At 45.4% G+C, this 57671-nt stretch carries 50 protein-coding genes (1 of these 50 running past the window's edge); 8 read left to right on the top strand and 42 right to left on the bottom strand.

What is annotated here, in order from left to right; all coding sequences use genetic code 11:
• The 6 genes from ACQEXR_RS11415 to ACQEXR_RS11390 form a co-directional block, all read right to left on the bottom strand.
• Positions 1–734: the 5' portion of an alpha/beta fold hydrolase gene (locus tag ACQEXR_RS11415; RefSeq protein WP_427020372.1), read on the bottom strand. Its footprint begins 121 nt before the window's first position; 734 of the gene's 855 nt are visible here — the first part of the coding sequence; the start codon lies at positions 732–734; the stop codon falls past the left edge of the window.
• A complete protein-coding gene (locus tag ACQEXR_RS11410) occupies positions 734–1288 on the bottom strand; it encodes a Slp family lipoprotein (RefSeq protein WP_331417535.1) in 555 nt (184 codons plus the stop codon). The genes ACQEXR_RS11415 and ACQEXR_RS11410 overlap by 1 nt, the downstream gene beginning before the upstream one ends.
• A 22-nt stretch (positions 1289–1310) precedes the next feature.
• Positions 1311–1613 (bottom strand): chromosome partitioning protein ParA, encoded by a 303-nt coding sequence (locus ACQEXR_RS11405; RefSeq protein WP_138970738.1) that lies wholly within the window; start codon positions 1611–1613, stop codon positions 1311–1313.
• Positions 1614–1648: 35 nt separating this feature from the next.
• Positions 1649–2350 (bottom strand): tRNA (adenosine(37)-N6)-threonylcarbamoyltransferase complex dimerization subunit type 1 TsaB, encoded by a 702-nt coding sequence (gene tsaB / locus ACQEXR_RS11400; RefSeq protein WP_138970739.1) that lies wholly within the window; start codon positions 2348–2350, stop codon positions 1649–1651.
• 20 nt (positions 2351–2370) lie between these two features.
• A complete protein-coding gene (locus ACQEXR_RS11395; protein ID WP_427020371.1) occupies positions 2371–4293 on the bottom strand; it encodes an ATP-dependent DNA helicase in 1923 nt (640 codons plus the stop codon).
• Positions 4294–4385: 92 nt separating this feature from the next.
• A complete protein-coding gene (locus ACQEXR_RS11390) occupies positions 4386–4589 on the bottom strand; it encodes a hypothetical protein (RefSeq protein ID WP_138970741.1) in 204 nt (67 codons plus the stop codon).
• 194 nt (positions 4590–4783) lie between these two features.
• Between ACQEXR_RS11390 and purU the strand changes: the two genes are divergently transcribed.
• Positions 4784–5617, top strand: coding sequence for a formyltetrahydrofolate deformylase (gene purU / locus ACQEXR_RS11385; protein ID WP_269376043.1), 834 nt, complete (start codon positions 4784–4786; stop codon positions 5615–5617).
• Positions 5618–5674: 57 nt separating this feature from the next.
• Here the strand turns inward: purU and ACQEXR_RS11380 are convergent, their stop codons facing one another.
• Positions 5675–7687: an FAD-dependent oxidoreductase gene (locus ACQEXR_RS11380; RefSeq protein WP_427020370.1), complete on the bottom strand. Its 2013-nt coding sequence runs from the start codon at positions 7685–7687 to the stop codon at positions 5675–5677.
• A gap of 201 nt (positions 7688–7888) precedes the next feature.
• On the opposite strand from ACQEXR_RS11380, the gene sppA reads away from it, so the two are divergent.
• Together sppA and ansA are read left to right on the top strand one after the other, a co-directional pair.
• Positions 7889–9739: a signal peptide peptidase SppA gene (gene sppA, locus ACQEXR_RS11375; protein ID WP_427020369.1), complete on the top strand. Its 1851-nt coding sequence runs from the start codon at positions 7889–7891 to the stop codon at positions 9737–9739.
• Positions 9740–9876: 137 nt separating this feature from the next.
• Positions 9877–10893, top strand: a complete 1017-nt coding sequence (gene ansA, locus ACQEXR_RS11370) for an asparaginase (RefSeq protein ID WP_138970744.1) — start codon at positions 9877–9879, stop codon at positions 10891–10893.
• A gap of 114 nt (positions 10894–11007) precedes the next feature.
• Here ansA and serS read toward each other — a convergent pair whose 3' ends face one another.
• From serS to ACQEXR_RS11350, 4 genes are all read right to left on the bottom strand, one after another.
• Positions 11008–12315 (bottom strand): serine--tRNA ligase, encoded by a 1308-nt coding sequence (serS, locus tag ACQEXR_RS11365; protein WP_427020368.1) that lies wholly within the window; start codon positions 12313–12315, stop codon positions 11008–11010.
• A gap of 97 nt (positions 12316–12412) precedes the next feature.
• Positions 12413–13759 carry a replication-associated recombination protein A gene (locus tag ACQEXR_RS11360; RefSeq protein WP_331417527.1) on the bottom strand — a complete coding sequence of 449 codons (1347 nt, stop codon included), beginning with the start codon at positions 13757–13759 and terminating at the stop codon, positions 12413–12415.
• A 2-nt stretch (positions 13760–13761) separates the two neighbouring features.
• Positions 13762–14358, bottom strand: coding sequence for an outer membrane lipoprotein chaperone LolA (gene lolA, locus ACQEXR_RS11355; RefSeq protein ID WP_427020367.1), 597 nt, complete (start codon positions 14356–14358; stop codon positions 13762–13764).
• A 97-nt stretch (positions 14359–14455) separates the two neighbouring features.
• Positions 14456–15070: a YecA family protein gene (locus ACQEXR_RS11350; RefSeq protein WP_427020366.1), complete on the bottom strand. Its 615-nt coding sequence runs from the start codon at positions 15068–15070 to the stop codon at positions 14456–14458.
• A 256-nt stretch (positions 15071–15326) separates the two neighbouring features.
• On the opposite strand from ACQEXR_RS11350, the gene dusC reads away from it, so the two are divergent.
• Entirely contained in the window at positions 15327–16280 is a 954-nt protein-coding gene (gene dusC, locus ACQEXR_RS11345) for a tRNA dihydrouridine(16) synthase DusC (protein ID WP_138970749.1), read from the top strand.
• Here the strand turns inward: dusC and ACQEXR_RS11340 are convergent.
• From ACQEXR_RS11340 to cysB, 6 genes are all read right to left on the bottom strand, one after another.
• Positions 16277–17740 carry a GGDEF domain-containing protein gene (locus tag ACQEXR_RS11340; RefSeq protein ID WP_427020365.1) on the bottom strand — a complete coding sequence of 488 codons (1464 nt, stop codon included), beginning with the start codon at positions 17738–17740 and terminating at the stop codon, positions 16277–16279. The two genes, dusC and ACQEXR_RS11340, sit on opposite strands and share 4 nt — an antisense overlap.
• 124 nt (positions 17741–17864) lie before the next feature.
• Entirely contained in the window at positions 17865–18659 is a 795-nt protein-coding gene (locus tag ACQEXR_RS11335; protein WP_269376053.1) for an ABC transporter ATP-binding protein, read from the bottom strand.
• Entirely contained in the window at positions 18656–19600 is a 945-nt protein-coding gene (locus ACQEXR_RS11330; RefSeq protein ID WP_331417524.1) for an ABC transporter permease, read from the bottom strand. The genes ACQEXR_RS11335 and ACQEXR_RS11330 overlap by 4 nt, the downstream gene beginning before the upstream one ends.
• Before the next feature lie 63 nt (positions 19601–19663).
• The gene (locus ACQEXR_RS11325) at positions 19664–20629 is read right to left on the bottom strand and encodes an ABC transporter substrate-binding protein (protein WP_427020364.1); all 966 of its coding nucleotides are present in this window, start codon (positions 20627–20629) and stop codon (positions 19664–19666) included.
• Between the two features lie 326 nt (positions 20630–20955).
• Positions 20956–22149 (bottom strand): methyltransferase, encoded by a 1194-nt coding sequence (locus ACQEXR_RS11320; RefSeq protein ID WP_427020363.1) that lies wholly within the window; start codon positions 22147–22149, stop codon positions 20956–20958.
• A gap of 54 nt (positions 22150–22203) precedes the next feature.
• Positions 22204–23178, bottom strand: coding sequence for an HTH-type transcriptional regulator CysB (gene cysB / locus ACQEXR_RS11315; protein ID WP_427020362.1), 975 nt, complete (start codon positions 23176–23178; stop codon positions 22204–22206).
• Between the two features lie 292 nt (positions 23179–23470).
• On the opposite strand from cysB, the gene ACQEXR_RS11310 reads away from it, so the two are divergent.
• Together ACQEXR_RS11310 and miaE are read left to right on the top strand one after the other, a co-directional pair.
• Positions 23471–24235: a DNA repair protein gene (locus tag ACQEXR_RS11310; RefSeq protein ID WP_331427172.1), complete on the top strand. Its 765-nt coding sequence runs from the start codon at positions 23471–23473 to the stop codon at positions 24233–24235.
• Between the two features lie 74 nt (positions 24236–24309).
• The gene (gene miaE, locus ACQEXR_RS11305) at positions 24310–25086 is read left to right on the top strand and encodes a tRNA isopentenyl-2-thiomethyl-A-37 hydroxylase MiaE (RefSeq protein WP_427020361.1); all 777 of its coding nucleotides are present in this window, start codon (positions 24310–24312) and stop codon (positions 25084–25086) included.
• Between the two features lie 56 nt (positions 25087–25142).
• On the opposite strand, the gene pyrF is transcribed toward miaE, so the two are convergent.
• From pyrF to tig, 13 genes are all read right to left on the bottom strand, one after another.
• The gene (gene pyrF / locus ACQEXR_RS11300; RefSeq protein ID WP_427020360.1) at positions 25143–25838 is read right to left on the bottom strand and encodes an orotidine-5'-phosphate decarboxylase; all 696 of its coding nucleotides are present in this window, start codon (positions 25836–25838) and stop codon (positions 25143–25145) included.
• An 81-nt stretch (positions 25839–25919) separates the two neighbouring features.
• Positions 25920–27089, bottom strand: coding sequence for a lipopolysaccharide assembly protein LapB (gene lapB, locus ACQEXR_RS11295; protein ID WP_138970758.1), 1170 nt, complete (start codon positions 27087–27089; stop codon positions 25920–25922).
• A gap of 27 nt (positions 27090–27116) precedes the next feature.
• Entirely contained in the window at positions 27117–27395 is a 279-nt protein-coding gene (locus tag ACQEXR_RS11290) for a LapA family protein (protein WP_006881263.1), read from the bottom strand.
• 140 nt (positions 27396–27535) lie between these two features.
• The gene (gene ihfB, locus ACQEXR_RS11285; RefSeq protein ID WP_006881264.1) at positions 27536–27817 is read right to left on the bottom strand and encodes an integration host factor subunit beta; all 282 of its coding nucleotides are present in this window, start codon (positions 27815–27817) and stop codon (positions 27536–27538) included.
• A gap of 210 nt (positions 27818–28027) precedes the next feature.
• A complete protein-coding gene (gene rpsA / locus ACQEXR_RS11280) occupies positions 28028–29698 on the bottom strand; it encodes a 30S ribosomal protein S1 (protein ID WP_138970759.1) in 1671 nt (556 codons plus the stop codon).
• 102 nt (positions 29699–29800) lie between these two features.
• A complete protein-coding gene (cmk, locus tag ACQEXR_RS11275; protein WP_426953160.1) occupies positions 29801–30481 on the bottom strand; it encodes a (d)CMP kinase in 681 nt (226 codons plus the stop codon).
• Positions 30482–30623: 142 nt separating this feature from the next.
• Entirely contained in the window at positions 30624–30917 is a 294-nt protein-coding gene (locus ACQEXR_RS11270; RefSeq protein WP_138970761.1) for a ComEA family DNA-binding protein, read from the bottom strand.
• 135 nt (positions 30918–31052) lie between these two features.
• Entirely contained in the window at positions 31053–32912 is a 1860-nt protein-coding gene (gene ppiD, locus ACQEXR_RS11265) for a peptidylprolyl isomerase (protein ID WP_138970762.1), read from the bottom strand.
• Between the two features lie 178 nt (positions 32913–33090).
• The gene (locus ACQEXR_RS11260; RefSeq protein WP_269376233.1) at positions 33091–33369 is read right to left on the bottom strand and encodes an HU family DNA-binding protein; all 279 of its coding nucleotides are present in this window, start codon (positions 33367–33369) and stop codon (positions 33091–33093) included.
• 186 nt (positions 33370–33555) lie between these two features.
• A complete protein-coding gene (gene lon, locus ACQEXR_RS11255; RefSeq protein ID WP_269376067.1) occupies positions 33556–35907 on the bottom strand; it encodes an endopeptidase La in 2352 nt (783 codons plus the stop codon).
• 129 nt (positions 35908–36036) lie between these two features.
• On the bottom strand, positions 36037–37320 hold the full coding sequence (gene clpX, locus ACQEXR_RS11250; RefSeq protein ID WP_138970764.1) for an ATP-dependent protease ATP-binding subunit ClpX: 1284 nt from the start codon (positions 37318–37320) through the stop codon (positions 36037–36039).
• Between the two features lie 65 nt (positions 37321–37385).
• Positions 37386–38012 (bottom strand): ATP-dependent Clp endopeptidase proteolytic subunit ClpP, encoded by a 627-nt coding sequence (gene clpP, locus ACQEXR_RS11245; RefSeq protein WP_138970765.1) that lies wholly within the window; start codon positions 38010–38012, stop codon positions 37386–37388.
• Positions 38013–38117: 105 nt separating this feature from the next.
• Positions 38118–39419 carry a trigger factor gene (tig, locus tag ACQEXR_RS11240; protein ID WP_426953161.1) on the bottom strand — a complete coding sequence of 434 codons (1302 nt, stop codon included), beginning with the start codon at positions 39417–39419 and terminating at the stop codon, positions 38118–38120.
• Positions 39420–39921: 502 nt separating this feature from the next.
• On the opposite strand from tig, the gene ACQEXR_RS11235 reads away from it, so the two are divergent.
• Both ACQEXR_RS11235 and ACQEXR_RS11230 read left to right on the top strand, forming a co-directional pair.
• On the top strand, positions 39922–41700 hold the full coding sequence (locus ACQEXR_RS11235; protein ID WP_427020359.1) for a sensor histidine kinase: 1779 nt from the start codon (positions 39922–39924) through the stop codon (positions 41698–41700).
• Between the two features lie 13 nt (positions 41701–41713).
• Positions 41714–43057, top strand: a complete 1344-nt coding sequence (locus tag ACQEXR_RS11230; protein ID WP_138970768.1) for a sigma-54-dependent transcriptional regulator — start codon at positions 41714–41716, stop codon at positions 43055–43057.
• Between the two features lie 147 nt (positions 43058–43204).
• Here the strand turns inward: ACQEXR_RS11230 and ACQEXR_RS11225 are convergent, their stop codons facing one another.
• The 12 genes from ACQEXR_RS11225 to ACQEXR_RS11170 form a co-directional block, all read right to left on the bottom strand.
• Positions 43205–44566, bottom strand: coding sequence for a TRAP transporter large permease (locus ACQEXR_RS11225; RefSeq protein WP_331417513.1), 1362 nt, complete (start codon positions 44564–44566; stop codon positions 43205–43207).
• A gap of 3 nt (positions 44567–44569) precedes the next feature.
• Positions 44570–45241 (bottom strand): TRAP transporter small permease, encoded by a 672-nt coding sequence (locus tag ACQEXR_RS11220; protein WP_331417512.1) that lies wholly within the window; start codon positions 45239–45241, stop codon positions 44570–44572.
• Positions 45242–45341: 100 nt separating this feature from the next.
• A complete protein-coding gene (locus ACQEXR_RS11215) occupies positions 45342–46337 on the bottom strand; it encodes a TRAP transporter substrate-binding protein (protein WP_331417511.1) in 996 nt (331 codons plus the stop codon).
• A 412-nt stretch (positions 46338–46749) separates the two neighbouring features.
• Positions 46750–47865 (bottom strand): ABC transporter ATP-binding protein, encoded by a 1116-nt coding sequence (locus ACQEXR_RS11210; protein WP_427020358.1) that lies wholly within the window; start codon positions 47863–47865, stop codon positions 46750–46752.
• Between the two features lie 5 nt (positions 47866–47870).
• Positions 47871–48728: a carbohydrate ABC transporter permease gene (locus ACQEXR_RS11205; RefSeq protein ID WP_138970773.1), complete on the bottom strand. Its 858-nt coding sequence runs from the start codon at positions 48726–48728 to the stop codon at positions 47871–47873.
• Complete coding sequence (locus tag ACQEXR_RS11200; RefSeq protein WP_138970774.1) at positions 48725–49648, bottom strand: carbohydrate ABC transporter permease; 924 nt, start codon at positions 49646–49648, stop codon at positions 48725–48727. Before ACQEXR_RS11200 ends, ACQEXR_RS11205 begins: the two co-directional genes overlap by 4 nt.
• A gap of 117 nt (positions 49649–49765) precedes the next feature.
• The gene (locus ACQEXR_RS11195; protein ID WP_138970775.1) at positions 49766–51013 is read right to left on the bottom strand and encodes an ABC transporter substrate-binding protein; all 1248 of its coding nucleotides are present in this window, start codon (positions 51011–51013) and stop codon (positions 49766–49768) included.
• 143 nt (positions 51014–51156) lie between these two features.
• Positions 51157–52617, bottom strand: coding sequence for an ATP-binding protein (locus ACQEXR_RS11190; RefSeq protein ID WP_426953167.1), 1461 nt, complete (start codon positions 52615–52617; stop codon positions 51157–51159).
• Positions 52607–53329 (bottom strand): response regulator, encoded by a 723-nt coding sequence (locus ACQEXR_RS11185; protein WP_138970777.1) that lies wholly within the window; start codon positions 53327–53329, stop codon positions 52607–52609. Before ACQEXR_RS11185 ends, ACQEXR_RS11190 begins: the two co-directional genes overlap by 11 nt.
• A 204-nt stretch (positions 53330–53533) precedes the next feature.
• Entirely contained in the window at positions 53534–55000 is a 1467-nt protein-coding gene (locus tag ACQEXR_RS11180) for a protein adenylyltransferase SelO (protein WP_427020357.1), read from the bottom strand.
• Between the two features lie 464 nt (positions 55001–55464).
• Positions 55465–56076: a DUF2913 family protein gene (locus tag ACQEXR_RS11175; protein WP_269376081.1), complete on the bottom strand. Its 612-nt coding sequence runs from the start codon at positions 56074–56076 to the stop codon at positions 55465–55467.
• Positions 56077–56932: 856 nt separating this feature from the next.
• Positions 56933–57343 (bottom strand): hypothetical protein, encoded by a 411-nt coding sequence (locus ACQEXR_RS11170; protein ID WP_331417534.1) that lies wholly within the window; start codon positions 57341–57343, stop codon positions 56933–56935.
• Positions 57344–57671: the final 328 nt, after the last annotated feature.

The following is a 57671-nucleotide window of genomic DNA, read 5'->3' as shown; positions in this document are numbered from 1 at the left end:
GACTGCAAATAAGAGAAACCTTGCTCACCAAGAATAACCTGTTGAGGTAGGGTGAGCTGCTGGCGATATACTGCCGCTTGTTCCAGCGACATTCGATACAGTGATTGGCTCTGTAGCTTAACGTCATGTCGCCACTGCCAACCATTTTCTATCTCGATTAGGCCGCGCTTCACGACGGGAGCAATCAACTCTGCGTCAAGTTCGTTCACTTTTGCTCGACGCTCTATCGCTTCTTGGACTGACTGCATGGCACGCATCGGTTTTCTACGGATTCTTTGCCGACTCAATATACCTTCTCGTAGCCGAGAAACGGCATTTTGTGATGATTCAGCCAAAGGTCCGTACCCTTCTATCTGAACTAATCCATCGATTTGCTCAGCAAAGGCGGCACTATAGCAACTTGCAATCAAAGCACCAAGCGAATGACCCACTAGTACCAGTCTGTTTGGCGATAAGTTAGCCAAAAACTGGTAAACGTCCTCTATATAGTCGTGAAATGGGTAGAAATTGCCGCCATTTTTATGGCTAGAAAGGCCATGGCCAGGTAAATCGATTGCGCAAAGGTGAAACTGAGGACTGATTGCGTGTAACTCTCTCATCACGCTTTCGAAACTGGCCGCGTTGTCCAACCAACCATGTAAAAAAACGACGGATAATTCAGCCGTTTCTTTGCAGCCGTATTCGATGGCTGCAATATGGCCATCGGCAATATTCCATCTACGTTCAAGGCGCATTATTTGACTTCTTGAATGACTTTGCCTTGCTTAGGCCCATAACGAGATTCGCGACAATACAGCCCATGACATGGAAATAGGTAACTGTCGAAGTCATGAATGATGACACGTTCTTCAATCCTCCATAGGTGATAACCTTTGACCTTCATTACGGGAAAGTCATAGCTATACTCACCTACCTTTGCTTGTTCTCTAGGTTGAGAGTCACCAAGTAGTGAGATCAGTCGCCCTGTTGATAGGGTCACTGGATCAGCAAATCCCTCAATGTAAGCAACAAAACGGCCTTGAGGCTCTTGGGTAATATCCGGTTTGCCCGATGCACTAATTGGCAGGTTGACGACTTCTACACGAGTGGTGTCTTTAAGGTTGGTCACGCTGGCGACCAAACCACCGAGACGCACTTCATCGCCGCTATTATGCGTAGACTGCCAAACCGTGTAATCGGTGATTAGCTGTGGATTATCGGATTTCAAGGTTTCTGGCAACGCACTACAGGCCGACAGCAATGCTGCACCGACCAAGATGAACAGTGGTTGTAATAGACGAAGAGACATAGCGTTAGACAAGCCCATAACGTTAGATGTAAATATCGACACCAAGCAATCGCGATAGTTCATCACGCTTTGCTTGCGTCATAACGTTCATATACTCCTCCATTGCCTTACGTCCTCGTCCTTGCGGAAGGTCGTACTGAACTTGTGCTTTATGGAGTTCAGATTCGCTGACATGGCGGATAGAATGTGCCACCGCATTCGCCACCTTACTCGGTTGACTAACGGGTGTTTTATCACTTGATTTTTTGACCTCATTCTTCTTATTGGCCTTATTTGCCCTATTGGGGCCAGGGACCGAAGGAGGTAAACCGTTAATTGATACCATACTATCCGCTTATGCCGTTTATCTGATGAACGTCGTTATTCTCTACCCGGTAGTTTCTTCCAAGCAACCGTATCGCGAAGGTAGACTGGGCTCGCCTCTTCGACATCCACTGCGTTACCTTTAGCCAGTTCAAATTTTGCTAGTTGAACAATATCTTCTGCATCAGGGAACAATACATCACTCTTCTGCGTGTTGAACTGTAGACCATTGAGTTGTTCTGGGTAAGCATCCCAACCTGTCCCTGCCGTAAACCATACCTGTTCATCGGCTTGACTATTATCGGCGACCCGCTGAGGTGGCGTGACACACTCACTATCGACCGTTAGCCAAGTGCCATCTTCTTGACGAGTGAAACGTCCCCAATAAACCTCATTCATACGCGCATCAATCGCAGTCGCGACATGGCTTTGAGCGTGTTTACGGTAGACTCCCTGAGCCATAGCTTCTAGTGTCGACACACCGATCATAGGTAAATCCGCGCCGAACGCTAAACCTTGTGCAATACCAATGCCAATTCGCACACCAGTAAAGCTACCCGGGCCACGCCCATAGGCAAGTGCATCCAGTTCCGCTAAGGTTAACCCCGCTTCTTTCAGTACTTCATCTACCATAGGCAGTATTTTCTTGGTGTGATCACGTGGTGCAACTTCACTGCGCACGTACACTTTATCGTCTACTAAAAGAGCAACTGAGCAGTTCTCAGTCGCCGTATCTAGAGCAAGGATCTTTACACTCATTGATATCTCTGATTGTTTGTTTAATTTTGACATGACTTATGTTTAAGAAAGTCCTGTACCACCGCTAGGTCACGTGTGCGGGGTATCGGAGGTAAACTGGCAAGGAAGACCCCACCGTAGTCTCGGGTTACTAAGCGATTATCACAAATAATCAGAGCTCCCCTATCCTTCTTGTCGCGAATTAGGCGCCCAACACCCTGTTTGAGGGTGATTACTGCATCCGGTATTTGAACCTGAGCAAAGGGGTCTCCCCCTTTTAGCTGGCAATCTTCAATGCGAGCCTTCAATAGTGGGTCATCTGGTGCGGTAAAAGGCAATTTGTCGATAATAACACAGCTAAGCGCATCACCTCTAACATCAATCCCCTCCCAAAATGCCCCCGTCGCTACCAGCAGCGCATTCCCCAGCTCCATAAATTCCGCGAGTGTTTTTTGTTTACTGGTTTCACCTTGCATCAATACAGGTATCGTCAGGTGCTGGCGAAAACGCTCACACAGCTCTTTCATCATGCTATGCGATGTACAGAGAAAGAAACAGCGCCCTTGGTTTTGCTCGATAACAGGGCTTAGCATCGTGACTAACTTGTCGGCCATTCCCGGACTATTCGGTTCTGGCAGATAACGGGGAACACACAACCTCGCCTGACTTTGATAGTCAAACGGACTTGGTAAAGACATTTGAACTTGGGGTTTCAATCCTAGCCGAGCGGTAAAGTGTCCAAAATCGTTGTTCACCGCCAAGGTCGCTGAAGTAAATATCCATGCTCCCTGCTTGAGCTCAATCTGTTCATGGAACTTGTCGGCTACGGTTAATGGGGTGATATGCAGACTAAAATGTCGTGGACTCGTCTCATACCAATAAGAGTAACCCGTAATAGAGACATCACAAACCCTCACCAATCTTGCTTTGATGGTATTGGCGCGTTCAAACGCACTATCCAATAACTGACTGCGCCCCAAAGCAAGCTTGAGTACTTCGATAACAAAATCCAATGTCTCTTCAAGTCGGCGCAACTCTCGGCCAATCGAAGGGGAATTAATGGCTTCGCGCCAATTACCACGAAACCCTGGCTCACCAAGGACTATGCGCAAATCCATCACCGTCTGATAGAGCTTCTCACCCGCTTTCTGTAGCTGGCGCATATCGCGCGCTTCAGTTCGATAGGCGATTTCAATGTCTTTGCATAACTCATGAACTTGTCGGCTGGATAGAGATTGGCCAAAGTATTGGCTGGCAATGTCCGGTAGCTGATGAGCCTCATCGAAAATAAAAACGTCAGCTTCCGGAATCAATTCCCCAAAGCCAGTTTCTTTGATCGCAAGATCAGCTAAAAACAGGTGATGGTTGACGACCACTATGTCTGCATCCATCGCCTTTTTACGTGCTTTAAGCACAAAGCATTCCTGATAGCTCGGGCACTCTTTACCAAGGCAGTTGTCGTTAGTAGAAGTGATGGTCGGTATCACAGGGCTGTCTTCTGCTATAGCATCGCAATCCCCCAAATCTCCGGTTTTCGTTTCGGATGACCAGCTACGCACTTTAACTAACTGACTGAGTAGCGTCGGATCTGCGGTCTGATTGTGGCTTTCCACCATCTGTCGGCTAAGGCGATCTAAACAAAGATAGTTCGCGCGTCCCTTAAGTAAGGCTACTTGACCATAAAATCCGAGCGCATTAGTCATCAAAGGCAGATCACGGTGGAACAACTGCTCTTGGAGGTTTTTAGACCCTGTACTGATGATGGTTTTTTTACCGCTAATAAGTGCAGGAACCAAGTAAGCAAAAGTTTTACCGGTACCCGTGCCTGCTTCGACCACAACCTGACCTTGCGACTTGATTGCATTGGCAACGACTTCAGCCATGTCGAGTTGTGCTTGGCGCGGTTGAAAACCGGGAATGGCTTTTCCTAATGCGCCTTCAGAAGAGAAGGTTTTTGAAATCATTAAATGCGGAGCGTTAATCTTAAGGGGAGGTAATTATGGCAGTTTTAAGGCCAAGGCGCGAACAGGATTTCGCGCCCTAGGCAATTTATAGATTAACGTTTATTGAGGTAGCGAGTTAACCAAGCAGGGCCAGTGAAACCTTCTTGCTGGCAATCGGACAATGCTTTTGCAGCTTCCGCTGGGGAGGCACGGTTTTCCCACATTTCGTCGAGTAATTCTTCGTCTACTTCCTTTCCACCTGTGAGGGCGCTCACTCTTTCTGAGTACAATTTTCGGGCTAATAACTCTCTATCCATAACTACCACCTAAAAACGCGATAAGAGAAAAAATACCAACATCTAAATTGAGCAAACGGTTAACTCAGATTAATTGTTGAAACCATTTCGATATTAGTTTAATTGTAGCTTCAATAATGCGGGTGAGCTCACCGTTCGCAATCCCGTAAAAAATTCATTATTCAAAAAAAATAATTCACGGAAGTTTTAACTAAATGGAAAAGAAAACACTACTGACACATTGTACAGATGCCCCTGGTCTTATTTCGAAGATCACCAATATCTGTTACAAACACCAACTCAATATCATTCACAACAACGAATTTGTCGACAACACCAGCGGCCACTTTTTTATGCGTACCGAGCTGGAAGGTTACTTCAATGACCAGACATTTCTCGCTGACCTCGACCAAGCGTTGCCGCAAGGCGCTAAGCGCAAGCTCATCGGCTCAAATCGTAAGCGTGTCGTTATCCTTGTCACCAAAGAAGCGCACTGTCTTGGTGATATTCTCATGAAAAACTACGATGGCAGCCTAGATGTTGAGATTGCTGCTGTCGTTGGTAACTATGACACGTTACAAAGTTTAACTGAGAAGTTTGGCATTCCTTACCATCACGTATCGCATGAAGGGCTAAATCGTGAAGAGCACGAGCAAAAGCTACTCACAGTGATCGACCAATACCAAGCAGATTACTTAGTGTTGGCGAAATACATGCGCGTGTTAACGCCATCATTTGTTGAGAAGTACCACCATAAGATCATCAATATCCACCACAGTTTCCTTCCTGCCTTTATCGGTGCGAAGCCATACCAGCAAGCGTATGAACGTGGCGTTAAGATCATTGGTGCTACGGCGCACTTTGTGACGAATGATCTGGATGAAGGCCCTATCATCAAACAAGACGTGATACCTGTAGACCACAATTTCAGTGCTCAAGACATGGCGCAAGCAGGCCGCGATGTGGAGAAAAATGTCCTAAGTAAAGCACTCAATAAAGTGTTAAACGATCACGTATTTGTCTACGGCAACAAAACCGTCATTTTGTAATTCAAGCGATAACAAATAAGGCCTCCAACTGGAGGCCTTATCTATTCATTCTCTGACTTATAATTTAACCGCCAGCTCTACACCCTGCTTAATCGCTCTTACTGCGTCAAGCTCACCCGCATAGTCTGCGCCGCCGATAACATGCAGCTTGTCACCAAACTGTTCCCATTGAGTTTCAAAAGGACGTACCGATTCTTGCCCTGCACAGATGATCACAGTATCTGCATCAAGTAACTGTTTTTTGTCATCAACGCTAATGTGAAGGCCTTGTTCATCGATTTTCTCATAGTTCACTCCACCGAGCAGATTTACACCACGCTTTTCTAAAGTGCGCTTGTGAATCCAGCCAGTCGTTTTACCCGGACCTTTACCTACACGACCCTTACGACGCTGTAATACCCATACGGTTTTATCACTCAACGATTCAGGATACGGGTAAAGGCCCCCCGGATGAGAAATTTCCTTGTCGATCCCCCATTCATGCAGCCAATCGTCAAGATTGTGCCCATTGGGTTCAGTCAGCATAGTCGCAACATCGACACCAATGCCTCCGGCACCAACAATCGCTACCTTATTGCCAACAAAGCTCTTCTCTTTGATCAATGTCTGATAGTCGATCACTTTTTCTGGCGTATCAATGCCTTCAATATTGACTTTGCGTGGTTCAACACCCGACGCCATCACGACTTCATCATACTCAGCGAGCAGATCATAGTTAGCTTCTGTATCAAGATGAAGCTTCACTCCAGTTTGATCTATCCTGTTAGCGAAATAACGAATCGTTTCTCTAAATTCTTCTTTACCCGGGATCTGCATCGCCAGACGGAACTGTCCACCAATTCGGTCATTACGCTCAAACAGATCAACACTGTGGCCTCTTTCCGCTAGTGTCGTAGCACAGGCTAGACCCGCGGGCCCTGCGCCAACCACGGCGATGTTCTTTTTCACCTCAGCCGGTTTGACCACCAGCTCTGTTTCGCGGCAAGCAAGAGGGTTGACTAAGCACCCTGCGCGTTTACCTTTGAACACGTTGTCGAGGCACGCTTGGTTGCAACCAATACAAGTATTAATAAATTGCGACTGATTCTGTTCTGCCTTAATGACAAAATGAGGGTCCGCTAGGAACGGTCTTGCCATCGAGACCATATCGGCATGACCATTGGCGAGAATCGATTCCGCTTCTTCAGGGGTATTAATACGGTTACAGGTAACAATCGGCACATTAACATGTGGACGAACTTTCTCAGTGACCCAAGTAAATGCCCCACGTGGTACCTGAGTCGCGATAGTAGGAATTCTTGCTTCATGCCAACCAATACCAGTATTGATAATGGTCACACCCGCTTTTTCAAGCTCCTGCGCTAACTCAACCACTTCATCAAAGGTACTGCCCTCCTCCACTAAGTCGAGCATAGAAAGACGGAAGATGATAATAAATTCTTGCCCTGCGGCTTTACGAATCGCTTTGACGACTTCCAATGGGAAACGGATACGATTCTGATAGCTACCGCCCCATTCATCGTAGCGAGTGTTGGTTCGTTTACAGATAAACTGGTTTAGGAGATAGCCTTCTGAACCCATCACTTCAACACCATCATAGCCAGCTTCAACCGCTAAAGCAGCACTCTTAGCAAACGCTTCGATGGTATTGTTGATTTGACGCGTGCTCATTTCACTCGGTGCAAAACGTGCGATTGGCGCTTTAATTGAGGAAGCACTTTGAGCAAAGGGATGCATCGCATAACGACCGGCATGCAATAGCTGTAATGCGATTTTGCCACCATGCTTGTGAACCGCTTCAGTCACGACCTTATGCGCTTTAGCATGTTTGGCTTTACTAAACTCAGCACTAAATGGATGCAGTCGACCACGTAAGTTTGGCGAAAAGCCTCCGGTAACGATTAGGCCTACTCCACCCTTCGCTCTCTCTTCGTAGAACGCAGCAAGCTTGCCGAGACCTTCTTTTTGTTCTTCGAGCCCCGTGTGCATTGAGCCCATCAACACTCGGTTTCTCAATTGGGTAAATCCGAGGTCTAGTGGTTTTAGTAGGTTTGGATACATGGAAGACATCACTTTACTCTATTTTTATTGTGGTCTGACCAGAATACGAAGTCATTAAATAAAAATCAAACACCCGTTTACATTTTTGTAACACCGATCAATCTTACGGTTGTTTGGGTATACTAGTTTAAGTAGGATATAACTATATCTTGAATTCTAAGGTCTTACATTGGATAAGCCCTAACCTGCGAGATTCGCAGCGGAGAAAAAATGAAGAGTATTTTTAAGTTTGTTGGCATGTTTTTCAAAGGGATCTGGAAACTGATCACTTTTATTCGTCTTGCCCTCGTCAACCTGATTTTTCTGGCAAGTATCGGTATTATTTATTTCATCTATACCAATGCCGAATCGCCTGTGCCGACGGTTTCTAAAGAGTCCGCGCTGATCGTCAATATTTCTGGTCCAATTGTTGAACAGGCAACTTATGTCAATCCAATGGATTCGTTGACAGGTTCTTTGTTTGGCCAGAGCTTACCGAAAGAAAACGTCCTTTTTGATATTGTTGAAACCATTCGACGTGCAAAAGATGACTCACAAATCAGTGGTATTGTTCTCGCGCTGCGCGATATGCCAGAAACCAATCTGACTAAACTGCGCTACATCGCTAAGGCATTGAATGAGTTTAAGGCCTCTGGAAAGCCAATCTACGCGGTAGGCGACATGTACAATCAGAGTCAATACTATCTCGCTAGCTATGCAGATAAGATCTACCTAGCACCTGATGGTGCCGTAATGTTGAAAGGTTATAGCGCCTATTCACTTTACTACAAATCTCTTTTAGAAAAGCTCGACGTTAATACCCATGTATTCCGTGTTGGCACCTATAAGTCTGCCATAGAACCCTTTGTACGTGACGATATGTCGAAAGAGGCAAAAGAGTCCGCCTCTCGCTGGTTAGGGCAACTTTGGGGGGCATATATTGATGATGTCGCGGCCAATCGTCAGCTTGATGCCAAAACACTCAATCCTGATATGAACGAGTTTCTCGCTCTGCTTAAAGCAAACAATGGTGATCTCGCTTCGTTATCGCTAAATGTCGGCCTAGTCGATCAACTGGCGACACGCCAGCAAGTAAGAAAAGAGCTTGTCGATGTTTTTGGTAGCAACGGAGAAGACAGCTATAACTATGTCGACTTCTATGAGTACCAGTTGACAATAACACCTAAATTCAACCTAGCTTCTGATGATATCGCGATTGTGGTGGCAAGTGGTGCCATTATGGATGGTTCACAACCACGCGGCACTGTTGGGGGCGATACAGTTGCTGCCCTACTGCGCCAAGCACGCAATAATGACAAAGTGAAAGCCGTTGTACTGCGTGTTGACAGCCCTGGAGGCAGCGCATTTGCGTCAGAAGTCATTCGCAACGAAGTCGAAGCTCTAAAAGAGGCAGGCAAACCTGTCGTTGTATCGATGTCGAGCCTTGCCGCTTCAGGGGGTTATTGGATTTCAATGAGTGCAGATCGCATCATGGCACAACCGACAACCTTAACGGGTTCAATAGGCATCTTCAGTGTGCTAACGACGTTTGAAAAAGGTCTGAACAAACTGGGTATCTATACCGATGGTATCGGTACTTCGCCTTTCTCTGATGTCGGTATCACTACCGGTCTTTCAGATGGCGCATCCCAAGCATTCCAAATGGGGATCGAACATGGCTATAACCGTTTTATCGGTCTGGTGAGTCAATCACGTCAAATGCCTATAGACAAAGTGGATGAGGTAGCTCAAGGCCGCGTTTGGACAGGTCAAGACGCATTGGAATTCGGCTTGATCGATAAAATTGGTGACTTTGATGACGCAGTCGCATTGGCAGCGGAACTGGCTAAAGTTGAGCAATACAATCTCTATTGGGTTGAAGAGCCACTGTCTCCAGCTCAGCAGTTTATTCAAGATTTCATGAATCAGGTCAGTGTCCACTTAGGGATTGACGCGACGACGATGCTGCCGCAAGCACTCCAACCCGTCGCTAAACAAGTGCTGCAAGATACGAATATGCTGCAAAGCTTCAATGATCCAAAAGGGCAATACGCTTTCTGCCTAAACTGTCAGGTTCAATAGCTTCGCTTCACAGCATGGTGACTAAACCGACCAGATGATTTAGGGGGGATTCCTGTGCGGAATCCCCCTTTTTATTGGCCTAGATTAAGATATAATTCCCCGCTCTGTTCCCCCTACAATTAACTGGTTTCAAAGCAATGGCAAGAAAACATATTTATATCGCATACACCGGCGGTACCATTGGTATGCAAAAATCCCATGATCACGGCTATGTTCCTATCGCTGGCTTCATGGAGAAACAACTCGCTAGCATGCCAGAGTTTCATCGACCAGAAATGCCTGAGTTTACTATCCACGAGTATGATCCTCTGATTGACTCGTCAGATATGACACCTGCAGATTGGCAACAAATCGCGGATGATATCCGTGATAACTACGACAAGTACGATGGTTTCGTGATCCTGCATGGCACCGACACCATGGCATATACTGCATCTGCACTATCGTTCATGCTGGAAAACTTGGGTAAACCTGTCATTGTCACTGGCTCTCAAATTCCATTGGCTGAACTGCGCTCTGACGGTCAAGCCAATCTGCTAAATGCCCTGCATATTGCTGCGAATTACCCGATTAACGAAGTGACGCTGTTCTTTAACAACAAGCTCATGCGTGGCAACCGCAGTACGAAATCTCACGCTGATGGCTTTAACGCCTTCACTTCACCAAACCTACCTCCACTGCTAGAAGCGGGTATCAATATTCAAATCAGCAGTGAGATTGAAGTCGGTAAGAAACCAGAAGGCGAGTTTAAAGTTCACGACATTACACCACAGCCTATCGGCGTGATTACTATGTACCCAGGGATTTCTCACGAAGTCATTCGCAACACGTTGCTTCAGCCTGTCAATGCAATGATTTTGCTGACGTTCGGTGTCGGTAATGCTCCGCAAAATCCCGAGCTACTCAATCACCTCAAAGAGGCTTCACAGCGTGGCGTTCTCGTCGTCAACCTGACTCAATGTCTCGCTGGTAAAGTCAATATGGGCGGTTACGCAACGGGTTGTGCCTTAGCAGAAGCTGGCGTGATCAGTGGCTATGATATGACGCCAGAAGCAGCGCTGGCGAAACTGCATTACCTTTTAAGCCAAGGTCTAAGCTACGAACAAGTTAAGGTTAAGATGCAGCAAGTGCTTCGTGGTGAGATGAGTATTTAACCTCTCCCCAGCATCTCTTGTAGAAAAGCCGGCTTACTGTCGGCTTTTTTATTTCCCGCAGGTACAAAAAAGGCGACTGTATCAGTCGCCTTTTGCTTTATATATCGCTCGCGATTAACCGATGTGCGTTGCGCCGCCCATGTACTTCTGAAGTACAGTTGGGATTGCGATACGACCATCAGCTTCTTGGTTGTTCTCCAGAATCGCAACCATTGTACGACCTACAGCAAGGCCAGAGCCATTTAGTGTATGAACAAGCTCAGGCTTCTTCTCGCCTTTACGACGGAAACGCGCTTGCATACGACGAGCCTGGAAGTCCCACATGTTTGAACAAGATGAGATTTCACGGTAAGTCTCTTGCGCTGGAACCCAAACTTCAAGGTCGTAAGTCTTACGAGCACCGAAGCCCATATCACCAGTACACAGAACCACTTTACGGTAAGGAAGTTCTAGCAGTTGAAGAACTTTCTCTGCATGAGCGGTGAGTTCTTCAAGTGCATCCATTGAGTCTTCCGGCTTAGTGATTTGTACCAATTCAACTTTGTCAAATTGGTGCATACGAATAAGACCACGAGTGTCACGACCATAAGAACCCGCTTCTGAACGGAAGCATGGCGTATGAGCTGTCATTTTAAGTGGCAGATCTGCTTCGTCAGTAATCGTGTCACGAACCATGTTAGTAACAGGAACTTCCGCAGTTGGAATAAGCGACAGTTTACGTGGTTCTTCGTCGTTCACTTTCTCTTCTAGCGGCTCTGTGTGGAAGAGGTCTTTACCAAACTTAGGTAGCTGGCCAGTACCAAATAGGCTGTCAGAGTTTACTAGGTAAGGCACATACATTTCTGTGTAGCCGTGCTCTTCAGTGTGAAGATCAAGCATGAACTGAGCAATTGCGCGGTGAAGACGAGCAAACTGCCCCTTCATCACGATAAAGCGTGCACCCGTAATCTTAGTGGCACTCGCAAAATCAAGACCGTCGCCCATTTCACCTAGGTCAACGTGATCTTTCAATTCGAAGTCGTAAGTTTTTGGTTCACCCCAACGAGAAATCTCTACATTGTCATTTTCATCTTTACCGTCTGGCACTTCATCTGCAGGCAGGTTAGGAACCGATAGAGTAATTTCATCAAGTTTCGCCATTACCGCGTCAAGTTCGACTTTTTTCGCGTCTAAATCGCTACCAAGTGTACCGATTTGCTTCTTGATTTCTTCTGCACCGTCTTTATCGCCAGCTGCCATTTTCTGGCCAATCTGCTTGGAGATGGAATTACGCGTGGATTGTAAATTTTCAACTTCTACTTGAATGGACTTGCGTTGTTCTTCAAGTGTACGGATTGTCTCTACGTCTAGCTTAAAGCCACGACGTGCTAGTTTTGCAGCTGTTTCACCCAGCTCTGTACGAAGTAATTTAGAATCCAGCATTGTTAATCCTATGCTTTTTTTAGTAGTGAAATCGCGCTCAAGCTTCATGCTCAAGCGCTAAAAATATTAACCGAATAAATGTATCTAAAATGGACGCTTATTCATAGCGTTTTTGTGGGCTTTTTGCGTCTAAACTAGCCAAGTAATCTAACTTTTCGCCAATTTTAGTTTCTAAGCCGCGATTGGTTGGCTGGTAGTAAGTTTTTCCCGACATTTCTGGTGGCAAATATTGCTCACCAGCCGCATACGCTCCTGGTTCATCGTGGGCATAACGGTACTCGGCGCCATAACCAAGATCTTTCATCAGGCTGGTGGGAGCATTACGAAGATGAGGCGGCACTTCATACTCAGGTAAGTTATGCGCATCGGCCAGAGCTTGCTTCCAAGCGGTATAGACGGCATTGCTCTTTGGCGCGCATGCTAAATAGACAATGGCCTGAGCAATCGCGCGTTCGCCTTCGGCTGGCCCCACTCGTGTAAAACAGTCCCATGCTGATAGAGCTACCTGCATAGCACGCGGATCGGCATTACCAATATCTTCTGACGCAATAGCCAACAGCCTGCGAGCAATGTACAAAGGGTCACAGCCAGCTGCAATCATCCGAGCAGACCAATAGAGGGCGGCATCGGGGTTGGAACCTCGAATTGATTTATGTACCGCTGAAATTAAGTCGTACCAGATGTCTCCTTTGTTGTCGAAACGAGAGACCTTCTCCCCGGCCACTTCCGCCAACAAAGCCAAAGTGATCTGTTTTTTCCCTTGCGCGTCTTCTTGAGCCATATCATACAGCAGCTCAAGGTAGTTTAGGGACATGCGGGCATCACCGTTGACAAGTTCAGATAAACGATCGAGCACGTTGTCGACAAATTCAGCCTCTACCCCACCTAAACCACGCTCTTCGTCATTAATGGCTTGTTCAAGCGCCAGACGGATATCTTCTTTGGCCAACGACGTCAGTTTGTAAACGCGGGCACGTGACAGCAAGGCGTTATTGAGTTCAAAAGAGGGGTTTTCGGTTGTTGCGCCAATAAAGGTTACCGTGCCATCCTCGATATGAGGGAGAAACGCATCTTGCTGGGATTTGTTGAAGCGATGTACCTCATCAACAAACAAGATGGTGCGTCGACCTGCCAGTTTATACTCACGAGCTTTGTCAATGGCAGCACGGATCTCTTTTACACCCGAAGTGACGGCCGAGACACGCTCAACCTCTGCGTTAGCATAATTGGCAGCCACTTCAGCGAGAGTGGTTTTTCCTGTACCCGGCGGCCCCCAAAGAATCATCGAGTGGATATGCCCAGCTTCTAGAGAACGTCTTAGCGGCTTGCCTTGGCCAAGAATATGTTGCTGACCAATATACTGCTCGAGTGTTTGAGGGCGCATTCTGGCAGCAAGGGGGCGAAAGTCTTCATCCCCCGAAAAATCTAACGTGTAGTTACTCACACTTAGTTCCTTTGGTCATCGACCTCTACACCCTGTGGAATAGCGAACGTAAAACGATCAGCACTTGGTTTGCCAAGGTGGATATTGTTGAACGTAAACGTACTTTGCTGGCCATCTTGTTCAACCACACTAAACCCTTCCACCTTACCTTGAGGGTCGATTTTTAGCTTAAATTGACCTTGATTGCTGTCCGCTGCGGTTGGCGTTAAGGTGAAGGTATTCCCTTGTTGTTCAACCTTGTAGTTATCCCAGTCGCTCGCGCGATTGCGAGTCAGAAGAACAAAGGGGGTTTGCTCTGTTGCTTGCTCTTGCCAATAGATACTCACTTGTTCAATGAATGGGCTGTAATACCACAGGCTCTTACCATCAGACACCAAGACATTTTCGTCCGGAGCGGTTGTCGTCCAACGAAATAGACTCGGACGTGCGATCTCTACATTACCCTGACCTTCCATCACAACGTCGCCTTCAGGGCTGATCAGCTGTTGAGAAAAATCAGCACTGAATCCATCGTTCATTTGTAGTCGTTGGCTAAGCTCATCTTTAGGCGCAGCCATAACGGAAAAGCTCATCATTAGTAATACAGCAAATTTTTTCATTCGATTGTTACCCTAATTGGTCGCGTACGTACCACTTATAACTTCTAATTCGTTCTAATATGACCGAACAAGGTTAACTTTGTTCGATCAGTTTTGTTTATTTTCCGCAGCACTGCTTGAATTTTTTACCGCTCCCACACGGACATTCATCGTTACGACCAATGTTTTTGTATGGGTTAACGCTTTGAGCTTTGGCACCTGTCATTGCTGCATCAGCGGCTTGCGCTACTTCAGCAATCATCAGGTCTATTTGGTCAATAAAGTCACTCAGTAACGGTGGGGTTTCAATGCCCGACGCTTGCATTTGACTACGAGTTTGCTCTTCATCAACCGCTAACATAAACGTCGTTAACATCGCCTGAAGCATACGCAGTGTTCCATCTCCTACACTGGTCTCCATCCACTGCTCTTCGACAGTCGGCCACAAGGCCATAAAGCCTTCTGCGAAGTCAGCCAGTTGTTCGGCTTGGCGTTCAGGTTCGAGTAAGTTCAATAGCGAGTATTCACCTCGCTGCAAATAAGCGTATTGCTGATGAATATGCGCTTCGATACTCGGTCTCACCTCTAATGCACGCTCAGTAAAAACCGACCCTAGCCAACTTTCTGGGGCTAAAGGTTTGGTTGCCATATTGGCCGCGAGCGTTAAGCCTTCAATAAAGAGTGGTGATTCGGCAGTAATTGAGTCTTCGAGTGTCAGAATTTGATACTTCATTTTCTTGTTCTAGTGTTAATCGTTGTTTAGCGACATTATAACCCTATGCAAGGTCTGCGGTCACTTCGAGACTTCCCTCCCTGATTCGATGACCATACCTTGCTGAAACTTTCGCTACTGTTCCCGTCACGGCTAGTCTCAACGTTTGGTGGCTAGCCTTTTCTTTTTCTCATTGGCTTTGCACAATCTTAGTTGAGGGATGACTTTATCGGCTAATACCTCTAAAATCACGCCTCCTAAATCTGAGGTGTAATTTATGCGTGTAGTTCTGGGGCCTATGGAGGGCGTGTTAGATCACTTAATGCGAGAGATCTTAACGGATATCAATGACTATGACTTGTGTGTCACTGAGTTCGTCCGTGTTGTCGATCAACTCTTGCCTGATCACGTCTTTCACCGCCTGTGTCCAGAGTTACTACAAGGCTCTCAGACGAAATCTGGGGTTCCTGTACATGTACAACTGCTTGGTCAAGATCCACACTGGATGGCTGAAAATGCCGTTCGTGCAGCACAACTTGGTGCCAAAGGCATTGACCTCAACTTTGGCTGCCCAGCTAAACTCGTCAACAAAAGCAAAGGGGGCGCGGCATTGCTGCAACATCCTGAGTTGATTCACAATGTGGTTAAAGCATGCCGAGAAGCGGTTAGCTCAGATATTCCTGTCACAGCTAAGATTCGTTTGGGCTGGGACAACCCTGAAGACTGCTTCGAAATCGTCGACGCGATTCAAAGTGCCGGGGCAAATGAATTGACCGTCCATGCCAGAACCAAAACGGGTGGCTACAAAGCGAGCGAAATCAAGTGGGAGTACATCAACAAAATTCGCCAACGTTTCGATATTCCGCTGATTGCCAATGGTGAGATATGGAATTATCAAGATGGTCAAGCCTGCATTGACACTACTGGAGTTGACTCTTTAATGGTCTGCCGTGGTGCGTTCAACGTGCCGAATTTGGGCAATGTGGTTAAACATGATCATGCGGTGATGCCTTGGTCACAAGTTGTTGAACTGCTCTTGGTGTATTCTCAGTATGAAATGAAAGGCGACAAAGGTCTTTACTATCCTAACCGAGTTAAGCAGTGGTTCGCGTATTTACGTCATCAGTATCCACAAGCAGATACGCTATTTAGAGAAATTCGCACCTACAACAAAGCTGCACCCATTGTTGAGCATATCACCCGATACCGAGATACACTCGTCGCAGCTTAGAACACCAACTGATCTTTACCGGCGTTTTTCGCTTGATAAAGCTTTTCATCAGCAGCTTTGAATAACACTTCGAAGCTGCTTGCTCCTTCTGCTTCAACCACTTCAACACCACCAGACACTGTGAAACCGTTTTCTACAGCCGCCTCTGAATGCTGGCAAATATCGTTCCTTACCCTGAGCATGCTTTTCTCAAGTGGTTCCTTTGCGTTACCCGTCATGTAAACCACAAATTCCTCGCCACCTATTCGAGCCGCGGCATCACTACTACGAATGCCTAGGCTAATCTGTTCTGCCATATATTTAATAACGGTATCGCCGACATCATGGCCGTGGTTATCATTAATTTTCTTAAAATCATCAATGTCGAAAACCCCGAGCGCGATATAGTGACCGTGCAGGGCGTTATTGGTTAAAAACGCTTCTAAGCCACGTCGATTTAGCAGGCCTGTCATAGGATCTGTCGCGGCAAGCTCTCTGAAATAACCATGCTCAACCCTTGTATTAATCAAAAATAACACCACAACAGAGAACACATAGATAAAGGCCGTCACTAGAAGGCTGTATCGTTGAAAGTAGAAAAAGTGGCGAATCTCTTTTTGTAGATCAAAGAGATAATAAAGAGCATAGTTGCTTGCTACCCCTTCTACGTTAATCATTTTCAGCCTAAACGCATTGTCAGGTGGAGAGAGGTCACTGGTGTTTAGGATATGCAGTTCGCCCGCTAATTTGCCTTGAGTTGCGAGCAGACGTTGGTAAGAGATATCTAATGACAGCATCCCCTGATGCACATCATTTAGGTAGACTGGCATCGTCATACTCAAAATGGTGTCATTGCTTGCAATGATTGGGGCTGGCCCAGACAAAGTAATTTTATCTCGGTTACTGGCGGTCACGTGCCAGTATGGGCGAGCTTGGATGGTGTCGAGTAATTCCACCGTCAGACTCTTTGCATAATCATCAGGCGAAGACATTACATAGCCTGCTCTGTCGATATAGTGAATGCCTAGCAGATACCCATCGATATCGTGTAAGAATGACAAAATTGGAGCAAGTGACACTTGGTTGGAAACTCGCTGATAGATGTCACTACCCGGAGTACAAAGGCTTTCTCTGCCAACCAACAAATAGTTAATGTCGACAGCGGGAATGTCATAATCCCGCCCTTCGGATCTCAGTAGAGCGTCACTCGGCCACATCTGACATAAACCCTCGACAATTCGACGATTATGTTCAAGCAGCATAAAGTTTGCGTTCTTATCATGGTTGGAAAAGCTATAGTCTATCGCGGCAACGACTTTAGCGGCGCGAAAAGTTGCCTCAACGACACGAGTGTATTCATCATCGATATCGCGATTAACGGCGTCATAATGGTTTTTTAGCGTCAATGCAAGCACGACTAAGGAGCAAACCATAGGTGCTAAAAATACAAACTTTAAACTAAAGTGCCTGTCAACCTGCATCTATTTCCTCACTAAAACTAAACCCATCAATATTGTAATACAATTGATGGGTTTAGTAGATATCCAGATTGAGATTATCTCATAGATTTGGTGGATATTTCGGTAGCAATTTGTCAGCAACTCGTTAATTTAACAATAAGCTATCATCCGCCAGTTCTTCTCCACGAACCTTAGAAAACATCTCTAAAAGATCTGGAACTCGCATATTCGCTCGCTGTTCACCGGATACATCGAGAACAATCTCGCCTTGGTGAAGCATCACGGTACGGTCACCACAAGCTAACGCGTCTTTCATTGAGTGAGTAACCATCATCACAGTGAGGTTGAACTCCGAAACAATTTTCTTCGTCAAATCAATAATAAACGCAGCCATACGTGGATCCAGCGCTGCTGTATGTTCATCCAATAACAATAATTTGCTATCGGAAAGCGTCGCCATCACAAGGCTCACAGCTTGACGCTGGCCGCCCGATAATAGGCCAATGCTGTCACCTAAACGGTCTTCCAATCCTAGCCCTAGGATACTGATACGCTCCTGAAAAAGTTTGCGACGCTGAGATGAAAGAGAAAGATTCCACCCTCTCTTTTTACCACGCATATATGCGAGTGCCATGTTCTCTTCAATCGTCAACTCTCCACACGTACCAGCTAAAGGATCCTGAAACACTCGAGCACATTGTTTGGCTCGCTGATCCACTGTTTGACGAGTAACATCGAGTTCATCAATCACTACGCGTCCACCGATCATTGGCGTTTCACCGGTAACAGCTCCAAGCAACGTTGATTTACCTGCACCGTTCGAACCAATCACGGTTAGGAATTGGTGCTCCGGAACCTCAAGAGAAACACCACGCAAAGCACGATTTTCTAAGATGGTTCCTGGATTGAACGTCACCTGAATATCTTCTAGACGAATCATGCTACTTCTCCTGACTCTTTATCCTGCTTGGATAGATTTTTGCTCTCCATCGCAGGGCTAAGCTTTTTTGATTTAAGGTTACCTTTAATCTTGGGCGCAATCAGCGCTGCTGCAACCAGAACTGCCGTGACCAAGTTGAGGTCTGAGGCTTGCAATCCGAACATCCCTGAACTGAGTGCAAATGCGACCGCCAGACGGTAGAGCACTGAACCGACGATAACTGCAACAACAGCCACCCATATTTTTCTTCCTGGAATAAGCGTTTGACCGAGTATCACCGCAGCCAAACCAACCACGATAGTCCCGACACCAGAAGTCACATCAGCAAAGCTGTTCGTTTGAGCAAACAAAGCCCCAGCAAAGCCAACAAAACCATTGGATAACGCCAGACCAAAGTAGGTATAAAAGGATGTGCTCGCCCCTTGCGCTGAAACCATGCGGGCATTGACTCCCGTCGCGCGTAGGCCTAGTCCGAAGTCGCTGTTTAGTAAACGTACCACCAGCCAGGCAGAAACCAACACCAATATGCCGACCAACAGTGGGCGAACTAACATAGGATCGCCGTACGCCTCAAACGGGGTCAGAATAGTGTCCTCACCAAGCAAAGCTAAGTTTGGTCTACCCATGATGCGGATATTGATAGAAAAAGCCGCGATCATCGTTAATATCGATGCCAAAAGATGGAGAATTCCACAGCGAACCGCTAAAAACGCGGTCACCCAGCCAGTCGCAGCACCCGCTACGATCGCCATCAAGGTCGCCAACCACGGATTGATACCAGCAACAATTGCAGTAGCGGCAACGGCGGCTCCCATAGGAAAGCTACCATCTACACTTAAGTCAGGAAAATCAAGCACGCGAAAGGTGAGATAAACGCCGAGGGCTACGAGACCATACAGTAAGCCAATTTCCAAAGCGCCAAAAAATGCAAAAGCAGACATAACAACTCCCTTTTCTGCTAAAGACTCACACCCCCAAGCAACGAGGTTGCTTGGGGGATTGGTTTATTTCACGCTTGTCGCACGGTCTAGTACAGACTGTGGAATCACCACACCAAGTTTGGTCGCAGCGCTTTGGTTAACAACCAGATCTGAGCCCTTTGCCACTTTGACATCAAGCGAACCAGGCGCTGCACCTTCAATGATCGCTGCAACATAATCCGCGGTTTGAACACCCACTTGGTAGTAGTCAAATCCTAAGCTCGCAATGGCGCCTTTTTCTACGTATGAAGTCGCACCACCCAATACTGGTGTCTTAACCTGATTAGCCGCAACAATCATACCCTCAATCGCACTCGCTACCGTGTTGTCTGTTGGCGCATAAATCACATCTGACTTCGCTGCGATAGCTTGCGTAGCAGATTGCACGTCAGCACTTTTCAGAGCCGTCGCTTCGATAACTTGAATGCCCTGCTCTTGTGCGCTGCGTTTTAGAAGTTCTACTAACGTCACCGCATTCGCTTCACCTGGGTTGAATACCACACCGATAGATTTGACCTGTGGAAGAATCTCTTTGATCAATTCAACATGCTGGCTGACGGGAGAGAGATCGGACAGACCAGTCACGTTCTTACCTGGTTGTTCCAATGTCTTAACTAACTTCGCACCAACTGGGTCAGTAACCGCGGTAAATACAACTGGGATCGTACGAGTAGCTGAAACGAGTGCTTGGGCAGTAGGAGTCGCGATACCAACTAAAACATCCGGTTTTTCACCCACATATTGACGCGCAATCTGAACTGCAATAGCAGGATTGCCCTGTGCAGTTTTGTAATCGAATTCTAGGTTTTTGCCTTGCTCGTAACCTTTGGCTTTTAGCCCGTCGATTAGACCTTGGCGAGTGGCGTCTAGCGCGGGATGCTCGACAATTTGTGATACGACTACCTTAGCCGTTTTTGCCATGATACTGGTTGATGAGAGTAACGTAACACCTGCGAGAACGGCGGTCGCAATAGCTTTTCCTGCTTTCATCTTGACTCCTTGATGTCGTACCAACGCCACTGACTATCTAAACATTCTTCGAGGCCAAGAGTGCAATCACTAAATTACGGTGATGACGCCATAAGAATGACAAAGTAACCGCCACTGGTACGGTGCTCTCAGTCCCTTCTGCCTAGCAATAACCTGAGTACACAATTAATGGCGCTGGTATAAGCAATAATATGTTGTGTGAAGTTCTGTTTTGTATTTATAAATTGCACACTTTATGTGCGCATCAATTATTATTACCAGCAAGCTGTACAAAAGAAAAGCACGTTTTAACATTGGAGTAACAAAAAGAGACACCACCTTGCTATCTACACTTTCACAGCATGAATCAGTATGTTACGGGGAGTCATCTCTCGTGAGCAAAACTCCGAGATTTGAACGCGATAGCCGTTCTCATTAAGGAAAAGTCCCTTATCCAGCACTAGCCACATTTCCAAACATCGCCTGAATGGTTGCTGAATCAAACTGATGCGTTCCATTTGCCAATACTTTTCCAAGCCCAATTGTTCAAAATGACTAAAATCAACATCCGGTAGAAGGATACCTTTACTATCACTCGCCCAACGACAAAACGCTTCAAAGCCTTGAGAAAGCTGCGACTTCTTAATACTTGGCACAGGTTGATAGCGTTCGAATCCCAGCACATTACGTAACAGCAGATCAAAGCCAAGACGATATGACATCTCTTCGATTCGGTGCCTTCTCACCCGCTCGCCGCCAGTAACCGTTTCTTGAAGAGGGATCCGCAGCTCAGACTTGCTTAACCCAAGCTTAGATTGTTTCCCTTCGATAGAGAGTGCTTGATAGTGCTCATTGGCGATCAAATGATAGCAACAGGGAGAAAAAGTAATCGCTGGTAGCCTCTTGTCGGTAGCATGGTTAAGAAGCGATATATGCAGATCTCCGCAAGCATGCAGAGCGACGGCGTGCTGATTTGAACTGAATACCTGTTGTGCATCGCGACTCAACGCGTCGCCCTGAACAAAATGCATCGGCAGGTTGTGTTTGTCCGCTTCAAACTGCCCCGCATCACAAAGCATTTGCTGAAACTCAAAACTGGTCACCTTATGCTGGGTTTGACTCGCGAGTACTCTGCCGAGAAATCCCTTACCTGAGCACCACTCTAACCATTCGCTACCGTGGTGATCGCGCAGCGCCGCCTCTCCCATGGATAGGATTTGCTCAAGCTTACGCCCTGGGACACCATTTTCGACACCACGCGCTAGTGCTAACTCCTGCTTGTCGATAGAGGGCAATGTCGTCCACTGGGAAGTTTGCTCAACACAAGCCAGATGAGGCGTTAAGGCGTTAATAAGGCTTAGGTTATTCTGTTTATAGCCTTCAATTTCTTTTGGGCTCAAGCCGTCTAACCAAGCACACAGCTGTGGATTAGACTCTTTCCAGGGCAAATGGCTATCGAAACATGAAATGAAAGCCTCAAAACGCCAATATTGCTGATTTTGCGTTAGAAACTGATCGAGTGATTTGAATTGAGTATGCATGACTTCCCCCCGGTGTGCGTAGTGTAGAGGGAAGTCACTAGAGATGGTAGTCGCTTAACGAATAGGAAGGTCGATATCTTTGAACATTTCTTCGATTTCTGCGCTCGATTTAAGCGACAACGCCCGCTCAACAACTGGACGTGTTAAATGCGGTGCAAAACGTTCCATAAAGTCGAACATGTAACTGCGTAAGAAGGTGCCGCGTCTGAAACCAATACTTGTGGTGCTCGCACCAAAGATATGACTCGCATCAATTGCGACCAAATCAGTGTCTTGCTCTTTGTCGATCGCCATACTCGCAATAACACCAACGCCAATCCCCATACGCACGTACGTTTTGATCACGTCTGCGTCTGTAGCGGTAAAGACAACTCGCGGTGTTAGGCCATATTTATTGAACGCAGTATCCAGCTCAGAGCGACCTGTAAAACCAAATACGTACGTCACCAACGGATAGGAAGCCAGATCTTGAATGGTCACCTTTTCCTTCTGTGCCAGAGGATGGGATTTTGGCACAACAATGGAACGATTCCAGTGGTAACAAGGCAGCATGATCGCATCTTGGTATAGGTGCAGTGCTTCCGTCGCAATGGCGAAATTAGCAGTACCCTTGGCAATCGCCTCTGACATTTGAGATGGCGTACCTTGGTGCATATGGAGTGATACTTTAGGGTAACGAGCGGTAAATCCTTTAATAACGTCAGGAAGCGCATAGCGAGCTTGAGTGTGTGTCGTTGAGATATTGAGAGTACCCATCTCAGGATGGGTATGCTCACCGGCAACGGCTTTGATGCTTTCGACACGAGCTAAAATTTCCTGAGAAATGCGAATAATATCTTCACCAGCCCCCGTCACTTGAGTAAGGTGTTTTCCACTGCGTTCGAAGATCTGAATGCCCAGCTCATCTTCCAGCAAACGTACCTGCTTACTGATGCCCGGCTGAGACGTATACAGACTTTCCGCAGTAGCTGATACATTTAAGTTATGGTTAACGACCTCAACAATATACTTCAATTGTTGTAATTTCATTCTCGACCTCGTAATCCCTTACTCTACGCCCCATAGCGAGCGAACATAGTTTATAATATTTAGTTATAACGCCTATGGGTTCAAATTGATAGTCCAATCGTTATCAAGCCGCATAAAAGCAGAGGCTTGTGGCTATTTTGCAATCAAATACGCAGAATCAACCTTGCATTGGCATTTTTCATTAATAAAATCGAACATTTGAGCGATAATACAAAACAGGTGCAGGGAGTGATTAGAATCGTGTATGCTTGCTTGCTAGCCAGTAAAAAATAAAACATAAGATACGGAATTTATGAATATAGGGTTAATCATAGCTTTAGTTGCCATCTTACTTGTCTTGGTATTGGGCTATAACATAATGCTTCAATACAAAGTCAAAGCTGAAACTGCACGGAAGCAGGAGAGTTCGCGCTATCTTCAAATCATAGATGCAACAGAAGAATTAATCGGTCACGCACACCATATGCCTTATAGTAAGGAGTTATTGGTGTGTCTAAACACCCGTATCTTAGACGCACTACAAAGTATGCATGAGCTGGATCCAAAGAATAAACAGCTTGAACAACGCGTCGAACACGTCAAACAACAGATCAAACAACTTGAAGAAAATTACCAAGGTGGCGAGAGCACAACCTTTAAAGTGCCAAGCAGTGATAAGCAAGCGATTGTTATGCTTAAACTGGTTAAACGCCTTCGCGACACTATCCGTAGTGAACACAACAAAGGTCGCTTTGAAACTCAGGCCTACGTTACCGAAAATGCTCGCTTGGAAACCATCCAGATACGCATCAACATTGAAAACGTCATCAAACGTTCAAATGATGCTATCGTACGTGGTCAACCGGGTACGGCTGTGCAACTGCTTCGTAAAGGACTTGATGCTCTTAGCACCAAAAATGACAACTATTCGAACCAAGCACGCGAAAAACTTCAAGGAATGTACGACGACCTTGAATCGAAAAGACAAACTCGAAACGCTGAAGAGTTACACCAAATCGAAGAAGACCAACGTAAAAACGATATGGATGCGCTCTTTGGTGAGAAGAAAAAATGGTAATATAACTGCCATTACACATCCTCTAAAGGTCGCTGTTGCGGCCTTTTTCATTTCAATTGACAGATTTGTTCAAGATGATTGAGTTAAACCAATACCAAACCTTGTTAGAGCCGATAAACGGCTTCTTACACTGTTCTACGCCCGATGCATGGGTTGTGGAAGCCCGCAAACCCGAAAACCTAAAGGTGGTACTCATCGACCACCTCCTTTGCGAGCTCAAGGCCGGACAGTCCGCGATGTACCTAATCCGCAAGTACGCTGTCGATAAGGAAAGCGCACATAGCCTCTTAGATTGGTTCAAACCTTACGAAAACTTCGCCTATCGCAAAATGGGAAGTCTGGAAACATTAAAAGGGAAAAGCCAAATATCGAAAACGATCATGGCCAAATCTGATTCACCTTACAGCCAAGATCTTATCGACAAAATGGTGATGCTGATTAAAGAAGAGTTACACCATTTTTATCAAGTCTTGGAAATCATGGACAAGCGCAATATAGCCTATGAGCCTGTCCAAGCGAGTCGCTATGCAAAGGGATTAATTAGCAGCATGGCAACGCATGAGCCTCAAAGCTTGATCGATAAGTTAATCATCGGCGCATATATAGAAGCTCGATCGTGTGAACGATTCGCTAAACTCGCACCGCATATGGATGAGGATATTGGCAAGTTCTATGTCTCTCTCTTACGCTCAGAAGCCCGTCACTATCAGGACTATTTAACGCTTGCAGAAGAGATTGCTGACAAAGACATCAGTGAGAGAGTGGCTTACTTCGGTCAGATTGAAGCAGAGCTAATTACTTCTCCCGATAGCGACTTCAAGTTCCACAGTGGCGTTCCAGATTGCATTTAGCCTTAGATGAGTGACAAAAAAGCCAGCAAATGCTGGCTTTTTAGCACAATCAATCTTTACACAAGTGTCGCATTGATATTTTCCAACACTGCGGCAGGATCGGCGGCTTGGGTAATTGGACGACCAATAACCAAGTAATCTGAGCCAGCCGCGATAGCATCGACTGGTGTCATAATACGTTTCTGGTCTCCCACTGCCGCACCGGCTGGACGAATGCCAGGAGTAACCAGTTTAAACGCCTTACCCAGCTCACTTTTCAGCATTGATGCTTCTTGTGCGGAACAGACTACACCATCCAGGCCTGAATTTTTTGTCAAATTGGCCAAACGAATCACTTGTTCCTGCGGCGCGATATTAAGGCCAATGCCTGCAAGGTCGCTTTGCTCCATGCTGGTGAGTACAGTCACACCAATAAGTAGCGGACGATCTTTACCATAAGGCTCAAGAATCTCTCTCGAAGCCGTCATCATACGCTCCCCACCACTCGCATGGACGTTAACCATCCACACTCCCATTTCAGCTGCCGCACGAACCGCTTTCGAACACGTGTTAGGAATGTCGTGGAATTTGAGGTCTAGGAAGACTGAAAAGCCACGTTTGTGCAGTTCTACGACGAAGTCAGGACCAAATAAGGTAAACATCTCTTTGCCGACTTTTAGACGACATGAGCTTGGGTCAATTCTATCAACAAAAGCGAGTGCATCGGCTTGGTTGTCATAATCCAGTGCAACAATTACTTTTTGGTCGATCATTTCATCTCCTAACTATAAATAAATCGAAAAAAAGCAGCGGGATCACCGCTGCCATTTTGTAATGGGTCAAGCCCATAAAAACTATTCACCATCCAACCCACGGATTGGCTTAATCGTTCCCCACCCCTTACACGAGGGACAATGCCAATACATTGAGTGGGTCGAGAAACCACATTTACGGCATCGATAATGCGGTTTCACTTTTAACTGTTCACCAACCAGTTTTTGTAGCGTACCTAAACTGGCCTTTGCCCGACCTTCTTCAGCCTCTGCTAAATGGTAGTCCATCAGACGGTAGAAGCCCTTCATCGTAGGGTTTTTTACCAACTGTCGCGTTAATAGCTCTTGAGCGGCGCCGACACCATCGTGTTGAGCAACGAGTTGAGCCAGCATTAGCTCCGCTGATACACCGACTTTATTGACGATACACTGGCGTAAAAAGCTCAGTAGCTCATCTTCTTGGCCAAGATGGTGATAACATTCCGCTAGTGTTGGGAGAACCTCACTAACAAAATCGCTATCTTGCTCTAAGACACGCTCCATATACTCAATGGTGCTGCGATAGTCTTCAATGTCTAGATAGAGTTTTCCTAAAGCGATAGAAGCTCGTACACACTTTGGGTCTTCCGCTAATGCACGTTTGAAGTACTGCATTGCCTGAGCGTCATGCCCTTCCGCTTTTTCCTGCATCGCCAATTCACACCAAAAGTGACCAATACTGGTACGCATTCGTTTACGACCCATCTTAACGAGTAGAGAGGCATAATTGATTGCCTTATTCCACTCTCGAGTCTGTTGATAGATAGCGACCAGTTGCTGTAGCGCTGCTTCACGGTGATCCGGTTCATCAACCAACTGCTCAAAGATTTTTTCAGCACGATCAAGAAAACCCGAAGCCATGTAATCTTTTGCTAATTGCTGCAAAGCAATGTTTTTTTGGTCGATGGTTAACCCAGAACGGGAGATGAGGTTTTGGTGGATACGAATCGCTCGGTCAACTTCCCCTCTCGATCGAAATAGGTTTCCGAGAGCCAGGTGAGTATCAATCGTTTCGTTATCGACTTGGAGAAGTTCAATAAAGTGGTCGACCGCCTTATCAGACTGATCCGATAAAAGCAGGTTCAAACCCGTCACATATTGACGTGAGATTTGATTGGATTGTTTCTGCTTGTCTTGCTGGGCGCTGCGATTACCCATATACCAGCCGTAAGCGGCTGCGATTGGCAATAACAAGAACAGGATTTCTAACATCGAGTGACAGCCTACCTAATACGACTTTTAAGCTTTGCCTTGAGTTGGTTCACTTGCTGCTGGAGAGAGCTTAGTTAACTGTTTTCTTAGTTTGCGTACTTGCAACTGAGATTTAAGATGCAAACTACCAAATATTAGCCATGCCAGAAGGAAACCAACAATAAACACACCACCCAACAGTGTGGACAGGTGGAACTCTCCCTGAGCTAACAAATAGTTAAATGTTACAATCGCTTGATTCTGAGAGCCTAAGGCCAGTGCAATCAAAAATAGGGCCAGTACAAGAACGATTTTTATAATTTTCATAGTCCATCACCTAAGATAAGTTCTGCCGTTACGATTATGCAGTAAAAGCATCAAACAAACCATGGTTATCTCTGTAATTCGAATGATAAAAAAGCGGCATACGCTATGTATGCCGCTCATTTTACAGTCAATTCGAGTTACTAACCGATGTTTACTCGCTCACGCAATTCCTTGCCAGGTTTAAAGTGAGGAACAAATTTTCCTTCAAGCTCTACTTTGTCACCTGTTTTAGGATTACGTCCCACACGTGGCTCGCGGAAATGAAGAGAGAAACTACCAAAACCACGAATCTCAATTCGGTCGCCACTTTCCAGTGTTGAAGCCATATGCTCTAAAATATCTTTTACAGCATCTTCAATCTCTTTAGCCGAAAGGTGAGTCTGTTCTGCACAGAGTCTTTCGATCAATTCAGACTTAGTCATAGTTGCCCTCATAGAGTAATTTATCACTTATTATAGTAAGTAATACCAGTTCCAACAAACACTTGCCTACAATTTTAGACAAAAATTGAACAATGTGTGCAATGAAAAACTACATTTAACAAAACATCTTGCAGAGATTGGTATTACCACTAGCCATGAATGAAACATAAAAAAGGAGCCTTTCGGCTCCTTTTTCTTAAAAGCGACTAATTATTCGCCTTTAGCTGCTTTGAAAGCGTCAGCCATAGCGTTACCGAATGCCGCTTCATCAGCGCTGTTCAGTGTAGCCATTGCTTCTTGCTCTTCAGCTTCATCTTTAGCTTTGATAGATAGGTTGATTACGCGGTTCTTACGGTCTACACCTGTGAACTTAGCTTCAACACTGTCACCAACACTTAGGATTAGAGTAGCGTCTTCTACGCGGTCGCGAGAAACTTCAGAAGCGCGGATGTAACCTTCTACGCCTTCTTCAAGTTCGATAGTTGCACCTTTAGCGTCTACTGCAGTAACAGTACCGTTAACTAGTACACCTTTCTTCTTCTCAGAAACGTAAGCATTGAATGGGTCATTTTCCATTTGCTTAACGCCTAGAGAGATGCGCTCACGCTCTGCGTCTACTGCTAGAACTACTGCAGAGATTTCGTCGCCTTTCTTGTACTCACGTACAGCTTCTTCACCAGCAACATTCCAAGAAATGTCAGATAGGTGAACTAGACCGTCGATGCCGCCGTCTAGACCGATGAAGATACCGAAGTCAGTGATAGACTTGATCTTACCAGTAACTTTGTCGCCTTTAGCTTGCGCTTCAGCGAAAGATTGCCATGGGTTAGCTTTACACTGTTTCAGACCTAGAGAGATACGACGACGCTCTTCGTCGATTTCAAGAACCATAACCTCAACTTCGTCGCCAACATTAACAACTTTAGATGGGTGGATGTTCTTGTTAGTCCAATCCATTTCAGAAACGTGTACTAGACCTTCAACGCCTTCTTCGATTTCAACGAAACAGCCGTAGTCAGTTAGGTTAGTAACGCGACCAGATAGTTTGTGACCTTCTGGGTAACGCTTAGCGATTGCTACCCATGGATCTTCGCCTAGTTGCTTAAGACCTAGTGATACGCGAGTACGGTCACGGTCGAACTTAAGAACTTTAACTTGGATCTCGTCACCAACGTTAACGATCTCAGAAGGGTGCTTAACGCGCTTCCAAGCCATGTCAGTGATGTGTAGAAGACCGTCAACACCGCCTAGATCTACGAACGCACCGTAGTCAGTAAGGTTCTTAACGATACCTTTAACTTCTGCGCCTTCTTGTAGAGTCTCTAGAAGCTCATCACGCTCAACGCTGTTCTCAGATTCGATAACTGCACGACGAGAAACAACTACGTTGTTACGCTTCTGGTCAAGTTTGATAACTTTGAACTCTAGCTCTTTGTTTTCTAGGTGAGCAGTATCGCGGATTGGACGCACGTCTACTAGTGAACCAGGAAGGAAAGCACGGATACCGTTTAGTTCAACAGTGAAACCGCCTTTAACTTTACCGTTGATGATACCAACAACAGTTTCAGCTTCTTCACAAGCTTTCTCAAGTACGATCCAAGCTTCGTGACGCTTCGCTTTCTCACGAGAAAGTTGAGTTTCACCGAAACCGTCTTCTACAGCGTCTAGAGCCACGTCTACTTCAGAACCAACTTCAACTTCAAGTTCGCCAGCAGCGTTCTTGAACTGTTCAGCAGGGATAGCAGACTCAGACTTAAGACCAGCGTCAACAAGAACAAAACCGTTCTCGATAGCTACTACAGTACCTTTAACGATAGTACCTTGTTGGAATTCAGTCTCGTTTAGAAACTCTTCAAAGAGTTGAGCAAAAGATTCAGTCATTATTTAATCTTCAATAAATTAAACGTCCACGGGTGTCCTACCACATGGGGTTATTAACTTCGCCAGTCATCATCCTTGCGACCAACGTTCTTACCTAGCAGCCTAGGCTACTAGCTTAGATTCGATATATTGTAGTGCCTTTTCTACCACTTCGTCGATACTCATCGCAGTAGAATCTAGCAAAAGCGCATCCTCAGCAGGGCGTAATGGCGCTACTGGGCGGTTACGATCTCGGTCGTCACGCTCTTGGATCTCGCTTAAAAGGTCGTCAAATTTAACATCTAACCCCTTGCCTTGCAACTGTTTAAGACGGCGACTTGCTCGCTCTTCAGCACTTGCGTCCAGAAAGATTTTCACTTCAGCTTGAGGGAAAACAACCGTCCCCATGTCACGACCATCAGCCACCAAACCTTGACCTTCTGCAAAAGCACGCTGACGACGCAAAAGGGCTTCACGAACACGCGGTAAAGCAGCGACCTTTGATGCAGCCATGCCCGTTTCTTCTTTACGCAGTTCACGAGAAACATCTTCGCCTTCAAGGATAACCTTGACCAGCTCGCCTTCAGCAACAAACTGCACATCCAAATGGGTCGCCAAAGGAACCAGCGCATCTTCCGATTCAAGATCAACGCCATGATGAATTGCAGCTAGAGCTAAGACACGATAGATAGCGCCAGAGTCTAGTAAATGAAACCCTAGTTTTTTTGCAAGCAGCATACAAAGTGTGCCCTTGCCGGCACCACTTGGTCCATCAACGGTTACTACCGGTGTATGAGACGACATGTTTTACTCCGTGTTGTTTTCTGATCAACGTTCGACTCGTTGACCTTGTTTCGGCGTGGAATTATAGAGGGAAATGCCCACAGGTTCTAGGCAGGATTTGTCGTATGCGTAAAAAAGAGCGCCAAGGCGCTCTCCAATCAGTTTATAGCTTAATTCGGTCTCGGTTCTGCGCCACAATTGCAGCACCAATACCTTTGACTTTCTCGAGATCCTCGGCACTTGTGAAGTGACCATTGAGCTGACGGAACTCGACGATTGCCTGAGCCTTCGCCAATCCGATGCCTAACAACAGGTCGGCGAGCTCCTCCGCACTGGCTTGGTTGATGTTAACCGTGATCTCGATACCTTGATACTTGGCATCGGTGCTAGCGTCTTCAGCTTGGGTGATGGCAGGAAATGATAGTAGAAGAGTAACTAGCAGTAGTTGTTTTAACATTTTAGTTTCCTTGTTTACTTATGTGCAGGCCCAGACTAACCACTCATCACCAAAAGAAAACCATGTAAACATTAAAACAAAACGGACTGCTGATGCAGTCCGTTAATATAGATATATCAATTACATTTAAGCTGATTATTGCGTCACAATGTAATATTCGATATCGATAGTCTTGCGCAGGATACTGATCAAGCCAGAAAGGTCTTGCTGAGCATTCACTTGTGTCAGTTGTGCACCAATCTGCTGGTTGTATTGCGGGTCAAACTTTGATGCGACATTAACAAGCTCAACCACGACCACATCACCATTGAGGTCTTTCGCCTGAGCAAACTCTTTTTCGCCATCGACAGGTTTCGCCATTGAGAAAACAACGTCTGCAAATGGTGAACTTCGGTCTAGTGTTTCCATCTCACCGAATGACAAACCACTCTCAGCCAATAGCTCTTGCTTACCTTGCTTAAGTTCAGCAACTAGGTTTTGAGCGAGTTCGATAGCGGCTTGCTCGCCTTTCACATTGGCAAGTGACTTAGTAACGTCAGCACGAACTTGCTCCAACGGTAGAACCGTTTCATTGCGGCTATCTTCAACACGGACAACAACAACATGCTCAGGGGCAACTTCAATCACTTCTGAGTTGAGACCATCTTCTTTCACTTCAGGACTTACAATCGCTTGTAATACCGCAGGGGCATTCAAAAGCTCAGGAGCGTCTACTTGAGAGATAAAGTCTGTTGTCTCGATCTTAGCGCTGATTGCTTTCGCAGCTTCATCTAGTGAATCCGGATACTCAAACGCCACTTTCTCTAGTTCACTTTGAAGCGCATAGTATTGATCAACGGCTTGCTGGTCTCGTAGCTCTTGTTTAACTTCCTCTGCAACTTCTTGGTACGATTTCGCAACTGAATCTTTGAGCTCATCAAGTTTAATGATGTGGTAGCCAAAGTCTGATTTAACAAGACCTGTCATATCACCCACATTTTTAAGCGCAAACGCAGCTTCTTCGAATGAAGGATCCATCACATCACGTTCGATCCAACCCAAAGAACCGCCTTCAGATGCACTACCGAAGTCATCAGATTTCTCTTCAGCCAGTGCAGCAAAATCCGCACCTGCATTAAGCTCATCTAGGATGGCTTGCGCTTTAGCTTCATCATCACCCTCAATTAGGATATGACTTACACGACGCTGCTCTTCTGAAGAGTATTTATCGATGTGCTCTTGATAGTATTTTTCAGCTTGCTCGTCAGAAATCTCAATGTTTTCTTTTAGCTTTTGAGCTGATAATTCTACGTAAGCTACTTTAACTTGCTCTGGGCGCGTATAACGCTCAGGGTTTAGTTGGTAATATTCGTTGATCTCTTCTTCTGATAACTCTGCTTTAGCCGCAAAGTCTGCCAGAGAAAGGGTAACCTTTTTGATATCACGAGTTTGAGTCAGTAACTTGCTTTGAGCTTCTACTTCACCCGGCAATGAGAAATCACTACCTTGAATTGCGGTCATCAGTTGATTACGCACTAGGTCACGGCGTAAATATTCTGCAAAGCTATCTGCTGAGAAGCCAGCTCGACGTAGCGCAGCCTGGTAAATTTCTTGATCAAATTTGCCATCAACTTGGAACTGAGGCATTTCTAGAATCATGGTACGAACTTGAGTGTCGCTTACGCGCAGCCCTAGCGACTCTGCGTGTTGCTCTAGCAGCAAGTCATTGACCATACGATCAAGAACTGATTTACGGAAAGACTCTACATAGCTTGGGTCAGCCAATAGATTTGAGAAGTAATCACCAAGCTGAGCTTGCATACGATTACGTTCGTTTTGGTAAGCCTGTTCGAACTCACCACGACCAATTTCAACATTGCCTACTTTCGCCGCAGAGTTATTTGAGCCACCTACAATGTAACTACCAACACCTGCAAATACGAACGATAGGATGATAAGCCCTAGGATAATTTTAACCGCGATGCTGTTAACGCCTTCGCGTAATCGGTCCATCATACTTAAACTACTCTCCGCTTATGTGCCGTACATAAGCCCACTTTAAATCCGTGAGTTCGGCACATTTCATAAATAAAAAATTGAATAGCGCGATAATACCAGAAAAAGAAATGCGCATCAGTATGATGCGCATAATTTAAAAAGGTTCTAAAAAATCACCTCAAGTGGCGATTTTTTATTAGTTGCAAGAATCTTTAAGAGCTTTACCAGCTTTGAATGCAGGAACTTTAGCTTCTGCAATTTGAATCTCTTCACCAGTCTTAGGGTTACGGCCTGTACGTGCTGCACGAGTACGAACACTGAAAGTACCAAAGCCAACTAGAGCAACTTGATCACCAGATTGAAGAGTTTCACCAACTGCTTCGATGAATGCATCTAGAGCACGACCTGCAGACGCTTTAGATAGATCTGCATTTTCTGCGATTTTTTCTACTAATTGTGTTTTATTCACTGTGATTCCCCTTTGCGCTGCCTGTTTATATTTTTATGGCAGCTATACGTTCCATTTCATTTCAAATTTGCGACAAACCCTTATTTTTCAAGGCTCGCAGCTATCGTCGATAACGTTAGCGTCCAAAAAAAACGCTGACAAGCATTTTTGTGCTTATCAGCGTAATCTTTTACTTATTTTTGCTGCACATCACTATTTTGCGGCAGCAAACTCCACGCCTGAAGGCTCTTTTTCTAACGCAACTTTCAATACTTCATCAATCCACTGTACCGGAATGACCTTAAGATCGGCGATAACATTGTCAGGAATTTCCTCCAAATCACGCTCATTATCTTTAGGAATCAGCACTGTTTTGATGCCGCCACGGTGCGCTGCTAGGAGCTTCTCTTTAAGACCACCGATTGGTAAAACTTCACCACGAAGGGTAATTTCACCTGTCATCGCGACTTCTGCTTTTACAGGGTTACCCGTCAAGCTCGACACTAGCGCTGTACACATCGCAATACCCGCACTAGGGCCATCTTTCGGCGTTGCACCCTCTGGTACGTGAACGTGAATATCACGCTTCTCATAGAAGTCAGAGTTAATACCCAAAGCTTCTGCGCGAGAACGCACCACTGTCATTGCAGCCTGAATGGATTCCTGCATGACATCACCAAGAGAACCCGTCTGAGTTAGCTTGCCTTTGCCTGGCATTGATTGCGTTTCGATCGTCAGCAGGTCACCACCGACTTCAGTCCACGCCAAGCCAGTCACTTGACCGATGCGGTTGCTATCGTCTGCTTTGCCGTAGTCATGACGTTGAACCCCTAAGTATTCTTTGAGGTTGTCCATGTTGACGGTGACCGTTTTAAGCTCACTGTTGAGCAAGATGTTTTTCACTGCTTTACGACAGATTTTTGAGATCTCACGCTCTAGGCTACGAACGCCCGCTTCACGGGTGTAGTAACGAATAATGCCAATGATTGCTGAGTCTTCAATGGTAATCTCGTTGGCTTTTAGGCCGTTACGCTTGATCTGCTTGTCAACCAAGTGGCGTTTAGCAATGTTGAGTTTTTCATCTTCTGTGTAACCCGACAGACGGATCACTTCCATACGATCCAATAGAGGACCTGGAATATTCATCGAGTTAGACGTTGCAACGAACATCACATCAGACAGGTCGTAATCGACTTCGAGGTAATGGTCATTGAATGCGTTATTTTGCTCAGGGTCCAATACTTCCAATAGCGCCGATGATGGGTCACCACGCATGTCTGAAGACATCTTGTCGATTTCATCGAGAAGGAACAATGGGTTCTTCACACCAACTTTCGACATTTTTTGAATTAGCTTACCAGGCATTGAACCGATGTAAGTACGGCGATGACCACGGATTTCCGCTTCATCACGTACGCCGCCAAGTGCCATTCGTGTATATTGTCGACCAGTCGCTGCTGCGATTGAGCGGCCTAGGGAAGTTTTACCCACACCAGGAGGCCCCACTAGACACAAGATAGGACCCTTGAGTTTGTTGATACGGTTTTGCACCGCTAAGTACTCAAGAATGCGCTCTTTAACGCGCTCTAATCCATAGTGGTCTTCGTTAAGGATCTCTTCTGCTTTAGCAAGGTTCTTCTTCACCTTAGTTCGTTTGTTCCAAGGCACCCCTAGCATCCAGTCGATATAACCACGAACAACCGTGGCTTCTGCCGACATCGGAGACATCATCTTGAGCTTTTGTAGCTCTTGTTCTGTCTTCTCGCGCGCTTCTTGAGGCATCTTAGAATCGATGATTTTCTGTTTCAGAGTTTCAAACTCATCAACACCATCTTCACTTTCACCAAGCTCTTTCTGAATAGCTTTCATTTGCTCATTCAGGTAGTACTCGCGCTGAGATTTTTCCATCTGCTTCTTGACGCGGGTACGAATGCGTTTTTCAACTTGTAACAGATCGATTTCTGATTCCATCTGCCCCATCAGGAACTCTAAACGTTCTGTAACGTCAAGTAACTCAAGAACAACTTGCTTGTCTGCCAATTTCAGAGGCATATGGGCTGCAATGGTATCCGCAAGACGTGCGGCTTCATCGATACCATTCAGAGATGTCAGCACTTCTGGTGGAATCTTCTTGTTGAGCTTAATGAAGCCTTCAAACTGGTTAATTGCACTGCGGACAATGACTTCCTGCTCACGCTCATCTAACTCAGCCGTCGTGAGATACTCAGCATCAGCATAGAAAAATTCGTTTTCAATAAAGTGGTTAATGCGCGCGCGCTGCTGGCCTTCAACGAGTACTTTAACAGTACCATCTGGCAGCTTTAGTAGTTGAAGGATGGTCGCAACGGTACCAACATCAAACATATCGCCTTGAGTCGGTTCATCGGTATCCGCTTCTTTCTGCGCTACCAATAATACTTGTTTGTTGTTGTCCATTGCTGCTTCTAAGCAAGCAATAGATTTTTCACGACCAACAAACAATGGAATTACCATATGCGGGTAAACGACTACATCTCTTAGAGGTAGTACGGGGATCTCGATACGTTCGGAACGTTCCAAGTTCATATTCTTCTCTCTTCCGCTTAGTCCTATGAGCAGTATATGGGGGCTAATTGGTTGGATTCAATGAAAGAATAAAAAAAAGGGAGCAATTGATTACCCCCTTTCTATCTACTTCAATTTCTGTGAATCAGATTATGATTCTGCACCAGCAGCTTGATTATCTGAGTTGCTGTAAATAAGCAGTGGTTCAGACTCACCCTTAATTACCGACTCATCAATCACAACCTTACTAACATCTTTCATCGATGGTAGTTCGTACATGGTCTCAAGTAGCACGCTTTCTAGAATCGAACGCAGACCACGAGCACCCGTCTTACGCTCCATTGCTTTCTTAGCAATCGCACGCAGTGCATCTTCACGGAACTCAAGTTCTGAGTTTTCAAGCTCGAATAGTGCTGCATACTGTTTTGTCAGCGCATTCTTCGGCTCACACAGAATTTGAATCAGTGCTTCTTCATCCAGTTCTGTCAACGTTGTTGTTACTGGTAAACGACCAATAAACTCAGGGATCAAACCATATTTCACTAAGTCTTCCGGTTCTACCTGAGTAAACAGCTCGCCGACAGTCTTAGTTTCGTCTTTAGAACGGACTTCCGCTCCAAAACCGATACCCGTACCTGTCGCTACACGTTGTTCAATCACTTTATCTAGGCCAGCAAAAGCGCCACCACAAATAAATAGAATCTTAGATGTATCTACTTGTAGGAACTCTTGTTGAGGGTGCTTACGACCACCTTGAGGTGGAACCGATGCAACCGTACCTTCAATAAGCTTCAATAGCGCCTGCTGAACACCCTCACCCGATACATCTCGTGTAATAGATGGGTTTTCAGCTTTACGAGAAATCTTATCGATTTCATCGATGTACACGATACCACGCTCAGCTTTCGCTACGTCGTAATCACATTTTTGCAGAAGTTTCTGGATGATGTTTTCTACATCTTCACCAACGTAACCCGCTTCAGTCAGCGTCGTTGCATCGGCCATAGTGAACGGTACATCTAGGAAACGAGCCAATGTTTCAGCCAGTAGCGTTTTACCACTACCCGTTGGACCGATAAGCAAAATATTACTCTTACCTAGTTCAACACCTTCGCTCGTTGTATCTCCGTTACGTAAACGCTTATAGTGGTTATAAACGGCTACTGCTAACACTTTCTTAGCGTAATCTTGTCCAATCACATAGTCGTCAAGGTGTTCACGAATGTCTCTTGGCACTGGTAGCGCCTCAGACTGCTTCTTAGGGAGAACATCCTTAATTTCTTCACGAATGATGTCGTTACATAAGTCGACACATTCATCACAAATATAGACTGATGGACCAGCGATTAGCTTGCGAACTTCGTGCTGGCTTTTACCGCAGAAAGAGCAGTAAAGAAGCTTACTACTACCGCTCTCTTTGCTTTTATCTGTCATTCGCTAACCTCTTAGCCTTTACTCATATGACTTGAGTGTATATCAATATATACCAATGTTGCTAGTTATTCACCGCGATGAGTCAGAACCGCGTCAACTAAGCCATACTCTACTGCTTGTTCAGCCGCCATGAAGTTATCACGATCAGTATCGCGCTCAATCACTTCTAGAGGCTGACCTGTATGCTCTGCAAGAAGTCTGTTTAACTTCTCTTTGATCGTTAGAATCTCTTGAGCATGAATTTGGATATCCGAAGCTTGGCCTTGGAAACCACCTAGCGGTTGGTGAATCATTACACGCGAGTTAGGCAATACATAACGTTTACCTGGCGCACCACCAGCAAGTAGGAATGCACCCATTGAACACGCTTGTCCCATACATACTGTGCTCACGTTTGGTTTAATAAACTGCATAGTGTCGTAGATTGACATACCCGCAGTTACGCTGCCACCCGGAGAGTTTATATAAAGGAAGATATCTTTGTCAGGATTTTCTGATTCGAGGAAAAGTAGCTGTGCCACGACAAGATTTGCCATGTGATCTTCTACTTGACCAGTTAAAAAAATAACACGTTCTTTTAGCAAACGAGAGTAGATATCGTAAGAACGTTCACCACGGGAAGTTTGTTCAACCACCATCGGTACTAGCGCGTCTAGAATTGGCGACATTGCATTTTTTTCTTGGTAGCTCATATTCTTATGTCCCTAAAATAAATGGCCCGGATGATAATTATCATACGGACCATTGTTAGCAGAATAGTTAACGCTAAGTCAACCTTCTAAGCAATATATTGCTTATTACGCAGGCTGTTGGTTCATTAGCTCGTTAAAGCTAACCGTTTTTTCAGTAACCTGTGCTTTAGCGATGATAGCGTCGATCGCTTGTTCTTCTAGAGCAACGTTACGCATGTTGTTCATCATTTGCTCGTTTTGCTCGTAGTAAGCAACAACTTCAGCTGGATCTTCGTAAGCAGTCGCCATCTCTTCGATAAGCGCTTTCACTTTCTCGTCGTCCGCTTTTAGCTCTTCAGACTTGATGACTTCACCTAGTAGAAGACCTACCACTACGCGACGCTTAGCTTGCTCTTCGAACAGCTCACGTGGAAGTTGAGCAGCCGCTTCTGGGTTGCCACCGAAACGCTGTGCAGCTTGCTGACGTAGAGCACCAATTTCTTGGTCGATTAGAGCTGCTGGTACGTCGATTTCGTTCTCTTTCACTAGACCGTCGATAGCTTGCTCTTTGATGCGGTTCTTAACAGCTTGCTTAAGCTCACGCTCCATGTTCTTACGCACTTCAGCTTTAAGAGCGTCAACGCCACCTTCAGCAACGCCGAACTTAGCAACGAACTCGTCGTTTAGCTCTGGAAGCTCACGAGCTTCAACTTTGTTTACTTTGATTGCAAACTTAGCCGCTTTACCTTTTAGGTTTTCTGCGTGGTAATCTTCTGGGAAAGTCACGTCGATGTCGAATTCCATACCAGCAGTCTTACCTGCGATACCGTCTTCAAAACCAGGGATCATGCGACCAGCACCCATTTCTAGTGGGAAGTTTTCAGCTTTACCGCCTTCGAACTCTTCACCGTCGATAGAGCCTACGAAATCGATTGTTGCACGTTTGCCGTCTTCAGCCGCTTCTTCAACTACAACCCAAGTTGCTTGTTGTTTGCGTAGAGTGTCGATCATCTCTTCAACATCTGCGTCTTGAACTTCTGTTGCTGGTTTTTCAACAGTGATGTTCTCTAGACCTTTAAGCTCAACTTCTGGGTAAACTTCAAAAGTCGCGTTAAATACTAGATCTTCGCCTTCTTTAACTTCAACTGGAGCGAAAGTAGGTGCGCCTGCTGGGTTGATCTTCTCTTTAACGATCGCTTCGATGAAGTGACGTTGCATTACTTCACCCATTACGTCTTGACGTACTGCTTTGCCGTACATCTTCGCAACCATTTTTAGAGGCACTTTGCCTTTACGGAAACCATCGAAACGACGGTTTTTTGCGATGTTGCGTAGTTCCGCTGTTACAGCATCTTCGATGTTTGCAGCAGGAACAGTAATGTTTAGACGGCGCTCTAGGCCCTCTAGCGTTTCAACAGTAACTTGCATTATTCATTAACCTCAAAACTGGCTCAGAAAACTGAGCTTATGTGCCCTATCCTCTTTCGGACAGAACCCATCCTTGTTTGTACTCTATGAGTACTCTTTTATAAACCGAGTATCGACAATCGAACAAGCCAATTGTCGGACTAATGAGTGATATCTTTTCGAAGGATATTCGGTAAAGGTATCTCTGATTAGCCTCAAGATAAAATTCAGACGCAGCATTCTACCGAGCAGATCGTTAGCTGTCGAGCCGAACCCTACGATCGCTGCGGGATTACCCTAAAAACTCACTTAACTGCTAAAAAAAACACCAATAAAGCAGTCTTTGTTTCCAGAAATGGGGACATTAATGCCTTTTTCAATGGAAACTAACGTTTTTTTTTGATTAAAGATTAAAAGTCGATCTAAGTCCGGTTTTATCACTCAATTTATCATGATGAGTAAACACATTTGTAACAAAAACATTTACGCTATGGCGGAGTGATGTAGTTTGGCAAGGATTAAGATGTTGACGTATCGACGGGGTAAGTTCTCTCTGCTTGTTCTGTACGTAATTGCGATCATAGGTGGCTCTAGTTGGATTTGGAATTCAAGCGAAAACCACCTTATCGTAACGCATAAGGAACAGCTCGAACGCTTTGCTGAGTTCATCTCCAGCAAATTGGACAAATACGCACACCTGCCACAATTGATTGCTAAAGATAGTGAGCTAGTTTCTGCACTTCAGTCGCCTGATAACTCCGCCCAAATCGATCTGACCAACCGTTATTTGCAGCACATCAACCAAACCATCCAGTCGACTGACGCCTATCTGCTCGACGAGTTTGGCAATACTATCGCATCGAGTAACTGGGACCTAGAACGATCCTTTATCGGTCGAAACTATGCTTGGCGTCCCTATTTCTCCGACGCGATGCTCGGTAAGCCTAGCCAATACTTTGCGCTCGGTTCTAGCTCAAAACAGCGTGGTTATTACTTTTCACACCCAGTCACTTATGCGGCCGAGATCATCGGCGTGATCGTCATTAAAATGGATTTAACTGCGATTGAAGCTAACTGGCAAGACAAGAACAATATCTTTGTTGCTACAGACGCCAATAACGTAATTTTTATGTCAAGCAACGATGACTGGCTGTTTAAGAGTCTAACCACGCTCTCAGAATCAGCTCGTCAGTCCATCCTTAACAGTCGCCAATATCTGGATACACCGATTCGCTCATTTGGTCTGGTGGGCGATCTAACTCAGGAACATTCCGAACTGAGGAACCCAAACCTACCCGGATTTGAGAACGACTATCTCGTTTCATCTCGTTCATTGGATAAACACAGCTTAACTCTGCGTGTCCTCACCTCTAAAGTGACCCTGTTGTGGTCAGTGCTGAGTTACTCGCTCGTAATCAGTTTAATGTTCGTCATTGCGTACCTCTCGTTTGCACTGGTACACCAGCGTCAACTCAAAAAGCGTCAATTCGAACAGTTACAGTCGGAAGCGAAGCAGAAGCTTGAGTTTCTTGTTATGGAACGAACCTCTGAACTTCAAGCTGAAATCAGTGAAAGAAGCAAAACAGAGCAAGTGCTACGCCAAACACAAAATGAGCTAATTCAGGCAGCTAAATTAGCGGTATTGGGGCAAATGTCAGCCAGTATCAGTCACGAGCTCAATAATCCCCTCGCAGCAATACGCAGCTTTGCTGACAATGGTCGACGGTTTTTGGAGAGAGAAAGTTACGTTCGAGTCGATGATAACCTCTCACGCATTTCCGCTCTGACGGAGCGCATGGCAAAAATCAGTAACCAGCTGCGCACTTTCGCCCGTAAAAGTGACAGTAATGATGTGAGCAAACTGGACGTGAAGCCGCTGATTTGGTCGGCGAAAGAGTTACTCTCTCCCCAGTGTAAGGCCAAACAGGTTGAGCTAATTCTTGAACTTGACGAAATATTGCCCGCTGTTGAAGTCAACCCAATACAATTTGAGCAAGTACTAATCAACCTTGTTACCAATGCAATGCAAGCGGTCGAGGAACAAGAGAAACGCAGAATTAAGATCTCGACCTCGGTGTCCAATCACCAACTGCACATTTTTGTCGATGATAATGGACCCGGTATCGCTTATAGTGAGCAACATCAACTGTTTGAGCCTTTCTATACCACTAAGAAGAATGGACTTGGATTGGGGCTATCAATTTCACAACAGATCACCCAAGCGATGGGAGGGGAACTCGACGTCGCGGACTCGCCTCTGGGAGGCGCCCGATTTGTAATCACTCTCCCTGTCGATGCCTAATCAAGGAATTAAGATGTACGATGTTATCTTCATTGATGATGAAAGCGATATTCGCCTAGCGATCGAACAGAGTTTCGAGCTGGAGGATATCAGTGCCCGTTTTTTTGCGAACGCTGAAGATGCTCTATTGGCGATAAAAAGTGACGGTCTACCGAAAGTCGTCATCACCGATATCTGCTTACCGGGTTTGTCTGGCGAAAATATTTTATCCAGCATACTGCACCAAGACGAAAACATTCCGGTCATTCTGATAACGGGACATGGCGATATCTCGATGGCAGTTAATGCCCTACGCAATGGCGCGTATGACTTTATTGAGAAGCCCTTCCCAATTGATCGTTTGATCGATACCACCAGACGTGCGTTGGAAAAACGCGAACTCACTTTAGAAAACCAAGAATTAAAACGCAGCCTTAAAGCGAGTCAAGCGCTGGGGCCACGTATCATCGGTGACACCCCTTCCATTCAACTCCTCCGTGATACCATCGTCCATATTGCAGACACCAATGCGGACATCTTGCTGTTTGGCGAGACAGGCACAGGTAAAGAGCTGTTTGCCCGTTCTATTCATGAGCAAAGCTCTCGACGCGATAATAACTTCGTAGCGATCAACTGTGGTGCCGTACCAGAAAACTTGATTGAAAGTGAACTGTACGGCCACGAGAAAGGCGCTTTTACTGGTGCAGACTCAAAACGAGTGGGTAAATTCGAACATGCCCAAGGCGGTACACTTTTTCTCGATGAAATTGAATCGATGCCTCTTCAAGCACAGATTCGTTTGTTGCGAGTTTTGCAAGAGAGGGTCATTGAACGTGTGGGCTCCAACGAACTGGTTCCTATTGATATTCGCGTCATTGCCGCGACTAAGGTCGATTTAAAACAGGCGGCGGCTGAGGGCTCATTTCGCGAAGATCTCTACTATCGACTGAATGTGGTCACTCTAGAGCTTCCTCCGCTCAGGCAGCGCAAGGAAGATATTCCGACGCTATTTCATCACTTTTTGCTGGTTGCCGCTTCACGCTATGGTAAATCCGCACCAGCTATCGAAACTCAGCAGATTCATCAACTGATGACGCACGATTGGCCGGGAAACGTTCGCGAACTGAGAAATGCCGCCGAACGTTTTGTACTATTGGGAAGATTAACTCAATTTGATTCAGAGTCTGCGTTCGCAAGCCGAGAGATGAGTCTCGCCGAACAAATTGCGGAATTTGAAAAGAGTGTTATTGAACAAGCACTTAACCAGTGTCATGGCAGTATTAAGCAAACCATGGATAGGTTACAACTCGCGCGTAAAACTCTATATGACAAGATGCAAAAATACGGTTTGGATAAAAGTAACTATAAAGGTGAATAAGCGGTTCATTTTATATTCAGATTGAAAGCGTTAAGTTAGATTCATCAAAAGGAACTGATACAAATGAGCTAAGAATTTAGTTCATCCACCGTCCTAACAACAAAGCCCCGGATAACGAGTTATTCGGGGCTTTCTTTTTTAGTTCCGTTATTTGGTGATGATTTCAGGGCCCATCAAGGTGGTTGGTAACCACGTTGACACCCAAGGAACATAAGTCACGATAATCAGGAATAAGAACATCACCCCCACCCAAGGCAAGGCGGCTTTCACCACTTGCATCATCGACATCTTAGCGACCCCTGCGGTAACAAACAGGTTGAGACCAACGGGCGGCGTGATCATCCCTATCTCCATGTTCACAACCATCATGATACCTAGGTGAATCGGGTCAATGCCTAGTGCAATAGCTATTGGGAACACCAGAGGTGCAACGATGATAAGTAGACCCGATGGTTCCATAAACTGACCGCCAATCAACAGCAGTAGGTTGACCACAATCAGGAAGGTAATCGGACCAAGACCAGCAGATAACATCGACTCCGTAATCATTTGAGGAATACGTTCTTCTGTTAACACATGCTTAAGGATCAAAGCATTGGCAATGATAAACAGTAGCATAATGGTCAGTTTACCGGCTTCATAAAGCGTATGTTTGGTGTCTTTATGCACAAATGCTTGAACGACTTTCACCAATATAGGCTTGGTATTTTCCTTGTCAGCAAACGGGCCCATATCCTTGTAGATAAAGTTCGCGATTAAGAACGAGTAAACCGCAGCCACGGCAGCCGCTTCCGTTGGCGTAAATACCCCACCGTAAATACCGCCTAGGATAATAACGACCAGTAATAAACCCCAACTCGCATCTTTTGCTGAATCAAACATCTCCTTCCAACCGACAAATGGCTGTTTTGGAAGGTTCTTAACACGCGCAGCGATGTAGATGGCAATCATCAGCATCACCCCAGCCAGAAGACCTGGGATCACGCCACCTAGGAACATACGACCAACCGATACATCCGTCGCCGCTGCGTAAACCACCATCACGATAGAAGGCGGGATCAAAATACCCAGCGTACCTGCATTACAGATAACCCCAGCCGCGAACTCTTTTGAGTAGCCGTTTTTAATCATACCCGCGATAACAATACTACCGATGGCAACAACTGTCGCAGGCGATGAACCAGACAGGGCTGCAAACATCATACACGCAACAACCGATGCCATGGCGAGACCACCACGGAACCAACCGACCATGGCAATAGCGAAACGGATAATACGTTTAGCAACCCCACCCGTAGACATAAAACTAGAGGCAAGAATGAAGAATGGAATCGCGAGTAGCGTATAGTGACCAGCAAAGGCATTAAATAAGGTCTGAGCAACGGAAGCCAGTGACGCATCAGAGTGCATCATCAGGAAAATAATGCTCGATAAACCAAGGGAAATAGCGATTGGCACACCCACAAGCATAAAGCCAATCACCATGATGAATAAGAATAGAATTTCCATGGCTTAGCCCTCCTTGCTCTGGTTATTATTACTTTTAGGTTCCATTGCTTCTCCAGCGTCTTTGAGTTCCTCTTTCAGAGCTTCGAGCTCTTCTTCAGCCTCATGACCTGCGATCAAGCGGTCCAACTTACCAGTAATAATTTGCAACGTAACTTGAACAAAGCGGAAAGTGAGTAACGCCATACCTATAGGCAGTGCCATGTACGGAATGAATCGAGGTAATTTTTCGTAACGCTCACCTTCATTCAACCAGTCAGCCAAAAACTGCAACATTTCCGGCATCGGAATATCGTCGGTTTCATACCATGCACGTTCAGTTGCGAACGGGTACCAGTAGTTCCAAGAGCCAATAAGCAGCAAGATTGAAAAAGCCAAACAGGATGCCGCAGCGATCAGCGCATAAACTTTACGCAGATGGTCTGGCGCTAGGTTAATAACAACATCAACACCAATGTGAAAATGTTTTTTCACGCCGTATGATGCCCCGACGAGTACCATCCAAGCGAACATGAACACGGTTAGCTCAAGAGCCCACAAAATGTTGTCATTAAATACGTAGCGAAATACTACATTGGCAAAGGTGAGCATGGTCATTGCACCCAAGAAGAACGCGATCAGAGTTTCCTCAATTGCGTCTGTCACCCTGCCAATTCTGGCAAAAATAGACTGTTCCATAAGTTACTTCACTTTCTCAAAAGAAAAGAAAGGCCCTCTTCCCGATATATCCCGAGAAGAAAGAGATACTAAGAGGGCCAAAGGTTAGGGGAAATTGTTATTATTTATTTGATGCGATAGCCGCTTCGATCAGGTCAGAGCCGATATCTTTCTCGAACTTCTTCCATACTGGCTGAAGCGCAGTTACCCACTGTTGGCGCTCTTCGGCAGTCAAGGTACGAACCACACCACCCGCTTCGATGATGTTATTTTTGTTCGCTAGGTCGACACGCGAAGATTCAGCATTACGCTCAGTCGTCACTTCTTCAATGATTGTCGCAAGCTGCTGACGTTGGTCTTCTGGTAGACCTTTCCAGAAATCGTTTGACGTAACGACTAGGTAATCAAGAATACCGTGGTTTGTTTCAGTGATACCGTCTTGAACTTCGAAGAATTTTTTACCGTAGATGTTAGACCAAGTGTTTTCTTGACCATCAATAACTTTAGTTTGTAGACCACCGTAAACTTCTTTGAATGACATTTTCTGCGGGTTACCGCCTAATTGCTCAAACTGAGCAACAAGAACATCGGATGCTTGCACGCGGAATTTCAGACCTTTTGCATCTTCAGGAGTGATAAGTGGCTTGTTCGCAGACATCTGTTTCATGCCGTTGTGCCAGAACGCTAGACCTTGAAGACCGCGACGTTTCATCGCATTTTTCAGCTTCTCACCCGCTTCTGAGTTTTGGAAACGGTCAACCGCTTCTACATCTTCAAATAGGAATGGTAGGTCGAAAATACGGTACTTCTTGGTGAACTTTTCAAACTTTGATAGAGAAGGGGCTGCAAGTTGCACGTCACCGTTAAGAAGAGCTTCTAGAACTTTGTCATCATCATACAGAGTTGAGTTCGGGAATACCTGAAGACACACTTTACCGTTCATCTCTTCATTAACACGTTTTTCAAGTAATGAAGCCGCGATACCTTTCGGGTGCTTATCTGTATTCGTTACGTGACTGAATTTAATCACTGTTTCACCTGGATCACAGTTAGCCGCAGCGTTGAAACTGGTCACAGCAAGAATCGATGCAGATAGTAGGGTCAATGGCTTGAACATTATTATTCTCCTTGTTAAATGAACAACCCCATCACTGGGTGTTGATATTTCTATAAGGGCAATAACTAAGCCAACTTTCAATTAATCATAAAAACATCTATAAATCATAAGTTTAATAAAAACACCCCCGACTGCCACTTGTTTTTAAATCACACTTCTTTATAAAAATGGGTGGATTTCCACCCATCATATTTATCACAACGGGTGAATTTACACATATTTAACAAAGACTCATTATAAAAAACAAATGGCAGCCCAAGGGCTGCCATTTTTGTTACTAGAGATTCGACGGGCAATAAGGAGACGAAATCGCCCATCTCCCCTCAAATGTGCACGAAGCTTCTTCATGCTATAGCTCTAAGCATAGTCGACTATGTGCATTTTTCTAACAACATTGTTAACAAATTAATCATTAATGAAAGTCGATGCGTTTCTCTGTTGTTGCATCAAAGAACACCGCTTTAGAGAGGTCAAAGTGCAAAGGTGCCACTTGACCTGCGACCACATCAAACTCAGGAGAAAGACGACACGCGACTTCTTGCTCGTTGACTTTGATCATCGCAATTGTATCTGGACCCGTTGGCTCCAAAACTTCCAGCATCAGATCAAGCTTGGTGCTTGCTTGTGAATCCGCATTCTCGCTATCTGTAATGTGTTCTGGACGAAGCCCAATAACGATCTCTCGTCCATCTTGCTCACGCATTGATGCCGGTAAACTAATGTGATGTTCTTGACCGTTGCTGCCCTTCACTTTGATCACAGGGTTATCCTGCGCATCCAGATCGACCATAGTTTTGATGAAGTTCATCGACGGTGACCCCATAAAACCGGCGACAAACATATTGGTTGGCTTGTTGTAAATCTCTTGCGGAGTGCCTAGCTGCTGAAGTTCACCATCCTTCATAACTGCAATACGGTCGGCGAGAGTCATCGCTTCAATCTGGTCGTGGGTCACGTACACGATGGTCGTTTTAAGCTGTTGATGAAGGCGCTTAATCTGATGGCGCATCTCTACGCGAAGTTTCGCATCAAGATTCGATAACGGTTCATCAAACAGATATAGCTTAGGGCGGCGGGCCAGTGCGCGTCCCATTGCGACACGTTGACGCTGACCACCCGAAAGCTGTGAAGGTTTACGGTCTAACAGATGATCAATTTGCAGCATGGTTGCAACTCGCTCAACTTCTGCATCTATCTCAGCCTTAGGCATCTTGCGGATCTTCAGACCAAACTCGATATTGCCGCGAACCGTCATATTTGGGTAAAGCGCATAGGATTGGAATACCATCGCAATATCACGGTCTTTCGGTTCAACCTCTGAGACATCATTACCGTCGATAACAATCTCACCAGAACTGATATTTTCCAATCCAGCAATGGTGTTCATCAAGGTCGATTTACCGCAACCCGAAGGCCCCACCAATATCAGGAACTCGCCTGAATCAATGTTAATGTCGATACCCTTTAAGGTTTCTTGCTCCGCTTTCGGGTAGGTTTTACGGATCTGTTTAAGTTCGAGTGTTGCCATGATAATTATCCTTTTACCGACCCAGCCGTTAGGCCGCGAACAAAGTATTTTCCTGCTAATACATAAACTAAGAGTGTTGGCAGCGCCGCGATAATCGCCGCAGCCATATCAACGTTGTACTCTTTGACACCAGTACTGGTGTTAACCAAGTTATTGAGTGCAACAGTTATTGGTTGAGTTTCTGAGCCTGAATAAACCACCCCGAACAGGAAGTCATTCCAAATCGCTGTGAACTGCCAAATCACCGTCACCATGATGATAGGCGTTGAGATTGGTAACAGAATCTTGAAGAAAATAGTGAAGAAGCCTGCACCATCTAGCTTCGCCGCTTTAACCAGTTCATCAGGAACGCTGATATAGAAGTTGCGGAAGAACAGTGTAGTAAACGCCATACCGTAGATAACGTGAACAATCACTAGCCCAGCCGTGGTATTCGCCAAACCTAACTTGCCAAGTACTGCTGCCATTGGCAAAAGGATGACCTGGAACGGAATGAAACAGCCGAACAGCAATAGGCTGAAAAACAGATTAGAACCACGGAATTGCCATTTGGTCACAACGTAACCATTAAACGCGCCTAATAGAGTTGAGATAGCCACGGCCGGAATAACCATCTGGAAAGAGTTCCAGAAGTAACCTTTAACACCTTCACACTTAACACCAGTACAAGCACTGTCCCATGCTTTAAACCAAGCATCGAACACCCACTCAGTTGGTAAACTCATTAAGTTACCCGCTTTGATATCTGGCAAGGTTTTAAATGAGGTAATGAACATTACGAACAGTGGCATCAGGTAAACCAGACAGAAGAACACCAGTGTCGAATAGATAAATAGTCGAGAAAAATTGACACTACGCATCATGATTTTTTCTCCCTAAGTTCAGAGTAAAGATAAGGTACTAAGATGGCTAAGATACCTGCTAGCATCATCATCGCACTCGCCGCACCCAGGCCTATCTGACCACGAGTAAATGAGTGAGCATACATAAATAGCGCAGGCAGATCGGAAGAGTAACCAGGTCCACCGGCTGTCATAGCGGTCACCAAGTCAAAGCTCTTGATCGCAATATGAGAGGTAATAATCACCGCGCTGAAAAACACCGGGCGCAAACACGGCATAATGATTTGCCAGTAGATAGTCGGTAAACTTGCGCCATCAATTTGCGCCGCTTTTATGATCGAAGAGTCGATACCTCGCAAGCCGGCTAAAAACATCGCCATGACAAAGCCAGAGGACTGCCAAACCGCGGCGATAACCAAGGTATAAACAGACATATCCGAGTTAACCAACCAATCAAATTTGAACTCGGTAAAGCCCCAGTCCTGCATTAATTTTTCGATACCCAATCCCGGGTTAAGAATCCACTTCCACGCCGTACCGGTCACGATGAATGACAACGCCATTGGATAGAGATAAATGGTACGGATCGCCCCTTCCTGACGGATGTTCTGGTCGAGGAAGATAGCCAAAGCCACTCCCAAACCAATTGCCACCAGCATAAACAGCAGGCCGAAGATACCTAGGTTAGTGATTGATGTGATCCAACGGTCGTTCTCCATTAGCTTTTCATACTGGGCAAAACCCACGAAGTTAAAGCTAGGCAGAAAGCGCGAGTTGGTCATTGAAAGTGCCGCCGTCCAGAAAATGTAACCATAGATACAAACCACAGTCACAAGCACTGTCGGGGCAAGAACGATTTTCGGCAGCCAATGTTGAAGTCGGTCGCCTAGGTTAACCTTGGCTTTTGACTTCTTATCAGACCGAGTAACAACATGCTCCATAACGAGTCCTTACGTCATAAGACCCTAATCAAATTCCTGATCGGGTAATAGAGAAAGGGCAGACAGGCTCCCCACAAGCCTGCCTGCCCTTTGGGGGTGTACTTAAACGAGCGAAGTTTAAATGGCTGCTTTAACGGCCTTAGCCAGTTTTTGAGCCGCTTGCTTAGGATCCGCTTTGTCATCATTGAAGAAGTTAGTCACTACGTCGTAGATGGCACCTTGTGCATAGCTCGTTGTTGATAGACCGTGCGCCATACTTGGTACTAGGTCACCAGACTGAGCACTCGCCTTAAATGTCGCCATAGAGTCCAGTGCACACTGGTCAAACTTAGACATATCCATATCTAGGCGCACAGGAATTGAACCTTTGTTTAGGTTAAACACCTCTTGGAACTCTTTAGTTAGGATTGTACGAGCTAGATCTTGCTGAGCTTTCTGATTGTCTTTGTTGCTAAGCTCGAAGAAAGCGAAGCTGTCGATGTTGAACGTGAACTGTCCATCCGTACCTGGAGCAGGTGCACAGATGTAATCTTTGCCTGGAACTTTACCAGCAGCGGTAAACTCACCTTTCGCCCAGTCACCCATGATTTGCATCGCCGCTTCACCGTTAATCACCATTGAGGTTGCAACGTTCCAGTCACGTCCTGGTGAGTTTGCATCGATGTAGTCACGCACCTTCTTGAACTTAGTGAACACTTCCACCATCTTGTCACCAGAAAGCACATCCATGTCTAGGTCTACAAACGCTTTGTTGTAGTCTTCACTACCGAGTACATCCAGTGCGACTGCTTCGAATACAGTGGCATCTTGCCAAGGCTGACCACCATGAGCGAGTGGTACAAAACCAGCGGCTTTAATTTTTTCAGCCGCAGCAAAGAACTCATCCAATGTGGTTGGCAACTCTACGCCCGATTTCTTAAGCACTTCAGGGTTAGCCCAAATCCAGTTAACGCGGTGAACGTTGACCGGCACTGCGACGTACTCACCGTTGTATTTCATCACTTTGGTGACTACTGAAGGTAGGATTTCATCCCATTTTTCTTGTTTTGCTGTGCTCTCAAGAGAAGTCAGGAAGCCAAGACCGCCCCACTCCTGAATGTCATGACCTTTGATTTGTGCTGCTGATGGTGGATTACCTGATACAGCACGAGTTTTCAAAACCGTCATAGCAGATTCACCGCCACCACCAGCTACTGCGAAATCTTTCCAAGTGTGGTTTTGCTCTTCTAGCATCTCTTTAAGAACAGCAGCAGATTTTGCTTCACCGCCCGCAGTCCACCAGTGAAGAACTTCAACTTCACCAGCAGTTGCAACATTAGCAGCAGACAATAGAGAGAGGGTAAGTAGGGTTTTATTAAGTTTCATTATTATCTTCCATGTATTGGATTAGACATTCAGGCCAACAGCTCAATGACCCCAAGCGTTCTTGCTTGTACTAAACAGAGTCTATCCAAATTGAAATTTAAGATTGAAACAAACGGTAAACGCCGTGTAACAACTATGTTACATTACACCTCTAGGTTCGATGGAATATAGATTTGGGCGCGTAACCCTTTTCTGGGTAAGTTATCAATAATGAGATCTCCGCCATGTCCGTGAAGAATATTCCGGCAGATACCTAAGCCTAAGCCATGCCCATTTTCATCATTTGCCAATCTAAAATAGGGTTCAAAAACGGCTTCGAGCTTATCTTCAGGAATACCTGGACCATGATCCTCAATGACAATACTGACCCACTCCTGATTGGTGAGCACTTCAATCTCAGCACGATGACCATATTTTACTGCGTTATCGACTAAATTACTGATCACTCGCTTGATCGCTAATGGTTTCGCAACAATTGGCTCAATTGGGTAGGGATCAAACTCAACCGTTTGCTGGTGTTGGTTCAATGGTTCAATCACACTCAGTATCATCTCATTGAGATCAATGTAGGCATTGTTTTCATGTAGGTCGGTGTCACGGACACACTGCAACGCCCCTTTAACCATCATTTCTAGTTCATCAAGGTCACGATTAAACTTGTCGCGTTTGGTGTCGTTTTCAAGCAACTCGGCCCTGAGCCTTAAACGTGTGATGGGTGTTTTCAGGTCGTGGGAAATCGCCGAGAAAAGATGCTCCCTATCCGCTACATAACGGCGTATCCGCTGCTGCATACGATTAAATGCACGCGTCGCGGTGATCAATTCGCTCGCCCCCTCTTCCTTTATAGGCGCTTGATCGATGTCCATGCTCATCTCATTCGCGGCCTTAGCTAATCGCTTGAGTGGCTTGACCTGACGCCGTACCAACAAGTAAGTAAGGAACAATAAGATCGTGGTAGAGAAGAGCAGAAACATCATTTGTTCACGACCGATCAAGGTATCGTCGAGAGTGACATAAGGTGCGGGTAATAGAGCCGCAATATAGACCCACTCATGGGTTTTTAGCTCAATTTGTACCACAAGAATCGGTGGTTCAATGGGATTGAGCGTCAGCGTATGGTGAGCCCACGACTTAGGTAAGTCATGCAGATAAATATCATTTTTGAGCAGTCTCAAGTTATCTGGATGAGAAAAGTCGACTTGAATCGACTCGACCTTAGGTAGCTTTTTGGCTAACACACTTTCAATTGCTTGCAATGAAGCCAATTTCAGCGGGGTATCCTCTATCGGGTCGACGATTAACTGCTCTTTATTGAATGAGACGAAAAAACGAGTCCCGCCCATATTTCGGATCTGATCCAATACAATATGGCGATACTTGACCGGCAAAGATTGAAAGAAGGTCACTGTCGAAGAGAACATATTTGCCATGCTTTCAGAAGCAGAGCGGATACCTTCCAGCTCCTTCTGTTTCGACTCGGCGTACCAAATAGTCGTTGCCACACCTTGAGCGAGCACAACCGCCAACAACGTTAACCCCAGAGTTCGGCTGACTAGCGAATTGGGCTTGAAACGGCGTAACCAATTTTGCAATTTATTGCTCATAACTCACAGGCACCGCGAGAATATAGCCATTACCACGCATCGTTTTGATGTAATGCGGGAATCTTGCACTGTCACCTAACCTTTGGCGCAATCGGCTAAGCTGGACATCGATACCGCGTTCAAAGGGTAACGCTTCTCGACCGCGAGTCGCGAAAGAGATGGTGTCGCGGTCAAGTACTTCATTTGGACGTTTAAGAAATAGCATCAGCAATGCAAAGTCACTGCCTGACAAGTCATGAGACTCATGGCGCTCGACATGAGTAATTCTGTGTGCCAAGGGATCCAGTTTCCAATCACCAAATACGATGGTTTTAGCGATAACACTGGCAGGCAGCTCTTCTACTACGTTAACTCGGCGCAACACGGCTTTTATCCGTGCGGTGAGGTGACGTGGATTGAACGGTTTTGCGATATAGTCATCTGCACCAATCTCAAGGCCGATGATCTGATCGGTATCATCGGAGACCGCAGTGAGCATAATGATGGGGACAGAAGAGTGACGGCGCACTTGCTGACACAAAGTAAAGCCATCATCTCCCGGCAGCATCACATCAAGCAGGATAAGTTCAGGATAACCCTGTTGTTCAAGATACGACTTCATCTGTTCGCCGTCATTGACCGCATCAACCTGATAACCTTGCTTCGTCAGGTATTCTTCCAATAACTCACAAATCTCTTGATCATCATCGACAACAAGAATTTTAGCTGACATACCCTTACCTACTACTGAGCGACTTTAGTACTGAGGAGTGTAAACAGTTCTTATTCGGTAATTTGTAAGATATTACTTAGAATTTGAACCCCTTGCGGACTCACATCACATCTTATTAACAAAAAACGAATTATCGAACCTTCTAACCAAACCCATCAACCGCACCCTACTCAAAGAGAAACTCATCGCTTGGAGCCCACGTCATTAAGATGAACAGCTAATCTCCATCTTTTTGCCCCAATCAGGTGGTAGGTTGGCATACTGACTCATCTCAGCCTGCTCATCAAAAGGGTTTCTCAACAAGGTGGCAAGGCGCTCTACTTCGCTGAAATCGCCCTCTTCTGCTCGATCTATTGCAATTTGAGCGAGGTAGTTACGCAAGATGTACTTCGGGTTTACCCGACGCATGGCTTGGCAACGTTCGGCGGCGGAAACCACCTCTCCACGGCCATTATGTTCATGCTCACAGCGTTCTAGGTATTGTGCCAACCACTGATTTATCGCCTGCTGGTCGACAAAAAGATCCAGTACCGCTTGAATCCCTTTGATATCGATCGATGACAATTCGCGTAAAAAACGCGTGTAATCAATACCCTGTTGATGCAACAACTCAAACATTGCACCAAACAGTTGCGTATCACTTTGCTGCTGACTATTGATACCCAATTTACTTCGCATCAGACGGCTAAACTCCTGACCTAACAATGGCTCAAACTGCGATAGTGCTTGTTCTAGATCCTCTCTCAATATGAGAGGAGACAAGCTGTGAGCTAAGGCTGATAGATTCCAAAGCGCAATGCGTGGTTGTTGATTAAATGCATAGCGCCCTTGGTAGTCAGAGTGATTGCAAATATAACTTGGGTCGTAATCGTCAAGAAAACCAAATGGACCGTAATCAAATGTATCGCCAATGATCGACATATTGTCCGTATTCATTACCCCGTGCGCAAAACCATACGCCTGCCATTGCGCTATCATTTTTGCAGTGCGTTGGACGATTTGATCAAACATCGAGAGATAAGGTTTCTCATTGTCCCGTGCTGAGGGGAAGTGCCACTCAACAACTCTGTCAGCTAATAACTGAAGCTCTTCAAGTTGATTGGTATAGAAGAAATGCTCGAAATGACCAAAACGAATATGACTGCGTGCCATTCTAATTAATAGAGCACCTTGCTCACACTTCTCTCTATAGACAGGGGTATCACTCACCAACATCCCTAAAGCTCGCGTCGTTGGGATACCAAGTCCTGCCATCGCTTCACTGCATAGATACTCACGAATTGTAGAGCGCAATACTGCCCTGCCATCCCCCATCCGTGAATAAGGCGTTAAACCGGCACCTTTAATATGCAAGTCAAAGACTTCGTTATGATGATTAGTCAACTCACCGAGCAATAGACCACGGCCATCGCCTAACTCAGGGTTATAAACACCAAATTGGTGTCCTGCATACTTCATGGCAACAGGCGGCGAGTTTTCTATGATGTATTCGCCAGTCAGAAACTGTTTCAGATCTCCGTCAGGAGCCTGTAGGGGTAAATTAAATTGCTCAGCAAACTGTCCGTTCCAAATAATCCAACGCGTATTATCAAGAGGTTGCGGTGCGACAGGCGTATAAAAAGCATCTGGCAAGGAGGCAAAACGATGAGAAAGTGACGACAGCGAAAACATATACAAACCATTAACAGTATGAATCACTGCGAAACTAACATAGCAAATGAGTGAGATCCAGAGCCGCCTTGAGTCTCCGTACACTTAAGTGAGTAATTACTTCCTCGTCAAGGCTTGCTCGAAAACTAAATAATACTGAATACCAATAAAATACCGAACAATGAAAACAGACAAGTGCGGCTGATAACGCCAAAATTGGAAGGTTGAATCATTTCTTGATGCTGCATAAACCACGCTCTCTTTTTTGTTACATAGTCATTACAATATGATGAATTTTCAATATTTTCACAATGCACACTAAGATTAAATTTTTATGACAAGCGTCTACACTTTTTATTCCCCTTTTCTAACTATGGATAATTAGAACAATAGGGGGTAAATCACTTAAAAGTTTACTATGTTCATATACAATAAGTAGAACATTATTATAACGTGTTTAGTCAGGAGGCCATGTGCCACTTTTTTTATTTTTGTAAGCTCAAAGAGATACGTACAAAGTCACCATCTTCAAATTCGACTTTATGCTCAAATAAGGATGACGAATAAATAGTACGCATAAAGGTATGCTTTTCGCCGTGAGTCCCACGAAACAACATAGAAATATCCGCAACCAAGCGATTACGATTGTTGAAATGAGCGTTGAGATCCGTAGAAAGCACACACAGCAAACAGCCTTTCGGGTTATGTTTTAGATCCACCTCTTGAGGACTTGAAACCAATACTGTGGTGTTCAACTCCCTCTCTAAGGTGTTAACCAACAGCAAAAAACTGTCGAGATGAGGCAACTCGTCCCCTTCTACCGGCGGGAGTAAATTCCCAAGCATCCCTTCCATATCTAAGCGCTGTGAGCGAGCATGGCTGACTAACGAGCGTACTTTCTTCTTGAAGGGTTTGTATTTCTTGCTATTTGCAGCTTTGTTAAGCCAAGCAGAAAGAATATCGTTCACATCGGAACGTGGCTTTCTCGCCAAAGACACTGCGGTATGATTAGTGCGCAAATGAAGTAAAGCGTGAAGAGCAAGTTCTGCTAATAGCGGCTCAAATTCAGGTTTAATTTTAGTATGGATACTGCGCATGGTTCACTAAAGGTAGGTACTCGGTTCGAACTTGGCCAAGACGGAAACGTCAGAGGAGCGACATGCTACCGAAAAGCACAGCTTATGTACAGAGAGCATATTAAATCGGTTGAAATAGCGCAGTATATAGGTTGCGTATGTGACGATCCACCAGCACCACAGAAACGACAAAGCCCCGATAACTCATCGAGTTATCGGGGCTTCTGAATAAATGGCACGCCCTGTAGGATTCGAACCTACGACCACATCCTTAGAAGTGATGTGGTTTTATGATTTCAAACGATAACACAAGATTAACCAACAAAATAAAATCAATCACTTACAGTAAACCTAGATAGTAATCATACTACTTACGATTACATACAACTACACTAAATCACTTCCTTACTTGACTAACTTTACTGTTAGTCAAGTAGCGCTAGTTCGTGAGTTGAGGTGATAAAATGTTAACTGTAAAAGAGATAAAGGGATTACAGCCGAAGAAAAGTCCATATTACGTGTGGGACACTTGCTTTGATTAGCCGCTTCATTGGTGCGCACCCATAACAACGAACAGCAAAGTTGCTTACACCTCGGCTGAGCCTGAAGATAACTAGAAAACAACTGTTTAACCATTTTTTTGAATAGCGCCAGCTGGGGTTAACCGATAAATGTCTAATGGCCCAACCAATAATGGTTGGCAGCGGAGAGACCGCAATAAGAGACCTTCTATATGTGTTTGTCGTAAGCAATGCTTAATGACCAAAATGACAAAGCGAAGTAGATAACTTTGTTGTTCGAAGAGCATTGGCTGCTCACGCAGCCAACAGGATGTTATTGCCTATTGACAGGCAGAAGGCTCATATGTGTTATGTAGCTAGGGTTCACCGCCACCAAAATCAAGAAAGTTTACTCCACCGGAACTATCTAAAGTCGTGTTCGTAACTTTACACTTAGGTGCTGAATTTACCTCTGCATATAACAGGTAGCTTTCAAAAGAAGGAACTTCCGACACGTTAAATAAGATCTCTCCGACAGACTTTTGAAACTCTAACAAGTCACCTAAGTCTTCGTGTAACTCGATAGCCAAATCTTTGCTGTAAGGCAGCAACATGCCATAAGAAACTGACTTATAGAACTGGTCATCGCTGCGCTTAATCTCACTCAATGCCCAACTAATTTCCTGGAACGAATAGACGAGCCTTTCCCCAAATTTAGCACACAGTTTAGGAGCTACATCTATAGCTACTGACTGAACATAAGACTTTTTATTCAAAAAGTTAAGCACACCAAATCTCCTTGCTACATAACGCTTATTAGTCGACAAACTGTCGTCTTTTTCTTCTATATAATGCACTCTTAATCATATTGGTTCAATTAACAATCAATAAGTTAAAGTAAGACAAGGGATACTAATACCAATCTAAGTAAAAATATGGTCTAATTGAGGCTGTCATTTCTACACGAGAATACCATGAATAGCCTCGACAACATCGACTTTAAAAAACTCGCTAGTCAGCAGAAGTCTATACAAATGAAGTAACTATTCACCCGCTAGCTATTGACGTCAGTTTGGGCTAAAAACGCTGGCGTCTGATAATCTACTTTGAGCATAT

This window comes from Vibrio sp. TRT 2004 (assembly GCF_050113735.1).
GTDB lineage: Bacteria > Pseudomonadota > Gammaproteobacteria > Enterobacterales > Vibrionaceae > Vibrio.
This window is presented reverse-complemented; position numbering and strand designations above follow the sequence as displayed.

What these genes read in the sequence shown, in the direction of transcription:
- ACQEXR_RS11325 (WP_427020364.1), bottom strand. Translation starts at nt 20,629, where the DNA reads ATGAAAGCAGGAAAAGCTATTGCGACCGCCGTTCTCGCAGGTGTTACG.
- ACQEXR_RS11330 (WP_331417524.1), bottom strand. Translation starts at nt 19,600, where the DNA reads ATGTCTGCTTTTGCATTTTTTGGCGCTTTGGAAATTGGCTTACTGTAT.
- ACQEXR_RS11195 (WP_138970775.1), bottom strand. Translation starts at nt 51,013, where the DNA reads ATGAAACTTAATAAAACCCTACTTACCCTCTCTCTATTGTCTGCTGCT.
- ACQEXR_RS11390 (WP_138970741.1), bottom strand. Translation starts at nt 4,589, where the DNA reads ATGGATAGAGAGTTATTAGCCCGAAAATTGTACTCAGAAAGAGTGAGC.
- lapB (WP_138970758.1), bottom strand. Translation starts at nt 27,089, where the DNA reads ATGTTAGAAATCCTGTTCTTGTTATTGCCAATCGCAGCCGCTTACGGC.
- pyrF (WP_427020360.1), bottom strand. Translation starts at nt 25,838, where the DNA reads ATGATCGACCAAAAAGTAATTGTTGCACTGGATTATGACAACCAAGCC.
- ACQEXR_RS11205 (WP_138970773.1), bottom strand. Translation starts at nt 48,728, where the DNA reads ATGATGCGTAGTGTCAATTTTTCTCGACTATTTATCTATTCGACACTG.
- ACQEXR_RS11220 (WP_331417512.1), bottom strand. Translation starts at nt 45,241, where the DNA reads ATGGAACAGTCTATTTTTGCCAGAATTGGCAGGGTGACAGACGCAATT.
- ACQEXR_RS11190 (WP_426953167.1), bottom strand. Translation starts at nt 52,617, where the DNA reads ATGAGCAATAAATTGCAAAATTGGTTACGCCGTTTCAAGCCCAATTCG.
- ACQEXR_RS11225 (WP_331417513.1), bottom strand. Translation starts at nt 44,566, where the DNA reads ATGGAAATTCTATTCTTATTCATCATGGTGATTGGCTTTATGCTTGTG.
- dusC (WP_138970749.1), top strand. Translation starts at nt 15,327, where the DNA reads ATGCGTGTAGTTCTGGGGCCTATGGAGGGCGTGTTAGATCACTTAATG.
- ACQEXR_RS11340 (WP_427020365.1), bottom strand. Translation starts at nt 17,740, where the DNA reads ATGCAGGTTGACAGGCACTTTAGTTTAAAGTTTGTATTTTTAGCACCT.
- ihfB (WP_006881264.1), bottom strand. Translation starts at nt 27,817, where the DNA reads ATGACTAAGTCTGAATTGATCGAAAGACTCTGTGCAGAACAGACTCAC.
- ACQEXR_RS11185 (WP_138970777.1), bottom strand. Translation starts at nt 53,329, where the DNA reads ATGTCAGCTAAAATTCTTGTTGTCGATGATGATCAAGAGATTTGTGAG.
- ACQEXR_RS11180 (WP_427020357.1), bottom strand. Translation starts at nt 55,000, where the DNA reads ATGTTTTCGCTGTCGTCACTTTCTCATCGTTTTGCCTCCTTGCCAGAT.
- ppiD (WP_138970762.1), bottom strand. Translation starts at nt 32,912, where the DNA reads ATGATGGACCGATTACGCGAAGGCGTTAACAGCATCGCGGTTAAAATT.
- serS (WP_427020368.1), bottom strand. Translation starts at nt 12,315, where the DNA reads ATGCTGGATTCTAAATTACTTCGTACAGAGCTGGGTGAAACAGCTGCA.
- ansA (WP_138970744.1), top strand. Translation starts at nt 9,877, where the DNA reads ATGGCAAGAAAACATATTTATATCGCATACACCGGCGGTACCATTGGT.
- ACQEXR_RS11200 (WP_138970774.1), bottom strand. Translation starts at nt 49,648, where the DNA reads ATGGAGCATGTTGTTACTCGGTCTGATAAGAAGTCAAAAGCCAAGGTT.
- clpX (WP_138970764.1), bottom strand. Translation starts at nt 37,320, where the DNA reads ATGACAGATAAAAGCAAAGAGAGCGGTAGTAGTAAGCTTCTTTACTGC.
- ACQEXR_RS11310 (WP_331427172.1), top strand. Translation starts at nt 23,471, where the DNA reads ATGAATATAGGGTTAATCATAGCTTTAGTTGCCATCTTACTTGTCTTG.
- clpP (WP_138970765.1), bottom strand. Translation starts at nt 38,012, where the DNA reads ATGAGCTACCAAGAAAAAAATGCAATGTCGCCAATTCTAGACGCGCTA.
- tsaB (WP_138970739.1), bottom strand. Translation starts at nt 2,350, where the DNA reads ATGAGTGTAAAGATCCTTGCTCTAGATACGGCGACTGAGAACTGCTCA.
- ACQEXR_RS11175 (WP_269376081.1), bottom strand. Translation starts at nt 56,076, where the DNA reads ATGCGCAGTATCCATACTAAAATTAAACCTGAATTTGAGCCGCTATTA.
- lon (WP_269376067.1), bottom strand. Translation starts at nt 35,907, where the DNA reads ATGAACTTGGAACGTTCCGAACGTATCGAGATCCCCGTACTACCTCTA.
- ACQEXR_RS11270 (WP_138970761.1), bottom strand. Translation starts at nt 30,917, where the DNA reads ATGTTAAAACAACTACTGCTAGTTACTCTTCTACTATCATTTCCTGCC.
- lolA (WP_427020367.1), bottom strand. Translation starts at nt 14,358, where the DNA reads ATGAAAAAATTTGCTGTATTACTAATGATGAGCTTTTCCGTTATGGCT.
- ACQEXR_RS11290 (WP_006881263.1), bottom strand. Translation starts at nt 27,395, where the DNA reads ATGAAAATTATAAAAATCGTTCTTGTACTGGCCCTATTTTTGATTGCA.
- rpsA (WP_138970759.1), bottom strand. Translation starts at nt 29,698, where the DNA reads ATGACTGAATCTTTTGCTCAACTCTTTGAAGAGTTTCTAAACGAGACT.
- purU (WP_269376043.1), top strand. Translation starts at nt 4,784, where the DNA reads ATGGAAAAGAAAACACTACTGACACATTGTACAGATGCCCCTGGTCTT.
- ACQEXR_RS11235 (WP_427020359.1), top strand. Translation starts at nt 39,922, where the DNA reads ATGTTGACGTATCGACGGGGTAAGTTCTCTCTGCTTGTTCTGTACGTA.
- tig (WP_426953161.1), bottom strand. Translation starts at nt 39,419, where the DNA reads ATGCAAGTTACTGTTGAAACGCTAGAGGGCCTAGAGCGCCGTCTAAAC.
- ACQEXR_RS11395 (WP_427020371.1), bottom strand. Translation starts at nt 4,293, where the DNA reads ATGATTTCAAAAACCTTCTCTTCTGAAGGCGCATTAGGAAAAGCCATT.
- ACQEXR_RS11350 (WP_427020366.1), bottom strand. Translation starts at nt 15,070, where the DNA reads ATGAAGTATCAAATTCTGACACTCGAAGACTCAATTACTGCCGAATCA.
- sppA (WP_427020369.1), top strand. Translation starts at nt 7,889, where the DNA reads ATGAAGAGTATTTTTAAGTTTGTTGGCATGTTTTTCAAAGGGATCTGG.
- ACQEXR_RS11230 (WP_138970768.1), top strand. Translation starts at nt 41,714, where the DNA reads ATGTACGATGTTATCTTCATTGATGATGAAAGCGATATTCGCCTAGCG.
- ACQEXR_RS11210 (WP_427020358.1), bottom strand. Translation starts at nt 47,865, where the DNA reads ATGGCAACACTCGAACTTAAACAGATCCGTAAAACCTACCCGAAAGCG.
- cmk (WP_426953160.1), bottom strand. Translation starts at nt 30,481, where the DNA reads ATGTCGTCTCATACACCGGTAGTAACCGTTGATGGACCAAGTGGTGCC.
- miaE (WP_427020361.1), top strand. Translation starts at nt 24,310, where the DNA reads ATGATTGAGTTAAACCAATACCAAACCTTGTTAGAGCCGATAAACGGC.
- ACQEXR_RS11380 (WP_427020370.1), bottom strand. Translation starts at nt 7,687, where the DNA reads ATGTCTTCCATGTATCCAAACCTACTAAAACCACTAGACCTCGGATTT.
- ACQEXR_RS11215 (WP_331417511.1), bottom strand. Translation starts at nt 46,337, where the DNA reads ATGTTCAAGCCATTGACCCTACTATCTGCATCGATTCTTGCTGTGACC.
- ACQEXR_RS11405 (WP_138970738.1), bottom strand. Translation starts at nt 1,613, where the DNA reads ATGGTATCAATTAACGGTTTACCTCCTTCGGTCCCTGGCCCCAATAGG.
- cysB (WP_427020362.1), bottom strand. Translation starts at nt 23,178, where the DNA reads ATGAAATTACAACAATTGAAGTATATTGTTGAGGTCGTTAACCATAAC.
- ACQEXR_RS11320 (WP_427020363.1), bottom strand. Translation starts at nt 22,149, where the DNA reads ATGCATACTCAATTCAAATCACTCGATCAGTTTCTAACGCAAAATCAG.
- ACQEXR_RS11410 (WP_331417535.1), bottom strand. Translation starts at nt 1,288, where the DNA reads ATGTCTCTTCGTCTATTACAACCACTGTTCATCTTGGTCGGTGCAGCA.
- ACQEXR_RS11335 (WP_269376053.1), bottom strand. Translation starts at nt 18,659, where the DNA reads ATGATTCGTCTAGAAGATATTCAGGTGACGTTCAATCCAGGAACCATC.